The 57,671-nt window shown below is 44.9% G+C and carries 56 protein-coding genes (1 of these 56 running past the window's edge); 25 read left to right on the forward strand and 31 right to left on the reverse strand.

From position 1 onward, the window contains the following. The first annotated feature begins 376 nt into the window (after nt 1-376). The 3 genes from GCU85_RS07290 (at nt 377) to GCU85_RS07300 (ending at nt 3,843) form a co-directional block, all read left to right on the forward strand. Nucleotides 377-1,099: a thioredoxin fold domain-containing protein gene (locus GCU85_RS07290; protein ID WP_218110598.1), complete on the forward strand. Its 723-nt coding sequence runs from the start codon at nt 377-379 to the stop codon at nt 1,097-1,099. Between the two features lie 430 nt (nt 1,100-1,529). Further along, nucleotides 1,530-3,188: an electron transfer flavoprotein-ubiquinone oxidoreductase gene (locus GCU85_RS07295; RefSeq protein ID WP_218110599.1), complete on the forward strand. Its 1,659-nt coding sequence runs from the start codon at nt 1,530-1,532 to the stop codon at nt 3,186-3,188. A gap of 247 nt (nt 3,189-3,435) precedes the next feature. Then, nucleotides 3,436-3,843 carry a hypothetical protein gene (locus GCU85_RS07300; protein ID WP_152810531.1) on the forward strand — a complete coding sequence of 136 codons (408 nt, stop codon included), beginning with the start codon at nt 3,436-3,438 and terminating at the stop codon, nt 3,841-3,843. 104 nt (nt 3,844-3,947) lie between these two features. Here GCU85_RS07300 and GCU85_RS07305 read toward each other — a convergent pair whose 3' ends face one another. After that, on the reverse strand, nt 3,948-5,162 hold the full coding sequence (locus tag GCU85_RS07305; protein ID WP_152810532.1) for a glycine C-acetyltransferase: 1,215 nt from the start codon (nt 5,160-5,162) through the stop codon (nt 3,948-3,950). Nucleotides 5,163-5,577: 415 nt separating this feature from the next. Between GCU85_RS07305 and GCU85_RS07310 the strand changes: the two genes are divergently transcribed. Beyond that, entirely contained in the window at nt 5,578-5,865 is a 288-nt protein-coding gene (locus GCU85_RS07310) for a glutaredoxin family protein (RefSeq protein WP_152810533.1), read from the forward strand. 126 nt (nt 5,866-5,991) lie between these two features. Here the strand turns inward: GCU85_RS07310 and GCU85_RS07315 are convergent, their stop codons facing one another. Genes GCU85_RS07315 through uvrC form a run of 3 tightly spaced genes read right to left on the reverse strand, consistent with a single transcriptional unit; the run spans nt 5,992 to nt 8,965 of the window. Next, the gene (locus GCU85_RS07315) at nt 5,992-6,465 is read right to left on the reverse strand and encodes a tRNA (cytidine(34)-2'-O)-methyltransferase (protein ID WP_152810534.1); all 474 of its coding nucleotides are present in this window, start codon (nt 6,463-6,465) and stop codon (nt 5,992-5,994) included. 48 nt (nt 6,466-6,513) lie between these two features. Then, nucleotides 6,514-7,095 carry a CDP-diacylglycerol--glycerol-3-phosphate 3-phosphatidyltransferase gene (gene pgsA, locus GCU85_RS07320; protein ID WP_152810535.1) on the reverse strand — a complete coding sequence of 194 codons (582 nt, stop codon included), beginning with the start codon at nt 7,093-7,095 and terminating at the stop codon, nt 6,514-6,516. A gap of 31 nt (nt 7,096-7,126) precedes the next feature. Beyond that, on the reverse strand, nt 7,127-8,965 hold the full coding sequence (gene uvrC / locus GCU85_RS07325; protein ID WP_152810536.1) for an excinuclease ABC subunit UvrC: 1,839 nt from the start codon (nt 8,963-8,965) through the stop codon (nt 7,127-7,129). Nucleotides 8,966-9,176: 211 nt separating this feature from the next. On the opposite strand from uvrC, the gene GCU85_RS07330 reads away from it, so the two are divergent. From GCU85_RS07330 to GCU85_RS07355, 7 genes are all read left to right on the forward strand, one after another. After that, complete coding sequence (locus GCU85_RS07330; RefSeq protein ID WP_152810537.1) at nt 9,177-10,427, forward strand: glutamate-5-semialdehyde dehydrogenase; 1,251 nt, start codon at nt 9,177-9,179, stop codon at nt 10,425-10,427. Then, nucleotides 10,427-10,789, forward strand: coding sequence for a ribosome silencing factor (gene rsfS, locus GCU85_RS07335; RefSeq protein ID WP_268965684.1), 363 nt, complete (start codon nt 10,427-10,429; stop codon nt 10,787-10,789). The genes GCU85_RS07330 and rsfS overlap by 1 nt, the downstream gene beginning before the upstream one ends. Then, entirely contained in the window at nt 10,776-10,916 is a 141-nt protein-coding gene (locus GCU85_RS10010) for a hypothetical protein (protein WP_218110600.1), read from the forward strand. Before rsfS ends, GCU85_RS10010 begins: the two co-directional genes overlap by 14 nt. Before the next feature lie 17 nt (nt 10,917-10,933). Then, a complete protein-coding gene (gene rpoN, locus GCU85_RS07340; RefSeq protein ID WP_152810538.1) occupies nt 10,934-12,529 on the forward strand; it encodes an RNA polymerase factor sigma-54 in 1,596 nt (531 codons plus the stop codon). 64 nt (nt 12,530-12,593) lie between these two features. Then, on the forward strand, nt 12,594-12,887 hold the full coding sequence (hpf, locus tag GCU85_RS07345; RefSeq protein WP_152810539.1) for a ribosome hibernation-promoting factor, HPF/YfiA family: 294 nt from the start codon (nt 12,594-12,596) through the stop codon (nt 12,885-12,887). Nucleotides 12,888-13,023: 136 nt separating this feature from the next. Beyond that, nucleotides 13,024-14,613 (forward strand): DEAD/DEAH box helicase, encoded by a 1,590-nt coding sequence (locus GCU85_RS07350; RefSeq protein WP_218110601.1) that lies wholly within the window; start codon nt 13,024-13,026, stop codon nt 14,611-14,613. Nucleotides 14,614-14,686: 73 nt separating this feature from the next. Next, complete coding sequence (locus tag GCU85_RS07355; RefSeq protein ID WP_218110602.1) at nt 14,687-15,211, forward strand: YqaA family protein; 525 nt, start codon at nt 14,687-14,689, stop codon at nt 15,209-15,211. A gap of 66 nt (nt 15,212-15,277) precedes the next feature. Here GCU85_RS07355 and GCU85_RS10015 read toward each other — a convergent pair whose 3' ends face one another. The 18 genes from GCU85_RS10015 to dapB all read right to left on the reverse strand — a co-directional run bounded on the left by GCU85_RS10015 (nt 15,278) and on the right by dapB (nt 34,068). After that, complete coding sequence (locus tag GCU85_RS10015) at nt 15,278-15,424, reverse strand: hypothetical protein (protein ID WP_218110603.1); 147 nt, start codon at nt 15,422-15,424, stop codon at nt 15,278-15,280. 703 nt (nt 15,425-16,127) lie between these two features. Continuing rightward, nucleotides 16,128-17,075: a hypothetical protein gene (locus tag GCU85_RS07360; RefSeq protein ID WP_152810540.1), complete on the reverse strand. Its 948-nt coding sequence runs from the start codon at nt 17,073-17,075 to the stop codon at nt 16,128-16,130. A 366-nt stretch (nt 17,076-17,441) separates the two neighbouring features. Next, nucleotides 17,442-18,122, reverse strand: coding sequence for a hypothetical protein (locus GCU85_RS07365; protein WP_152810541.1), 681 nt, complete (start codon nt 18,120-18,122; stop codon nt 17,442-17,444). 33 nt (nt 18,123-18,155) lie between these two features. Further along, nucleotides 18,156-18,458, reverse strand: a complete 303-nt coding sequence (locus GCU85_RS07370; protein WP_152810542.1) for a hypothetical protein — start codon at nt 18,456-18,458, stop codon at nt 18,156-18,158. 172 nt (nt 18,459-18,630) lie between these two features. Further along, entirely contained in the window at nt 18,631-19,497 is an 867-nt protein-coding gene (gene folD, locus GCU85_RS07375) for a bifunctional methylenetetrahydrofolate dehydrogenase/methenyltetrahydrofolate cyclohydrolase FolD (RefSeq protein ID WP_152810543.1), read from the reverse strand. A 297-nt stretch (nt 19,498-19,794) separates the two neighbouring features. Continuing rightward, complete coding sequence (gene rimO, locus GCU85_RS07380) at nt 19,795-21,213, reverse strand: 30S ribosomal protein S12 methylthiotransferase RimO (protein ID WP_152810544.1); 1,419 nt, start codon at nt 21,211-21,213, stop codon at nt 19,795-19,797. Beyond that, nucleotides 21,210-22,370, reverse strand: a complete 1,161-nt coding sequence (metK, locus tag GCU85_RS07385; RefSeq protein WP_152810545.1) for a methionine adenosyltransferase — start codon at nt 22,368-22,370, stop codon at nt 21,210-21,212. The genes rimO and metK overlap by 4 nt, the downstream gene beginning before the upstream one ends. Nucleotides 22,371-22,393: 23 nt before the next feature. Further along, complete coding sequence (locus GCU85_RS07390) at nt 22,394-24,115, reverse strand: proline--tRNA ligase (RefSeq protein WP_152810546.1); 1,722 nt, start codon at nt 24,113-24,115, stop codon at nt 22,394-22,396. A gap of 244 nt (nt 24,116-24,359) precedes the next feature. Beyond that, a complete protein-coding gene (locus GCU85_RS07395) occupies nt 24,360-24,839 on the reverse strand; it encodes a hypothetical protein (protein ID WP_152810547.1) in 480 nt (159 codons plus the stop codon). 78 nt (nt 24,840-24,917) lie between these two features. After that, nucleotides 24,918-25,988, reverse strand: coding sequence for a tRNA pseudouridine(13) synthase TruD (truD, locus tag GCU85_RS07400; protein ID WP_152810548.1), 1,071 nt, complete (start codon nt 25,986-25,988; stop codon nt 24,918-24,920). Nucleotides 25,989-26,013: 25 nt separating this feature from the next. Beyond that, the gene (gene ybeY / locus GCU85_RS07405; protein ID WP_218110604.1) at nt 26,014-26,631 is read right to left on the reverse strand and encodes an rRNA maturation RNase YbeY; all 618 of its coding nucleotides are present in this window, start codon (nt 26,629-26,631) and stop codon (nt 26,014-26,016) included. A 102-nt stretch (nt 26,632-26,733) separates the two neighbouring features. Next, complete coding sequence (locus GCU85_RS07410) at nt 26,734-27,708, reverse strand: PhoH family protein (RefSeq protein ID WP_152810549.1); 975 nt, start codon at nt 27,706-27,708, stop codon at nt 26,734-26,736. A 51-nt stretch (nt 27,709-27,759) separates the two neighbouring features. Continuing rightward, nucleotides 27,760-29,190: a tRNA (N6-isopentenyl adenosine(37)-C2)-methylthiotransferase MiaB gene (gene miaB / locus GCU85_RS07415; RefSeq protein ID WP_152810550.1), complete on the reverse strand. Its 1,431-nt coding sequence runs from the start codon at nt 29,188-29,190 to the stop codon at nt 27,760-27,762. Between the two features lie 241 nt (nt 29,191-29,431). Next, a complete protein-coding gene (locus tag GCU85_RS07420) occupies nt 29,432-30,652 on the reverse strand; it encodes a tetratricopeptide repeat protein (protein WP_152810551.1) in 1,221 nt (406 codons plus the stop codon). A gap of 52 nt (nt 30,653-30,704) precedes the next feature. Continuing rightward, the gene (locus GCU85_RS07425; RefSeq protein WP_152810552.1) at nt 30,705-31,007 is read right to left on the reverse strand and encodes a lipopolysaccharide assembly protein LapA domain-containing protein; all 303 of its coding nucleotides are present in this window, start codon (nt 31,005-31,007) and stop codon (nt 30,705-30,707) included. 70 nt (nt 31,008-31,077) lie between these two features. Beyond that, nucleotides 31,078-32,274: an acetyl-CoA C-acetyltransferase gene (locus GCU85_RS07430; protein WP_152810553.1), complete on the reverse strand. Its 1,197-nt coding sequence runs from the start codon at nt 32,272-32,274 to the stop codon at nt 31,078-31,080. Between the two features lie 79 nt (nt 32,275-32,353). Next, complete coding sequence (locus tag GCU85_RS07435) at nt 32,354-33,106, reverse strand: pyridoxine 5'-phosphate synthase (RefSeq protein WP_152810554.1); 753 nt, start codon at nt 33,104-33,106, stop codon at nt 32,354-32,356. A gap of 86 nt (nt 33,107-33,192) precedes the next feature. Further along, nucleotides 33,193-34,068, reverse strand: coding sequence for a 4-hydroxy-tetrahydrodipicolinate reductase (gene dapB / locus GCU85_RS07440; protein WP_152810555.1), 876 nt, complete (start codon nt 34,066-34,068; stop codon nt 33,193-33,195). A gap of 433 nt (nt 34,069-34,501) precedes the next feature. Here dapB and rpsT point away from each other — a divergent pair, with 433 nt between their 5' ends. From rpsT to GCU85_RS07495, 11 genes are all read left to right on the forward strand, one after another. Then, the gene (gene rpsT, locus GCU85_RS07445) at nt 34,502-34,762 is read left to right on the forward strand and encodes a 30S ribosomal protein S20 (RefSeq protein ID WP_152810556.1); all 261 of its coding nucleotides are present in this window, start codon (nt 34,502-34,504) and stop codon (nt 34,760-34,762) included. A gap of 404 nt (nt 34,763-35,166) precedes the next feature. Further along, nucleotides 35,167-35,787, forward strand: a complete 621-nt coding sequence (locus tag GCU85_RS07450; protein WP_152810557.1) for a DUF3859 domain-containing protein — start codon at nt 35,167-35,169, stop codon at nt 35,785-35,787. Between the two features lie 116 nt (nt 35,788-35,903). Then, complete coding sequence (locus GCU85_RS07455; RefSeq protein ID WP_152810558.1) at nt 35,904-36,953, forward strand: AI-2E family transporter; 1,050 nt, start codon at nt 35,904-35,906, stop codon at nt 36,951-36,953. 62 nt (nt 36,954-37,015) lie between these two features. Next, the gene (locus GCU85_RS07460; protein ID WP_152810559.1) at nt 37,016-37,741 is read left to right on the forward strand and encodes an MlaA family lipoprotein; all 726 of its coding nucleotides are present in this window, start codon (nt 37,016-37,018) and stop codon (nt 37,739-37,741) included. A gap of 97 nt (nt 37,742-37,838) precedes the next feature. Continuing rightward, a complete protein-coding gene (hisN, locus tag GCU85_RS07465) occupies nt 37,839-38,645 on the forward strand; it encodes a histidinol-phosphatase (protein WP_218110605.1) in 807 nt (268 codons plus the stop codon). A 60-nt stretch (nt 38,646-38,705) separates the two neighbouring features. Next, nucleotides 38,706-39,872, forward strand: a complete 1,167-nt coding sequence (ftsY, locus tag GCU85_RS07470) for a signal recognition particle-docking protein FtsY (protein ID WP_152810561.1) — start codon at nt 38,706-38,708, stop codon at nt 39,870-39,872. A gap of 270 nt (nt 39,873-40,142) precedes the next feature. Then, nucleotides 40,143-40,475: a Grx4 family monothiol glutaredoxin gene (grxD, locus tag GCU85_RS07475; protein ID WP_152810562.1), complete on the forward strand. Its 333-nt coding sequence runs from the start codon at nt 40,143-40,145 to the stop codon at nt 40,473-40,475. Further along, complete coding sequence (locus GCU85_RS07480; protein WP_218110606.1) at nt 40,468-41,736, forward strand: uracil-DNA glycosylase family protein; 1,269 nt, start codon at nt 40,468-40,470, stop codon at nt 41,734-41,736. The genes grxD and GCU85_RS07480 overlap by 8 nt, the downstream gene beginning before the upstream one ends. Nucleotides 41,737-41,770: 34 nt before the next feature. After that, nucleotides 41,771-42,439, forward strand: a complete 669-nt coding sequence (rimI, locus tag GCU85_RS07485; RefSeq protein ID WP_218110607.1) for a ribosomal protein S18-alanine N-acetyltransferase — start codon at nt 41,771-41,773, stop codon at nt 42,437-42,439. Beyond that, entirely contained in the window at nt 42,393-43,403 is a 1,011-nt protein-coding gene (locus tag GCU85_RS07490) for a zinc-binding dehydrogenase (protein ID WP_218110608.1), read from the forward strand. Before rimI ends, GCU85_RS07490 begins: the two co-directional genes overlap by 47 nt. A 91-nt stretch (nt 43,404-43,494) precedes the next feature. Further along, entirely contained in the window at nt 43,495-44,091 is a 597-nt protein-coding gene (locus GCU85_RS07495) for a glutathione S-transferase family protein (protein ID WP_152810565.1), read from the forward strand. A gap of 75 nt (nt 44,092-44,166) precedes the next feature. Here GCU85_RS07495 and dusA read toward each other — a convergent pair whose 3' ends face one another. Beyond that, the gene (gene dusA, locus GCU85_RS07500) at nt 44,167-45,189 is read right to left on the reverse strand and encodes a tRNA dihydrouridine(20/20a) synthase DusA (protein ID WP_235896260.1); all 1,023 of its coding nucleotides are present in this window, start codon (nt 45,187-45,189) and stop codon (nt 44,167-44,169) included. A 235-nt stretch (nt 45,190-45,424) separates the two neighbouring features. Here dusA and GCU85_RS07505 point away from each other — a divergent pair, with 235 nt between their 5' ends. Further along, nucleotides 45,425-45,739, forward strand: coding sequence for an HPF/RaiA family ribosome-associated protein (locus tag GCU85_RS07505; RefSeq protein WP_152810566.1), 315 nt, complete (start codon nt 45,425-45,427; stop codon nt 45,737-45,739). Between the two features lie 157 nt (nt 45,740-45,896). Here GCU85_RS07505 and GCU85_RS07510 read toward each other — a convergent pair whose 3' ends face one another. The 5 genes from GCU85_RS07510 to GCU85_RS07530 all read right to left on the reverse strand — a co-directional run bounded on the left by GCU85_RS07510 (nt 45,897) and on the right by GCU85_RS07530 (nt 50,457). Further along, nucleotides 45,897-46,793 (reverse strand): glycine betaine ABC transporter substrate-binding protein, encoded by an 897-nt coding sequence (locus tag GCU85_RS07510; RefSeq protein WP_152810567.1) that lies wholly within the window; start codon nt 46,791-46,793, stop codon nt 45,897-45,899. 98 nt (nt 46,794-46,891) lie between these two features. Further along, on the reverse strand, nt 46,892-47,653 hold the full coding sequence (locus GCU85_RS07515) for an ABC transporter permease (protein ID WP_152810568.1): 762 nt from the start codon (nt 47,651-47,653) through the stop codon (nt 46,892-46,894). Between the two features lie 29 nt (nt 47,654-47,682). After that, complete coding sequence (locus GCU85_RS07520; protein ID WP_152810569.1) at nt 47,683-48,816, reverse strand: ABC transporter ATP-binding protein; 1,134 nt, start codon at nt 48,814-48,816, stop codon at nt 47,683-47,685. 1 nt (nt 48,817) lies between these two features. Then, nucleotides 48,818-49,477: an ABC transporter permease gene (locus GCU85_RS07525; protein WP_152810570.1), complete on the reverse strand. Its 660-nt coding sequence runs from the start codon at nt 49,475-49,477 to the stop codon at nt 48,818-48,820. 89 nt (nt 49,478-49,566) lie between these two features. After that, nucleotides 49,567-50,457 (reverse strand): DMT family transporter, encoded by an 891-nt coding sequence (locus GCU85_RS07530; RefSeq protein ID WP_152810571.1) that lies wholly within the window; start codon nt 50,455-50,457, stop codon nt 49,567-49,569. A 503-nt stretch (nt 50,458-50,960) separates the two neighbouring features. Here GCU85_RS07530 and GCU85_RS07535 point away from each other — a divergent pair. Both GCU85_RS07535 and GCU85_RS07540 read left to right on the forward strand, forming a co-directional pair. Next, nucleotides 50,961-52,250 (forward strand): MmgE/PrpD family protein, encoded by a 1,290-nt coding sequence (locus GCU85_RS07535; protein WP_152810572.1) that lies wholly within the window; start codon nt 50,961-50,963, stop codon nt 52,248-52,250. 256 nt (nt 52,251-52,506) lie between these two features. After that, complete coding sequence (locus GCU85_RS07540) at nt 52,507-53,850, forward strand: NAD(P)/FAD-dependent oxidoreductase (RefSeq protein ID WP_152810594.1); 1,344 nt, start codon at nt 52,507-52,509, stop codon at nt 53,848-53,850. A 266-nt stretch (nt 53,851-54,116) separates the two neighbouring features. Here GCU85_RS07540 and pstB read toward each other — a convergent pair whose 3' ends face one another. From pstB to pstC, 3 genes are all read right to left on the reverse strand, one after another. Further along, nucleotides 54,117-54,932: a phosphate ABC transporter ATP-binding protein PstB gene (gene pstB, locus GCU85_RS07545; RefSeq protein ID WP_152810573.1), complete on the reverse strand. Its 816-nt coding sequence runs from the start codon at nt 54,930-54,932 to the stop codon at nt 54,117-54,119. A 153-nt stretch (nt 54,933-55,085) separates the two neighbouring features. After that, nucleotides 55,086-56,372, reverse strand: coding sequence for a phosphate ABC transporter permease PstA (gene pstA, locus GCU85_RS07550; RefSeq protein ID WP_152810574.1), 1,287 nt, complete (start codon nt 56,370-56,372; stop codon nt 55,086-55,088). Between the two features lie 114 nt (nt 56,373-56,486). Further along, nucleotides 56,487-57,671, reverse strand: the 3' portion of a protein-coding gene (pstC, locus tag GCU85_RS07555; protein ID WP_152810575.1) for a phosphate ABC transporter permease subunit PstC. 183 nt of this gene lie beyond the right edge of the window; the window shows 1,185 of its 1,368 coding nt (coding positions 184-1,368); its start codon lies beyond the right edge, outside the window — the gene reads right to left on this strand; it ends in the stop codon at nt 56,487-56,489.

Below are 57,671 nucleotides of genomic sequence, written 5' to 3' on the forward strand. Positions count from 1 at the left end.
CTTCTAGCTCTTCTTTCATTAAAATAGAAAATCTAACAACATCACTTTAAGTAATAGCAACACATTAAGTAACACAGCATTTAAAATTAAAATTTATATTATTAAATAACAATAGCCTAAATGACAATATCGAATCCCTCTTTCTCCGCCACTCCCTCTATTTGACCCCATCCCAGCCCCTCATCCTAGCCCTCATACTAGACCCTATTCCAAGCGTCGCCAAAGCACATCCAAGCGCCTACAAAACACATTCAAACACCCCACTCCACACTGCTCCAACCCCAGTTTGCCAAAAAAATTCATGGTTTTGACACTTCAACGCGGTTTCATCCCGTATAATGAGAGCAAATAATCAAAAACTCATAGGATGTTACTCATGAAAAAACAACTCATCGCCCTCTCTGCCTTGTTACTAGTAGGCCTTGCGCACAGCGAAGAAAAACCAAATTTAGATCTATTAAACAGTAGCTTAAACCCAAGCGCTGAAATAAAGTCTGTCACCCAATCGGCTATTCCTGGTATTTACGAAGTCCAAATCAACAACCAAATTGTCTATCTATCCGAGGACGGCGAAAAGGTCATCACAGGGGATATTTATGATTTAAAGCAGAAATTTAGCCATACTGAAAAAACAAAAAACGCCCTGCGCCAACAAACGGTGGCCAGCATTGATGACAGTGACAAAATCATCTACCAAGCCAAAGAGGAAAAATACCGCATCACCGTTTTTACCGATATAACTTGCCCCTATTGCACCCAACTGCATGAGCAAATAGCAGAATTTAACGACCAAGGCATTACGGTCAAATACATGGCATTCCCACGGGCAGGCGCGGGTTCACAGGCGCAGAAAGACATGCAAAAAATCTGGTGCGCCGACGACAAAGCTCAAGCCATGAATGAAGCCAAAAAGAATAAGCAAATTCCAGATGCAACTTGCGATGGCAATCAGGTCATCGAGCAATTTTTACTCGGTCAAGATATTGGCATTAACGCAACACCTACCACGATTTTTGAAGATGGTGAACTACAGCCAGGCTTTGTCCCAGCAGAAGACATGCGAAAAATTCTCGATGAAAAAGCCCTAAGCGCTAAATAAAAGCCAAATAAAATATAAATAAAACAATTAACTAATCCACCTTTGCTGGTGGATTAACACCTGCAAAAGGAAGCTTTTAAGCTTCCTTTTTTTATGAATTTTTGTCGTTTTTTGTCGTTTTATCGTTTTTATTGCGATACCCCGTCGCAACCTCGAATTAGCAATCACCCTTTAATAATCACCCTTTAATAATCACCCTTTGATGCACATTATTTAATCCACTTTATTTAATTCGCCATGACCATTAATCATCGCCGTTACGATCGCGCATCGGCGCAATCGCACAAAATAGTCAATAAAATGGTCAATAAAATGGCAGTTTTATTATAAAATTTGTGGGCTTTTTGCATTACAATAGTCAGCTTACAAAGGCATTTTGCATTTTTTAGCCTATTTATTTTTTATATTTATCACCAAAGGGGTATCTATTATGACAGTCGAACGTGAGGCAATGGAATTTGATGTCGTTATTGTTGGTGCTGGCCCAGCAGGACTCGCCACCGCCATCCAACTCAAACAACTGGCAGATAAAAACCAACAAGATATTGAGATTTGTGTCGTTGAAAAAGCCGCTGAAATCGGCGCACATATTGTCTCGGGTGCGGTCTTTGAGCCCACCGCGCTCAACGAACTCATTCCAGACTGGCAAACACTAGATGCGCCCATTCATACGGCCGTTAAACACGATGAAATCAGCCTCTTAAAATCCGCTGAGAAAGCGACCCGCATCCCCAACTGGGCAGTACCTAAGACGATGCACAATACGGGCAACTACATTGTCTCTCTTGGCAATTTAGTGAAATGGCTAGGCGAATATGCGGAAAATTTGGGCATTAATGTCTTTCCAGGCTTTGCAGGCGCGGAAATTTTATATGATGCTGACGGCGCAGTGTATGGTATCGCAACGGGCGATATGGGCATAGACATTGAGGGACAACAAAAAGCCAGTTTTGAGCCTGGCATCGAGCTACACGCCAAATACACCGTTTTTGCCGAAGGTTGTCGCGGCCATTTAGGTAAACAGCTCATTGCCCATTTTCAGCTGGATGCTGATAAAGACCCTCAGCACTACGGCATCGGCGTCAAAGAAGTCTGGGAAATCCCCGCTGAACAGCATCAACCCGGGTTAGTAATCCACACGGCAGGCTGGCCGCTCAGCGAATCAAACAGTGCGGGCGGTGGGTTTTTATACCACTTTGGTGACAATCTAGTCTCGATTGGATTAATTACAGATTTGTCCTATCGTAACCCGCATGTTTCTCCCTTTGAGGAAATGCAACGCTATAAAACACACCCCATTATTCGAAAACACTTAGACCAAGGCAAGCGCATCGGCTATGGCGCGCGTGCCATTACCAAAGGCGGTATTCAGTCGCAGCCAAAAATGTATTTCCCTGGCGGTTTGCTCATCGGTGATGATGCAGGCACTTTAAATTTTGCCAAAATCAAAGGCTCCCATACAGCAATGAAATCGGGTATGATTGCGGCTGAGGTTTTATTCACTGCCATTTCTAATGGTCGTTCTCATGATGCGCTTAGCGAATACGAAACGGCCTACCAAGCCTCATGGGCGTACCAAGAATTACACAAACAACGTAACTTTGGGCCTGCGCAGCATAAATGGGGTAATTTATTAGGCTCCGCCTATGCCTTTATTGACATCAATTTGTTCGCAGGCAAGCTGCCTTGGACGCTGCGCGACAAACAGCCTGACTACAGTACGCTAGATACTGCCGATAGTGCGCCAACAATCAACTACCCAAAACCCGATGGTACGCTTACTTTTGATCGATTATCGTCAGTTTATTTGGCATCACTCCATCATGATGAAAATCAACCCGTGCACTTGCAGCTCAAAGACGCACAAAAACCAATCACTTATAATCTAGCCAAGTTTGACGAGCCTGCTCAGCGCTATTGCCCTGCAGGCGTGTATGAAATCGTGGCTAACGAAGCCGGTGAAAAAATGCTACAAATTAACGCACAAAACTGCGTACATTGTAAAACCTGTGACATTAAAGACCCCGCACAAAACATTAACTGGGTGACACCTGAAGGCGGTTCTGGCCCTAATTACTCTAACATGTAATTAATACTGATTAGCACTGATTACTACTAATTAGCAACCGACTAAGCGCCATTTTTTGGCGCTTTTTTTCATTCAACCAATTAATATAAAAGCATTAAATAAAACCAGTAACAAAAAATCGCCTTCTTTTGTAAGAATATTGCTTAATACTGCTATTAACAAATTGTAATGGCAATACCGTTAATTAGCCGCACGAAAATGGTGTAATTTGTTATAATCAGTGCAACAAAAATATTAACGCTTTTCCATGAAAAAAATGGCTAAAAACAGTAGATTGCGCGGTCAATTTGGTGCCAAAACGAATAATGCCAGTCATGATAATAACCATGATGATAACAACAACGCCTATCGCGCTTGGTTGTTATTCTATGGCTACAAAGATACACCGAGCAATCACTTGTTTTGGCAACAAACCCAAATAACAAAAACAAATGACCACCAAACCTTATGCGTTGAGCTATTAATGCAGGCATCGATGATTAAAGCCGCCATCGTGCATATCGACTGCGACAAAATCATCAATCATATGATTCAACAGTTTTTTGCAACTTACAAGGATTTAATCGTCACGATACGAGAAAGCAAAGACTATCAGCGTCTGCGCCTACAGCTAGACCATGAGTTCAAATTCATCCCTAAATACCTACCGCAATAACCCATCGCAATAATCTACCGCAAAACGCGCCTTCGCAGTGCCCGTTCTCGTAGCGCCCGTTCTCGTAGCGCCTAGCCAATAATGCTTAGCAATAATGAATCATGCTAAGCGATAATGCCAGCCGATTTTCCCGCCGCGATAACCCCTGCAATCGCTTGTGCCAGCGTATTCTCATCAAACGCACTTGACATCTGTGTACGAATTCTCGCTTTACCTGCTGGCACAACAGGATAAGCAAACGCCGATGCTAAAATCCCTTGCGAAGCAAGCGCCTGAGAAAAAGCTTGTGCGCGGTTGGCATCGCCGACCATAATCGGGATAATGGGGTGCCCCTCGCCTGCCAAATCAAACCCTGCTTGGGTTAATGCACTGCTAAACTGTTCGGCATTGCGCTGCAACGTTTGTCGGCGCTGTGGCTCGGCTTCTACGATATCCAATGCGGTCAATGATGCTGCCGTAATCATCGGCGCCAGCGCATTTGAGAATAAGTAAGGGCGAGAGCGCTGTCTCAATAATTCGACAACGCTGGCGCTGGCGGCAACATAGCCACCAGATGCACCACCCAACGCCTTACCCAATGTGCCCGTCACAATATCGACGCGATTCATCACATCACAATGCTCAATCGAGCCGCGACCTTGCGCGCCTAACACGCCAACCGCGTGCGAATCATCAACCATCACCAATGCACCGTACGCTGCCGCCAAATCACAGATCACAGGCAAATTCGCAATCGTTCCATCCATCGAAAACACCCCATCGGTGGCAATCATGATATGCCGTGCGTGTGCGGATTTGGCTGCGGCGAGTTGTGTTTCTAAATCCTGCATATCATTATTTTGGTAGCGATAGCGCTTTGCCTTGCATAATCGAATACCATCGATAATGCTGGCGTGATTTAGGCTATCACTGATAATTGCATCAGGCTCACCCAGCAGTGTTTCAAATAGCCCCGTATTGGCATCAAAGCACGAAGAATATAGAATACAAGCATCTTGTTGCAAAAAATTCGCCAACCGTGTCTCTAACGCATGATGCAGTGATGACGTTCCACAGATAAACCTTACCGACGCCATGCCATAGCCGTTTTCGTCTAAGGCTTTTTTAGCCGAGGCAATCAAGCGCGGTTCATTTGCTAGCCCCAGATAATTATTTGCACAGAGATTTAGCATCTCCACCGATTGTCGCTGTGGTTCTACCGCTGTTTGGATATGGGCCGACTGCTCCGACGTAATCGACACCTCATGTTTGGTCAGTCCTTGCGCGTCAATGTCGGCGAGTGTGGCTTGAATTTGATTATAAAACGGTTGGTTGTGCATGCTAATTACCTCAAAAATAAGTGGGCTATGGGTTCGTTATTGTAATTGCGTTATTGATTATTAATTTTATCAGCTTATTGAAGTCGTTGGGACAATGATTGCAAACAATTGCAAAAAAAAACCTTAACCTAAGCATCAATTTCAGTATAGCCTTTAGTTATGGGCTTTAGTTATGGGCTGCACTATATATAACGCGGTATATACTATCCGCATACGACAGGTCGCCTGTTAACGCGCGCTTTTAAGGATTGTCTTTTGCCGATAGCATGATAAAATTACCGCATCCATTTAACCGCAACGCAACGACCTAGATACCCGACAGGTCCTATCACACGGAGCATCACACGTCGCATAGCCACCAATATTCGAAATATCAACCATACAGCAACTTTAACAACAACCCTAACAGACCAACATGAATCAAACTCAGTCAAACCAAATCAAGCCTAAGCAACTCGCCTTGTATTATTCACCCAGTTGTTTTTATTGCTTGCGGGTACTCGATACCGTAGACGACTTAGGAATACATATCACCCAACACAATATTCACCGTGATCAGTCCGCATACAACGCGCTAAAACAAGGCGGTGGCAAAACACAAGTCCCTTGCCTGCGCATCGATCATGGTGACAGTATCCAATGGTTATACGAATCCGCTGATATTGTGGCTTATATTGAGCAACACGTTAGCCACGCGGACTAAACAGAAACACGAAATAGCCATAAAAACAGCAACAAAAACAGGGTTCAACAACTGCGAAACAAATAACGAATGCGAAGCGAATAACAACTGCGACACTAAACGCCCGGCACTAAACGCCCGTTGATGTCAGTCAAGTCCGCACTGCGCCAGTCCGATTTGTCTTAGCGCCTCGTAACCTAGCATTGCAACCGTATTTGACAGGTTCATGCTACGTGAATTCGCCTGCATTGGGATACGCAACCAATGGTCGTCGTGAATTGAGCGCATATCGTCGATGGCAATACCCGCATCTTCAGACCCAAAAATTAACATGTCCTCAGGCTGAAAAGTCATACGATACGCCGACTGCTGTCCTTTGGTTGTCACAATAAATCGCCGATGCTGCTGCGTTTTGTCCAAAAAAATCGGCCAACTGGCATAGTGTTGCACCGTTGCGTATTCAATATAATCCATCCCCGCTCTTGCTAAACGCTTGTCATCCCATACAAAACCCAGCGGGTGAATCAGGTGTAACTGAATACCTGTATTGGCGCAAAAACGGATAATATTCCCCGTATTTTGCGGAATTTTGGGCTGGTATAGCGCCACATGAATGGTCATAAAATCGAGGCCAAACGCGTAAACAGTTATCGTTAGTTAGCGGTTACTTTATTTATAAATATCGATGTCTTTTGCTTGAAGGCTGGCCAGTGCTGCACGGAAATAATCAACCATCGACCAAACGGTTAATATGGCCGCAAGCCCTAATAAAACATAGCCAATCATGGCATTGGGCAAAATCCAAACTGGCTTATAAACAATCAAAAAGCCCAAGGCCAAAATTTGTACCGTGGTCTTTAATTTGCCAATATATTTGACGGCTACCGCATCGCCAATATTCAGTGTTGCCATAAACTCACGCAGTGCCGAGATTAAAATATCTCGCCCGATAATAATCGCCGTACAAATTAACAAAAACAAACCAGCCATACCTTCGCTATGTTTTAATAACAATGACAGCAAGACAATAGCAATCAGCAACTTATCGGCCACAGGGTCTAGTAGCGCGCCGAGTTTGGAGGTTTGGTTGAATCGACGGGCAATATAACCATCAAAGAAATCCGTGACAGAAGCCAGCGAAAAAATCGCAAACGCCACCCAATGATTGCCAGGAAAATCCCATAAAAAGGCCAATAAATACAGTGGAACTAGAAATACGCGAAAAAAAGTTAACTGCAAAGCAACATTCATTGTTCGTCTCGATGGGTGATTGACTATCTCCTTAATCATGGAAATAGTCGTAAATAGTTTGAGCCAGATGAACGCTAATTCCGTCCACTTTGGCGAGCTCTTCAACGCTCGCTCGTTTAACGCCCTTAATACCTGCAAAATATTGTAACAGAGTTTGGCGTTTTTTTTCACCAATTCCTTCGATTGCAGTTAACTCAGATGTCAGCCGCGCTTTATCCCGCTTTTTACGATGCCCCATAATCGCGAATCGATGCGATTCATCCCGTATCAGCTGAATCAAGTGTAATGCGGGGTGGTGACTAGGCAGTTGAACTTGCTTACTAACCGATTGAATAATCAACCGTTCTAACCCTGCTTTGCGGTCACTGCCTTTGGCTATACCGATAAGCACGACGGTCTGCATATCCAGCGCCGTCAACACCGCCTTGGCGGCATTAAACTGCCCTTTTCCACCATCGACAAATAAAATATCTGGGCAGCGCTCATCACCGAGCAATGCATTGCGCTTAAACCGTGAAAATCGTCGCGTGAGTGCCTGAAACATCGCGGCATAGTCGTCTCCGCTGGTGACCGTGTCGATGTTATAACGACGATAATCGGATTTTTTGGGGCCATTTTGATCAAAGACCACATAGCTCGCCACGGTAGCCTCGCCCATGGTGTGGCTCACATCAATACAGGCCATTAATTGTGGCGGCTGTGCTAACCCCAACAAGTCTGTCAACGCCGCAAACTGAGCATTTAATGTCATTTTTTTGACTTTTTGCTGTTGAATGGATAGCTTGGCATTCTCCAGCGCCAAGCCCAGCCACTTCGCACGATACTGCCTTGGCTGAGAAACAATTTTGGTCGTTGCGTTAAACTTATCTTTGAAGAAATTTTGAATCCACTGTGCGTGTGGCACAGGGTGGCTCACAATGATTTCTTTGGGCGGTGCTTTGTCAAAATAGATTTGTTCGATAAAGCTTTGCAATATTTCCGTTTCACTATCATCGGCGCGAACTTTGGGGAAATAAGACTGTGTTCCTAAGCTACGCCCAGAGCGGTAATAAAAAACTTGGACAACGGCACCAATGCTTGCTTCTCGACAAACGGCAATGACATCTGCATCACCTTTTTCGTTAGTGATGTATTGTTTTTCAAGCACGCGCCGCAAACTCTGCAATTGATCACGGTAAAAAGCCGCGGTTTCATAGGCCTGTTCAGCGGCGGCGGCAGTCATTTTTTGCTCGATTCGCCATAATAAATCGGCGTTTTTCCCCTCTAAAAAATCCACTGCATCATGAATTTGTTGCTGGTAAGTAGCTTGGTCAACGACACCGACGCAAGGCGCTGTACAGCGATTGATTTGATACTGCAAGCAAGGCCGCGTCCGATTTTTAAAAAAGGTATTATCACAATTACGAATACGAAACACTTTTTGCATGATATCCAGTGTTTCTTTAACGGCTTGCGCACTGGGATAAGGACCAAAAAAACGACCTGGCAAACGCCGTGCGCCACGATAAAATTTTAATCGCGCGAATTTATCATCCGTCAAATGAATATACGGGTAGGTTTTGTCGTCGCGTAATAAGATGTTATATTTGGGGTGAAACTGTTTGATGAGGTTATTCTCAAGTATCAAGGCTTCGGTTTCTGAGTGCGTGACAATGGTTTCAATACGAACGACTTGTGACATCAACGATTGATTTTTAGCCGACAATCCTGGTTTTCTAAAATAGCTCGTGAGTCTTTTTTTTAAATTATTCGCTTTACCAACGTACAGCACATCACCGGCCGCATCCAACATCTGATAGACACCAGGGTAAGTACTGGTGTTTTGCAGAAAATGTGCTTCATCAAATGTTGGGGAGTCTTTGGTATTCATTGTTACAAAATCAATAGATAAATTTATTCTGCCTTATCAAACTGTAGTATACTCATGCCATAAATACCGCGACAATAACACAGCAACACCGCGACAACACCGCGAAATAAGCAAACTAAAAACGAATAAGCGCAAAACGAACAAGCCGAATATCGTTTACAATAAAGTACAATACAATAGGCACAATACAAAACCGTAAACAATCGTCAGCATGGATATTAAAGCACACATTCAGCAAATTGCCCAACAAGCCAAAGCCGCCGCAGAAAAAATGCGCGAAAACACCGCCGAAGCACGCCAAAGCGCTTTATTCATGATGGCGGACCAAATCAGCGCGCAATCAAATGCGATTTTAGCCGCCAACGCAAAAGACATCGAACAAGGCAAGGCCAACCAATTAAGCCCTGCCCTATTGGATCGCCTTAGCTTGACGCCAGCTCGCATTGATGCGATGGTCACTGGTATGCGAGAAATCGCCAAACAACCCGACCCGATAGGCAGTATTCGAGCATTACACACCGTACCTAGCGGCTTTAAAGTCGGCAAAATGCGAACACCCATTGGCGTTATCGGCATTATCTATGAATCACGTCCTAATGTTACCGCAGATGCGGCGGCTATTTGCTTAAAATCTGGCAACGCCTGTATTTTACGGGGTGGTAGCGAAGCATTTCATTCTAACCAAGCTATCATACACTGTATCCAAACGGCCTTGGCAAACAGTGCGTTAGACAATCACATTATCCAATATATTGATACGACGGATCGCCAAGCGGTCAACGAAATGCTCAATGCAGTTGGATTGATTGATGTCGTCATCCCGCGCGGCGGCAAAGGCCTGGTCAAAGTCATTAGCGAACAAGCCAAAATCCCCGTTATTAAACATCTCGATGGGATATGCCACGTGTATATTGATGAATACGCCGATAGCGACAAAGCCATTGCCGTGGCATTTAATGCCAAAACCTATCGCTACGGGATTTGTGGTGCTATGGAAACGCTGTTAGTCCATCAAAAACAACAAGACCAAGTCCTGCCAACCTTAATCGACAAATTTCATGCCGCGGGCGTTTCGCTAGTCGCAGATGCGGCAACAGCGCAGTCTTTTGGCTTAATGACCGCCGATGAAATAGACTGGCATACCGAGTACTTAGACGCGAAACTATCGATTCGCGTTGTCAACGATATTGACACGGCTATCCAGCACATCAACACCTATGGCTCGCACCATACGGATGCCATTGTCACCGAACATATTGGTCAGCAAAACCAATTTTTAAATCGCGTTGACTCTGCCTCTGTCATGGTCAACACACCGACTTGTTTTGCCGATGGTTTTGAATATGGGCTAGGCGCTGAAATTGGCATTAGCACAGATAAATTACATGTCCGCGGCCCTGTTGGCGTCGCTGATTTAACCACAGAAAAATATATAATTTTAGGTAACGGAGAAACACGATAATGATAACAGAACGTTTGTCACCTGACGCATTAAAAGACCTGGCTTTAACGGCGCTAGAAACCCTCAAAGCACAAGACGTCACCGTCCTTGACGTGCGCAACAAGGCGAGTTTCGCCGATTACATGATTGTCGCCAGTGGCACGTCAGACCGCCATTTAAAAGCCATGGCAGACCAAGTGCATATCGATGCCAAAAAAGCCGGCAGCCCACCGTTATCGACAGAAGGCCAAGACTCGCGCAACTGGATTTTAGTCGATTTAGGTGACGTTATCGTCCACTTAATGAAACCTGAAACACGGGCACTTTATGAATTAGAGAAGCTTTGGAGCATTGGCCCTAACCGTAGCCATGAAAGTACCTAATAACGTCAACTGGCATACTAACGCGCATACCAACGCGCATACCAACGCGCACGCAAATAAGCATGCCAATGCGCCTGTCTGTATGGATAGCATGGATATCATGGGTATCATTGCTCACTTCACATAACGCCAATGTGACGTCGAATGCGCAAGCCAATCACACAGGGCACAGGCAACCAGCTGAGCACAGGCACAACGCTAAAGCAATCTCAGCAACTCACGCTCACCCCACAAATACAGCAAAGCCTTCATGTCCTTCAGCTTAACCAACAAGGCTTGGAACAAGCGGTAGCTAACATTATCGATAGCAATGTCATGCTTGAATTAACCAATCAGCCGTCAGATTTTGAGGCAGATAACGACGCTTGGGATAACGACGCTTGGAATAATGACATTCGGGACAGTGATACTAGAGACCATGACACGATGCTATCAGATGCGCATAGCGAACCTGTGGATTTGCAAAACGACGCGATTCTCGATAGCCTACCCGCCGAGCTGGACATCGATGCCAACTGGCAAGACCTTTACGATGACCACCCAGCCGATAATTTTAGCCAAACCAGCAGCGCGACCAGCACAGAAGATTCACATTTTCATGATGACTGGGTTGCTGCAAGCGTTAGCTTTGACAGCCGTTTAGAGTCTGCCGTTGCCCTCGCACCACTCGATAATAGCCAGCAAAAAATCGCGAGTCTCATTTTGGCAAACCTTGATAGCCGCTATTTTTTGAGTCAATCCGCCAGCGCGCTTGCCAACATGTCGGGTTATTCAGAGGCAGCCATTCAAACGGTTATTGAAATCATCAAGCACCTCGACCCACCTGGTGTTGCCAGCCAAACGATTGCCGAGTGTTTATTAGCGCAGTTACACAGCTTGCCTGACTGCAACGAAGCCGTAATCAATGCCCATGAAATGCTCACCCAATACTATGATTACATCGAAGTCAAACCCACCTTAATCCAGCAACGTTTAGCCATTAGCGCCGCCGAATACCAAACCGCACTCGACCTCATTCGCACATTACAGCCCTACCCGAATAGTGTCGAGACAGCAACAGCCGACACCATCAAACCAGATGTTTATGTACATCGTCGCCTGGGTGTCTATTTTGCGACGACCAACCCTGATGTACGCTTTGATTTAGGGATTAATGCCACGTATGCGGCACTGACAAATACTGCCAAGGGCGATGAAAAGCACTTTATCACGGCACAATTGCAAGAAGCAAACACGTTTTTACAAGCCCTAGACAAACGCTACCACACCATTTTACGCGTAGCTAATGCAATTGTAGCGGTTCAGCAGCGCTATTTCATTGACGGCCCCAGTGCGTTAAAACCACTCACGATGCAAGCCATAGCCGAGCAGCTAAATATCAACGAATCAACCGTGTCGCGCGCAGTCAACGGCAAATATTTGAGTTTTTCACAGCAATTAATCGAAATGCGGACGTTTTTTACACAAGACTTATTACGCCATCAACCTCCACACCATCAACCACCACACCAACAAAATATCAATGCCGCCGACCCAGATACGGCAGGAATGAGTGCAAACCAAATCAAAGCCAAAATAAAACAATTAATCGAAACAGAGCCGTCAGAAAAACCACTCAGCGACGCCAAAATAGAAAAAATATTAAAAGAACAACAAATTGATATTGCAAGAAGAACCATTGCAAAATATCGAGAATCCTTGGGAATTCCAAGCGCAAGTGAGCGCAAACGCAAAATTTAGGTTATACTGAGTCAATATAAATTAATTTTACCGTGATTTTTATTCATTAACAGAGGAGAAAAATATGAATCTCAATATTACTGGCCACCATGTTGAAGTTACCGATGCACTAAGAGACTATGTGACTGATAAAATGGCCCGTATTGAAGGTCACCACGATAAAATCATTAGCGTAAACGTGACACTAAAAGTCGAAAAACTAGACCAAAAAGCAGAAGCCACGCTACAATTAGCAGGCAATACCATTCACGCAGATTCAAGCAAACCCGATATGTACGCAGCGATTGATGACATGATTGATGTGCTCGATCGGCAAGTTAGACACCATAAAAGACGCATTACTGACCACCGTGGTTAATTAATCAACAAAATTCACCACTTTATTTTAAACCCGACACTGCCACTACGCCATAGCATACACGCAAAAAGCATCCAATGCTTGATTAAAATGCTTGATTAAAATGCTTGACTAGTGGCGGTCTAACGACAAATCTATGGACAAAAAAATTAATACGACGACTGAAAATCCACTTCACTTTTCTCATTTACCAATACACCCTGCACTACAAGCGGCACTGGCGCAAAAAAAATGGCAACAATGCACCCCCATACAAGCCAAAACGCTACCGTTAACACTGGCAGGCAACGACATTGCAGGCAAGGCGCAAACAGGCACAGGCAAAACAGCTGCCTTTCTCATTGCCGTTTATCATTATCTCATGACAAACCCGGTCCAACCCAATGAGACAGGGCCGTGGGGGCTTATTTTGGCGCCCACGCGCGAACTCGCGGCGCAAATCTACGAAGATGCCCTGGAAATCGGCTGCTATACAGGGCTTCGCCCCGTCGTAATTTATGGCGGCAAAGAATACGATCAACAAAAAGCCGAATTTAGCGAGTCTCAACCCGATATTATTATCGGCACACCGGGGCGCATTATTGATTTATTTAAGCAGCGGTTGTTTAGCTTAAAAAATATTGACTGTTTTGTCCTAGATGAAGCCGATAGAATGTTTGACTTAGGTTTTATCTCTGATATTCGTTATTTGCTCAAGACAATGCCTGCAGCAGATAAGCGACTTAACCTGATTTTTTCGGCCACCTTTACTTATCGCGTTCAAGAACTCGCCTACGAGTACTTAAATGGTCCAAAACTCATCGAAATCGAGTCCGCCACACAGGCCGCCGACCAAGTAACCCAACGCATGTACCATGTTGCAAATACTGAGAAAACACCGCTACTGATTGGGCAGTTACAGCAATTAGCGCCTGAAAAAGCCATCGTTTTTGTCAACACCAAACACGTATTAGAACGCCTCGCACATACACTGAGCCACCATGGTTTTAATGTTGCCGAATTGTCGGGAGACGTGTCACAGCACCGACGAGAAAAATTACTCAAAGCATTCCAGTCAGGCGAAAAAAACATTCTACTCGCCACCGATGTCGCCGCCCGTGGACTGCATGTCGATGACATTAGCCATGTTTTTAATTACGACTTGCCACAACACCCTGAAGACTATATTCACCGAATTGGTCGCACGGCACGCGCTGGTAAATCGGGGATGGCGATTAGTTTTTGCTGCGAAGATTACGCCTACCATTTGCCTGAAATTGAAGAAAAACTCGGCGCAAAAATCCAAAGCGAAAACATCACTGATGACATGTTAGCCGATGTCCAACCAACACCCGAATTCGTCCCCCAGCCCAAACACCAAGGAAAATCAAAACCCAGCCCAAATCGCGCTGGACAATCACGCACTGGACAATCACGCACTGGACAATCACGCACTGGACAATCACGCACTGGACAATCACGCACTGGACAATCACGCACTGGACAATCACGCACTGGACAATCACGCACTGGACAATCACGCACGGGGCAATCTCGAACCAATCAGTCAAAAACAGGGGAGTCAAAAACAGGGCAGTCAAAGGCGGGACAACCACGCAATGACAAGCCACGCCCCAATCAATCACGGACCAATCAGCCACGCCAAAAATCTCAATCCAACAGCGCAGATAACAATGCAACGGGTAACACAACAGGTAACACAGCCCCTAGCACTGGCGAGTCTTAACCCCATAATCGTCTGCAAAACACACGGCGAACAACAGTACGCCAATTAATGCAATCAATATGGCTCATATTAAATGCACCCTGCCTCAGATACCACATTTGAGGCAGGTGAATTAAGCATGGATTCTGAGTATGGGTTACTACATATGGATTACTTTGTCGAGCTTGGTCATATAGGGCTTTTTATCGCTGCGTTTTTGGCGGCAACCTTATTACCTCTCAGTTCTGAGTTGGTGCTAAGCTCACTCCTATTAGCAGGTTTGCCTGCGATTAGCCTCGTTCTCACAGCAACAACGGGTAATGTATTGGGGTCGTTCTGCAACTATCTCATTGGTTATTGGGGATCGCAACAACTAACTAACACCCAGTTAAATAAATGGCTGCAACGCGCTGAAAATTCACTACGTCAGGCACGCATTCGCTATCAAAAATGGGGGTTAGTTGCGTTACTTTTTGCTTGGGTACCTGTGATTGGCGATCCATTGACGTTGGTTGCTGGCGTATTGCGCGTGCCGTGGGTTGCTTTTGTCATTTTAGTCACGATAGGCAAACTGCTCCGCTATATTGTTATCACCTATTTTGTCTTACAAATCAGCTAACCCAATTGTCAATCAAGCTAACAAATTGATTTTATTTTTCTAATAACTAAAACACAGCCACCTGAGTTAATCGCCACCATCGCCATCATTGCCATCATTGCCATCATCGCCACCATCGCCACCATCGCCATCAACGGCTTTTTCAAGGACAATCACATAGCCACCTGAGTTAATCGCTTTGTTGATGTCGTCTGCCATATTTTCGTCGCTCATGCGCAAATCTAAGCTGCCTAAATTTAAGTATCTATCCGCTTTATTATTTTTATTCCGCATCTTGAACAGCATAAATGTTTTTTTAAAACTTTTTTTGATTGCATTTGCAGTGATGACTTGCAGTAAGGGCATTTAAATCGATATAGTAAAGCTTTATAGCCCAGAAAGAAAAATGACAAATAAATCGATGTATATAGCCAAAGCTCAAACATACTATTAACCTTTAAGACATAAGGGTTAAAGAAAAACACAATTGAGAGCATAAATAAAAGAAAAAAGGCTAACTTTCGCCAATCGAAAGCAAAAAGAAAATCATAATTTAATTTTTTTGATTCTGGTAATATATCATTAGCAAAAATATTCTCACCACATTTAAAACAGCAATTACTTTTTAACATAAATAGGATCTTCTTATTAGATAGCGTGGACAGCGATTGAGTACAACTAGGGCAGCGTATTGGTTTTAGAAGTCTATAATTTCTGTGTGTGCTATAAACTATTAAAGACACTGGGATTAGGCATGCTAATATATGAGGTAATAATATTGTGTCATATATTATATCTATCCAGTCCCAAAAAATAAAAAAACAACAGAACAATGAAAATACGCTAAAGTATATTTGCATATCCCGCTTTGGATTATTTGTGACTGAAAGAGGAAAAATATTCAGTTTATTAAAAAACTGTTTGTCTATATTTTTTTTCATTCTTTAATTTTCTTACTTCGTTTGCAATTAGCTAAATCAGTTGAAAATTGGAATTCAATTCTCCAGTTCACAAATATGCTAATTATAGAAGCCATAATAATAACTGCAAGCAAACCGACTATAGCACTTAATGCGCCTAACGCTATTAAAGAAAATACAGTAGTTACGATAGTCCAAAATAATATTATTTCCACGTATTCTTGTATTGCATTCCATGCTTCCTCTTTTGTGCATCCTGCTTCTATCAATTGTTGATACTTTCCTTCTAAGTCTATGACGGTTAGAATTAAGTTTAAAATAGTAGCAATTTTCCCCATCATGCCAGGTATATTTGCAAGCGTTTCTTTTATAACTGTATCACCTTCTTCTGTATCTAGGATAGACAATGTTTGCATCCCTAGACCTGATAATAGCAGGCATGATGAGCTACCAGATTTTCCTTCTATACTTAATGATTTTTTATCGGTGTCACAGGAATCTCCTTTGCCTTCACTGACACTAAAACTCCCCCCATTCAACCCGCCGCTGATTTTCCAGCTTTGGCTACCTGTTTGGGCATTATACGTCATGTAGACGTAAATGGCATCACGACCCACGCCATCAACGGCTTTTTCAGGCACAATCACATACCCGCCTGAGTTAATCGCCTTGTTGATGTCGTCTGCCATGTATTCATTGCTCATGCGCACGTTAGCCAGTTGGTCACGGTTGTTTTTGTCGATTTGATAAATCTTTTGTCCCTGAGCGGCCGCGCGTTGCAAGCCCGATACCGTGGAGATGCCGTAGCATTCATTGTTGTCGGGGTTGACTTCCTCATTACAAAACAGTTGTTCAGAAATCGCGCTTTCAAGCAGCGATGAATTCATCCCCATCGCAAAGCCAATCGACGGCGCATTGACCGTTCTCGCCCCCACGGCCTGAAACCCCCGCATGTTCGTCGACATACTGCCCGGCAGCGCTAGCGGATATTCATTTTCACGATACGCGACACGAAGCCTTGACGCAGATGGTAAAAATTGTAAACAACCCGAAGAAATCTTACATGTTAGCCAAAAAATAAACTCACCAAGCTAAAAATCAGAAAATTAATTAGAAAAATAATCAACATTTGCAGCAACGTAGCTCTGTTAGACTTTAATAAAACTGATTTTAAATTATCTCGTTCAATATACAGCATCAATAAAAAAGCCATAAGCGCATTAATAGCGAAACTTCCGTAACGATAATCTTTTAATGCCAGAACCAACAATAGGCACACCACCCCAAAAAAAGCAAAAATAATACATTTAGCTAGGGTGAAAAGAGTTTTTTTAATCACTTTTAGGTTCTCGGCATAACAGCGCAGCAATTGCTGACCCCACTACAGCACCCGCAGTAAAAGCAATAAATGCAATAGCCCCTTTAAGAACAAATGATAGTGCAAGCGGAATTAAAGCAGGACCCAAATGGAATAACACATGCCTAATTAAACCGCCTCCTAGAGCGACTAGAGATCTAAAGTAATGGGCACTTTTCATTGCTTGCACAAGACTAACAAATCCGTATTTTTTAAGTTCTGACGTTATCCCAATACTAATTAGTGTTCCTATAAACAGGTTAAATAAAAAGTTATCAAGGGCGACCATTGTTTGGTCAAAACTCTTATGTCTTGTTGAGTCAAAATCTTCCTCACAATACGGAAGCAATATAGAAGGATTTTCCCAAACAGCCCCAAGAAAAGAGACAAACCCCATCCATCCCCCATTCAACCCGCCGCTGATTTTCCATGCAGAATAGCCTGTTTGTGGGTTTTCGGTATAGTACACATAAATCGCACTGCGGCCTGCGCCATCAACGGCTTTTTCAGGGACGATGGCATAACCGCCTGCGCTGATGGCTTCGTTGATGTCATCTGCCATGTATTCATTGCTCATGCGCACGTTAGCTAGTTGGTCACGGTTGTTTTTGTCAATTTGATAAATCTTTTGCCCCTGAGCGGCGGCGCGTTGCAAGCCCGATACGGTGGAGATGCCGTAGCATTCATTTTATTTTAGTCCAGTTTCAAAGTTAATGACTCCAAACACCCCAAGCACCATACATAAAAACAAAGACAGAAAAATAGATAGCGCAACATAAACCCATAGAATAGCTATTTCCTTATTATTTTCACCTGCATTTACTGCGAAATTAGTCGCTTTTCTTAAATAAAAAAATCGAACTATCATGCCAATAATGAAAAACAAAAAACCAACGATGAGTCTTTCTTTTAGCTTCGACTGAGACAAAGCAATAGGTATAATCCATAGGTTAAACGCTAGGAATGAAACAATCCTACTTGTGATACTCATTTTTATACACTTTAGTTTTACAGGAGAAATTAACCAAGCTTTATTTATTTATTAAATTAAGTAATTCCATAGAAATACCTTCTATTATGACTTGCCACTCACCTACAATATGTTTGCGTTGCTATCGTTATTTCCCTTACAACTTCATTCACTAGAAGACTCAACGCTATACTTACTCAATGCCGCGTTGCATTTTGGCCGCTGTCAGGGTGTTATACAGCAAGCAAGCAATGGTCATCGGTCCAACACCGCCAGGTACAGGGGTGATTGCTGCTGCGTTATCAAACACATCATCATAATCCACATCACCGACCAGTTTGGTTTTACCATCGACGTCAATACGGTTAATCCCCACATCAATCACCACCGCGCCCTCACCTATCCATGATTTTTTTACCATTTGTGGTCGCCCTACAGCGGCTACCACGATATCAGCCGCACGGCAGACGGTTTCGATGTCTTTGGTTTTGGAATGGGCGATGGTGACGGTACAGCTTTCTTGTAATAACAGCGCTGCCATTGGTTTACCGACAATATTCGAACGCCCAAGCACAACGGCGTTTTTGCCCGTCAAATCACCACCGAAATAGTCTTTGAGCAGCATGGTGCAGCCCAATGGTGTGCAAGGCACTAACGATTGCTCACCAATATTTAAACGCCCTACGTTTAATTGGCTAAAGCCATCGACATCTTTTTCAGGGGCAATCGCATTGATAACCGCTTTGTCATCGATATGCTTGGGCACAGGCAATTGTACCAAAATGCCATGAATGGAATCATCTTGGTTAAGCTGCTGGATAAGGTCGAGCAATTCCGCCTGAGATACCGTCGCATCCAGCTTATGCTCTATTGATTTAAACCCGACTTCAATTGATTGTTTGCCTTTATTTCGCACATAGACTTGTGAGGCAGGGTCTTCGCCGACCAATACCACGGCCAACCCCGGTGTAATACCTTGTGATTTAAGCAAGTCAGTCTGCTGTTTAATGTCTTGTCTTAGTTTGGCGGCAAATGCCTTTCCATCAATGATTTGCGTCATGGGCTATCCTCTAAAATGAATGCGCGCTGAACTCATTGCCGCTGAACTCATTGCGCGTGGGTTAAATAAAATGCTAAATCAAATCCTATTTTAACAAAGCCGCACTGCTGACACAATCAAGACACACCCAGCGCGGGTATTTAGACTAAACTATGGCGAAACTAGGCGACATTGTGCAATTACCAAGCGATTTTGATGCAGCGTGCTGGCGCTGATTTTATCAGCACCCTACAAGTACTTTACAACACCTTACAACACCTTACAGCGCCTTACAGCACCTTATCGATAGCTTATATTTTACGCAGGGACAGCAATTAAATCGTGATCAGTCGCCTCTGTAATTTCAACGTGAATAACTTGCCCTGGCGCAATGCCGTCAATAGATTCGATTTGTACTACGCCATCAATTTCAGGCGCATCATAAACCGTGCGACCGATGGCAATGTGCGCATCCGTATCCACTTCGTCAATCATCACAGGCTGAATACTACCGATTTTATCGGCGAGTTTTTCGGCGCTAATCTCGGCTTGTATTGCCATTAGTCGCGCTAGGCGTTCTTGCTTGACGGCTTCTGGCACATGGTTTGGCAGGGCGTTTGATTTTGCGCCTTTGACTTGAGAATAGGCAAATGCCCCGACCCGATCAAGACGGGCTTCGCGTAAAAAGTCTAATAATTCTTCAAATTGCGCTTCGGTTTCCCCAGGAAAACCAACAATAAACGTTGAACGCAACGCAATATCTGGCACAATTTGTCGCCAATTGGCAATCCGGTGCAGGACTTTTTCACTATGTGCGGGGCGTTTCATGTTGCGTAATATGTCGTGATTGGCATGTTGGAATGGAATATCCAAATACGGCAGTATCTTCCCCTCAGCCATCAGTGGAATTAAGTCATCGACGCTGGGGTATGGATAAACATAGTGTAGCCTCACCCAAATATCAAACCGTGCCAGTGCTTCGCATAATTCTTTGATTCGTGATTTGATTGGCTGCCCATTGTTAAAATCAGTTTTATATTTAATATCAACGCCATAAGCACTTGTGTCTTGGGATATAACCAATAATTCTTGCACCCCTGCATTGGCAAGGCGTTCTGCCTCAGCCATGACATCGCCAGCGGGTCGCGAGACCAGCTTGCCACGCAAATCAGGAATAATACAAAAAGTACAACTGTGATTACAGCCTTCAGATATTTTCAAATACGCATAATGCCTAGGGGTGAGCTTGATGCCTTGTGGCGGCACCAAATCAATAAATGGATTTTTTTTGGGCTTGGGCAGGTGTTCGTGAACCTGATTCATCACCGTTTCATACGCTTGCGGCCCTGAAATGGCAAGTACTTTGGGGTGTGTTTGTTGAATTTTTTCAGCGTCTTTACCCAGACAGCCTGTGACAATCACGCGCCCATTTTTAGCAATGGCTTCCCCAATCGTATCGAGTGATTCAGCAATCGCCGAATCGATAAAACCACACGTATTAACAATCACTAAGCCTGCGTCTTCGTAGGTGTTGACTATTTCATAGCCATCGCTGCGTAACTGGGTTAAGATGCGTTCAGAATCAACGAGCGCCTTGGGGCAACCAAGGCTAATAAAACCAACTTTGGCGGCATCATCATGACGAGACACACTTGGTATCCCATCCTTATTGATACGCGTGGCACTGGTGGTACTGGTAGAACTGGTGGTACTGGCGTTAATTGGTAACTGGCTCATGAGAAAGCATCCGCGCGAAGGTCATCCGCTTTGTCCGTTTTTTCCCACGTGAATTCAGGCAACTCACGACCAAAATGCCCATAACTGGCGGTTTGAGTATAAATCGGGCGAATCAAATCCAGCATTTGAATAATCCCGTAAGGACGTAAATCAAAATGCCGACGCACCAGCGCAACAATTCGTTCGTCGGTAATTTTACCTGTACCATAAGTGTTCACACTAATCGAAATGGGTTCTGCCACGCCAATGGCATAAGAGACTTGGATTTCGCATTTATCAGCCAAGCCTGCCGCCACAATATTTTTGGCAACATAACGCCCTGCATACGCTGCTGAACGGTCGACTTTGGACGGGTCTTTACCAGAAAACGCGCCACCACCGTGGTGCGCTGCACCGCCATAAGTATCGACAATGATTTTACGCCCAGTAAGACCGCAATCACCCACTGGCCCACCAATAACAAACTTACCTGTCGGGTTAATATGATAGGCGGTATTATTGTCTAGCCATTCTGGGGGTAGCACTGGCTTGATAATGTTTTCCATGACGGCTTCTTGTAGATGCGCTTGGCTAATATCGGGGTCGTGCTGGGTTGATAAGACCACCGCAGAGATACCGACGATTTTTCCTGCATCATACTTAAATGTCACTTGGCTTTTCGCATCGGGGCGCAACCACGGTAGTACTTTTTCGCGGCGCATTTCAGACTGACGCTGCACGAGGCGGTGTGCATAAGTAATCGGCGCTGGCATCAACACATCGGTTTCATTGGTTGCAAACCCAAACATCAGCCCTTGGTCACCTGCGCCCTGTTCCTCGGGTGAAGCCCTGTCAACGCCCTGTGCAATATCGCCCGATTGCTTACCTATGGCATTTAAAACCGCGCAAGTTTCGCTATCAAAGCCGACTTCTGAGCTGGTATAACCAATAGTTTTAATTTGCTGTCTAACGATTTCTTCCAAATCCACCCACGTACTGGTTGCGACTTCGCCTGCCACAATCACCATGCCTGTTTTGATTAGCGTTTCACACGCCACGCGCGCGTGTTTGTCTTTGGCCAAAATATGGTCTAGTACTGCGTCAGAAATTTGATCAGCAATTTTATCAGGATGCCCTTCAGAAACTGATTCTGAGGTAAATAAATACGCATTTGTCATGATGTTAATCTACTCACTGTTAGTCAGGCTGTTTTATTTAGCGTTGTCAACAAAAATTCAAGCACCGTATCGGTTGCAATGCGTTGACTGCTTTCATCTGTGCGGCCTTGGTATTCGACCTCATTATCCGCCAACGTCTTATCTCCGATAACGACACGGTGCGGAATACCAATCAATTCTAATTCCGAAAACATAACGCCTGGGCGTTTGCCACGATCATCAAGCACAACAGGAATGCCTTTATCACGAAGGGTTTGGTATAAATCATCTGCAAACTGTGTTACCGCAGCTGACTTCCCATAATTAATCGGCGCAATCACGAGACTAAACGGGGCGATTGCTGGTGGCCAAATAATCCCTTTGTCGTCGTGGTGTTGCTCAATCGCGGCGGCAACGAGACGTGTCACACCAACACCGTAGCAGCCCATATAAGGCGTGACGGCTTTGCCATGTTCGTCCAAAACCGTCATTTGCATGGCCTCTGAATATTTTTTCCCGAGCTGGAAAATATGTCCGACTTCAATACCTCTAGCCATTCTCAAATGACCACTGCCATCGGGGCTAGAATCGCCGACTTTGGCGTTACGGATATCCATCACCTCACCCAACGCAACATCGCGCCCCCAATTAATACCGAAGTAATGTTTGGCTTCGATATTAGCGCCTGCACCGAAATCACTCATCGCGGCAACCGTCTCATCAGCAATAAACGGTATGGGCAAATTGACTGGCCCCAAAGAGCCTGGCCCTGCGCCAATCGCTTGACGAATGTCGTCTTCGCTAGCCATCTGCAACGGAGACGCAACCCATGGATGCTTTTCTGCCTTAATCGCATTGAGCTCGTGATCGCCGCGAACTAACAAAGCAATCAAATCGCTATCACAATCCGTTGCGGCTTTGACAACTAACGTTTTAATGGTTTTTTCAATGGGTAATTGGTATTTCTCAACCAACGCCGCAATCGTTTTGGTGTCTGGTGTATCGACTAAGCGCATGGCTTCTGTCGGCTCGGTCAGCGTGGTGACAGGCAGTGATTGCGTTGATTCAATATTCGACGCAAAGTCGCTACCATCTGAAAACATAATGACGTCTTCACCCGAGTCAGCCAATACATGAAACTCATGCGAACGACTGCCGCCGATGCTCCCGCTATCCGCTTCTACCGCGCAAAAATCAAGCCCCATGCGCGTGAAAATTTGCTGATAGGCTTGGTACATTGCCTGATAAGTCGTGGCTAACGAAGCCGAATCGGCATGAAATGAATAGGCATCTTTCATTAAAAATTCACGCCCACGCATCACACCAAACCGTGGGCGAATCTCATCACGAAATTTTTTCTGGATTTGATAGACCGTAATCGGTAGTTGTTTGTAAGATTGCACTTCGCCTTTGAGCAAATCGGTCACAATCTCCTCGTGTGTTGGGCCGATACAAAAATCACGCTGATGTCGATCTTTAAAGCGTAATAACTCAGGCCCATAATCTTGCCACCGACCAGAGTCTTGCCATAATTCAGCAGGTTGCGCCGAAGGCATGTCAATTTCAAGCGCGCCAATATTATTCATTTCTTCACGAACAATGGCTTCAATTTTTTTATACACGGTCAGCCCGAGTGGCAACCAAGTATAAATCCCTGAAGAGACTTGTTTAATTAATCCTGCGCGCAACATTAGTTGGTGGCTAATGATTTCTGCTTCTGCAGGTGCTTCTTTTAACGTCGGTAAATAGTAGTTCGATAATCGCATGAATAAATCAAATATATAAAGTATTAAAATATAAACAAAAATCTAACAGGATGCTAAACCATTATCAGCTTAGCATCCTGTTAGATAGTTGACTCAGTGAACGGCAAGCGCCCCGAACGAGCTGACAGCGCGGCAACGATACGAGGCAACGAATCAGCGTTACACATCAATGCGGCACTTCAAATGATATCAAGCGTGACCATAAAGCGCTAAATATCAGGCGCTAAATATCAAGCGCTGACCATCAAGAGTCGCCGCAGAAATAATCAATATCGCGTTGTACGTTTTTACGTTTGTTGTCAACTTGTTCTGGTGTCAAGCGAATGAGATTTCCGCTGCTATCACGCTCATACACTTCACCGCCGTCGATGACTTGCATGTTTTTATTGGCAGTTGCACAATTTTTTTCACGCGCCGAGCGTTCTTCTTCGGCTTGTAAGATTTCTTCTTGTTTGGTTTGTGGTTCTTCTTCTTTTTTTTCGGCTTTTGGGCGCACCGCGATTTCGACAATTTCGTCAAATTCCTCGGTAAAATCTTGTATTTTACGCCCTTTGGCGTCTAATTTTTCTGCCCCATCGATACCCAATGGCTTGATATGGCTGTAATGAACCAACCCATCCTGTACCCATTTGTAGATGACTTTTTGATTCACGTTATTCTGCGCTGAAGCCGTGCTAGCCAAGGCCATAGCGACAATCATTACTAACAAACGATTCCTTTTCATAACATTTCTCCGAATGATGACTGATATTAGACCCATTATAATAACAAAAAAACGAGCAGCTCAAAAGCAATAAGCACATCAAATAGCAAAAATTTGTTTAATGACGGCACTCGCATAGGCACCATTAGGCAGCGAAAATTGCAAACAGCAGTCCTCGCCCTCCCATTGCCAAGACAAATTCTTAACGCTCACACGAAACGCACGATACTGCTCCGATAAATTGTTTTTATTCATAAAATCTTGTAATTTATCTCGCTCAAACGGGTAACCATCGTCAGCAAACCACGCCGAATTTAGCGCGGTTTCTTTGCCCGGCAACACGCCCGCAGGATGAATATCATGGCTTTGTAAACGCTTGCTTATTACGTCATCGGGCTGGTCAATCTGAAAAAAGCTATGACTGCCAGCTAAACACATCGTATCATTAGGCATCGCTTGATTCCAACTACCTTGCTTGACGCGCATTGCCAACTGGGCATTAAAAATCGCCGCGCGTAGCGCAGAAATCAGTAGGCTCTTTTCTGTTCGCTTGGCGATATTGGCGTGTCCATTCACCCAATCCGTGACACGGATTAAATTTTGAGCGTCATGGCCAAACCGTTGACTATCAAAAAAATTAGGCATACCTTGCTGTGTTAAATAAGCCAACCGCTCTTCAATCAACGCACGATTGCCGACTACATGGCGCAACCGAATGCAAAACGTATTTCCTCGGTGCTGTCCACGTTTGAGTTTTTTGTCGTGTAGCACATGATGGCCAACCGTAAATTCTGTCGATGTCGGTAATGCATATGCACCAGGCTTTACCCCTGGCAGGCGTACCGAAAAGTATTGTGTCGTGACGGCATGACGGTCTTTTAGCCCTGAATAGCCAATATCTTTGATAGGCACTTGATAAAATTTTGCCAATTGCTTGGCGACCCACAGCGTATTGCTATTCGTTTTTTGGATATTTAGAAAGATATGCTCACCCGTACCACGCCACTGCCAATCCAATTGTTCATCAACCACAAAATCCGCAGGGATGCTTTTGAATTGTGCCGACGCAAGGCTATTTGCATCGAATAGCAAACAGTCATCAATCCAAGGGTTAAGTGATGTTGTTGGCGATGCGGTCATTGGCGATGCGGTCATTGGTGATGTTGTCATTTTTATTACCGAATTCCTGTATGGGTCATACGTACGGATTAGGCACACCTAAGGCTTGTAAAACCGCAATTTCTTGCGCTTCCATCGCCTCTGCCTCAGCATCCGTTTGATGGTCATAGCCGTACAAATGCAACAAGCCATGTACGGTCAAATGCATCCAATGGTGGTTAATTGGTTTTGCTTGTGCAGACGCCTCCTCAATCACAACTGGAGCCGCGATAACCATATCACCCAGATAAGTTTCTTGTGATATCTGTGCGACCTCTTTCGCTACCCCTCCTGCCAAACTTTCGATTAAGTCTTCATCCACATTTAGATCCACATTTAGCGGCACATCGTCATAACCGCTAACAGAATGCGGAAAACCAGACGGCAAAACCAACGGTGTATAAGGAAAGGCCAGCACATTCGTTGGTGCGTCTTTACCACGAAAATCGGCGTTTAGTTGTTGCATTTCTGCATTATCGACAACGCGTATTGTCAGTTCAATGGCATCGGTTAACGCAATCGACGCTGTTGCCGCCAAGTGATTAACCGTCGCATTCACCCACTGCTGAAATTGGGCTTTCGTCGGGCATGCGACCGCCGTTGCCACTTGTAATTCAACGACTGGCATCGTCACACTGCACGACTGATTTTGCACAACTGGACTCCGCACGACTGGCTTTTCACAACTGGACTCCGCACGACTGATTCGCTTTGTTCATTGCCAATGTATTATCGCCGGTGTCTTATCGTCGATGTATTATCGCTTAGCATCATTTGATTGTGATGCGGCTTGTTTTTCATAGGCGATAACGATTCGTTGCACCAGTGGATGGCGAACGACATCATCAGCAGAAAACACAGTATAAGCAATCCCCTCAACGCCTTTTAATACCTCAGACGCATCTCGCAACCCAGAGCGCACGCCCTTGGGCAAATCGACTTGTGACAAATCACCCGTCACAACGGCTTTGGAGCCAAAACCAATCCGTGTTAAAAACATTTTCATTTGTTCAGCGGTTGTGTTTTGCGCCTCGTCCAAAATAATAAATGCATCCGACAACGTTCGTCCGCGCATAAAGGCAAGCGGTGCAATCTCGATGATGTTTTTTTCAATCAGTTTACCCGCCCTTTCGGCGCCTAGCATCTCATACAACGCATCGTACAGCGGACGTAAATAAGGATCCACTTTTTGTGCCAAATCGCCAGGCAAAAAACCCAAACGCTCACCCGCCTCTACCGCAGGACGCACGAGCACAATCCGTCGCACCAAATCTTCGTTTAGCATGGCGACCGCACAGGCCACTGCCAGATAAGTTTTCCCCGTTCCAGCAGGGCCTAAACCAAAATTAACATCATAATCAAAGATACGCTTTAAGTATTGGCGTTGGTTTGTCCCGCGCCCTCGCACTTTACCGCGCTTGGTTTGAATAATAATTTCATCATCAACCACCTCGTGCGACACAGTATTGGCGATATCACGAATAACCAAATGAATGGCGGCTGCATCAATATTAATGGCCGCGTTTTCAGTTTGCGCATACAGGGTATCAATTACTTGTCGCGCTTGTAAAATCGCGGTCTCTTCTCCTTCAATCGAGACCAGCTCACCACGGTTGGCGATAGAAACTGATAACGCCGTTTCAATGACACGAAAATTCTCATTCATATAGCCAGAAAGCCGTTGAAAGCGTCCCGCGTCTTTGCTCGCTAAAACGAATTCTAGTTTACTCATCAACCTTGCCTGTTATTTTTAAATATTTTCTGATAAATTTGTTGTTTTTATTCATGATGCCGTAATCAACTGGGGTTTTTTCATGGGTTCAATATCGACAAACTCACCCAATAAAGAATTATTGTATGCTTGGCTAATTTTCACTTGCGCAAATCGCCCAATCATGTCGTTAATTTGTGCAAAGCGACTAGGCGGTACTGCAAAATTAACCACCCGATTATTTTCTGTTCGGCCTGACAGCTGTCCGCCGTGTTTTGATTCGCCTTCGATCAGTATTTGCTGCAACGAACCGACCATTGACTCGCTAATCGCCATGGTCATACGATTAATCTCTGCTTGTAATTCGGCTAACCGCGCTTTTTTTGCTGTCATAGGCACATCGTCAGGGTATGACGAGGCGGGCGTACCAGGACGTGCCGAATAAATAAAACTAAAGGACAAATCATACCCTATGTCACGAATAAGTTGCATGGTTTTTTCATGGTCCGCGTCGGTTTCCCCAGGAAAACCCACGATAAAATCTGAAGAAAAAGAAATATCTGGGCGAATTTCACGGATTTTGCGCAATTTAGATTTATACTCTAACGCGGTGTGACCTCGCTTCATTTGCGCCAGAATACGGTCCGAACCCGATTGCACAGGCAAATGTAAATGCGAGACCAACTCAGGAACGCGGCGATAAACCTCAATAAGTCGCTCGCTGAATTCAACAGGGTGTGACGTGGTAAAACGAATGCGTTTAATCCCATCGATTTGGGCAATGACTTCGATTAAAAACGCCAAATCCACAATGGTGCCATCGTGCATTGGCCCTTGATACGCATTCACATTTTGCCCCAATAAATTAATCTCACGAACCCCTTGGCTTGCCAGTATCGCGCACTCGGCAATCACGTCATCGAAAGGTCTAGAGACCTCTTCGCCTCGTGTATAAGGGACAACACAAAACGTACAGTACTTTGAACAACCCTCCATGATCGAAACATAGGCCGTTGCCTTGCTCGTTTTGGGGGTAGGTAGATAGTCGAACTTTTCAATTTCAGGAAAAGAAATATCCATCACATGCGCTTGCCCTTGATCGACCTTTGCAATCAATTGAGGCAATCGGTGTAGCGTCTGTGGACCAAAAACAATATCAACAACAGGGGCACGCTTTTGTAACGCCTCACCCTCTTGGCTGGCAACGCAACCACCAACCGCAATAATTGTGCCAGGTTTCTTATCTTTGATTTTTTTCCAACGCCCCAGCGCTGAGAATACTTTTTCTTGTGCTTTTTCTCTTATCGAACATGTATTTAAAATCAGTATATCCGCATCAACAGGGTCGACAACTGGCTCGATTTCATACACCTGCCCTAACACAGCAGCCATTTTTTCAGAGTCATATTCATTCATCTGGCAACCGTGGGTTTGAATATGAAGTTTTTTCAGTGGCTTAATGGTTTTATCTATTGCGTCAACCCGCGCAAGTACTTCGCTCATGGATACTCCTCAATTAATCATCAGCCTTATTGTATAAGGTTTTTTTTTATTTTTAAAACGGTTTGATACAAATCGTTAGGGTTTATCGTATATTGCTAACACACACATCGGATAACATAGATCGACTGCCATACAGCTGACTACTATAGCTGACGACTATAGCTGACGACTGCACACCGCCTGCCATGTATCAAAGTGCCACCACTAACCAATCAGGGTAAACCGTTTGGGTAAACCGTTTTTACACATTTTCTTTGACCGTCAAGTCCGTCACGGGCGTAAACGCGCCCCAATTCTTACATCCTGGGCATTGCCAATTTAGCACATTGCCACGAAAGCCACACTCACGGCAGCGATACCGCAAAGCCTGACGGATTATCCTATCCAGACTAAATTGCAAGGTTTTAATCGACTCGTCTTGGTGGTCTAATTGGTGTAAATAAGCATGCAAAGTTAACAAGCTCGGGTGGTTTGTCAGTTGTTCACCGAGAAATTTTTTGGCTGCTTCGTCACCCTCAATATGGGCGATGGACTGTTGTAAATGCAGTAACAATGCTGGGCTAGGGTATTTTCTCACATAAGTGGCTAAATAATTTTTCCATTCATGGTGTTGATTAAGGGCATCGTAACAAGCCGCTAGCTTGTCGAAAACCTCTAGCATAAACGTCGGCGCAATTTTTTCTAGGCGTTGATAATAGTTGATTGCCTGCACATAATTCCCTCTTAATTGGGCAATTTCACCTAACTTAATCAGCGCACGAAGGCACTGTTTGTCGCAAATCAACGCTTTGTTTAACCACTCCTCGGCGCCCGCTAGTGCCGTATGACTAGGACTCATCGACAGATCCGACTGACCCGACTGATTGGATTGACTGGGTGTATCAACGGATGCCGATAGTTTAGCCTCTGCCAACTCACAATAATAATGCGCCACTTTCTGCTGGATACTATCACGGCGAAATGGATCGAGCGCTTCAGCCACTTCAATCGCTTGCTGCCATTGGTCTTGCTGCTCGTACAAATTAATTAACCGCCGTTGCGCCGCATCGCGTAGCGCAGGGCTGGTTGCGGCATTGGCTTTTTCCAAATAATCTTTGGCATGATTCATAACGCCAGCCTGAAGATAATCATCGGCTAACGCCAAATGTAATCGCTGCAACGCTTCCGAGCTCAGCTCCTGTCGGCTTAACAACGCGGTATGGATATGCAGCGCACGGTCGATTTCCCCACGATGACGAAACAAATTACCCAGCGTAATTTGATTTTCTATCGCACTATCATCTAAGTGCGCAATACGGACAAAAATATCAATCGCTTTATCCGTTTCGTTTTCTAACAGATAGCTCAAGCCTTGAAAGTAATCTTCATCGCGACGGTGATGATCCTTTTTTTTATCGCCTTTGGCAATCCACCACCCACTAAAGGCGGCCAGTGGTAATAACAATACCAATAACTCATTCATACGATGTTAGGTGAAAAGTGGCGTTGGCACATCATCAGTCAAGACGTATTAATCAAGACTGACATTCGGCATCAAACGCGGCTTTTATTTCGGCTTTTTTACGGATCTTATCCATTTCATTCAGCTGTTTTTGCAAGGTTTTGGCTTTTAATTTCCAAACCCATGCCGACACCCCAAAAAAGCAAAGCGAAAACAATACGCCTAAAATAAACGCCCCAATAATCACCCAAGAAAGCCGTAGCGAATAAGAGAAAAACCAATAATTAACGGTTACTTTTTCGGCATTATTAAAGCCAAACGGCAGAATCAGCACAAAAGCTGCCACCAATAAAATCAAAAAGATGAATTTTTTCATTTTCGTATTTCTCTCCACTCGTTTACTGTTCTGTTCTACTATTCTACCCTAGATATTCTATTCTACTGCGCTAGTCTACGGCTGGTCGCTCAACACATCGCTCAACGCACAGCGCAACCCCTTGCCCACCACCAACACATAACGTTGCCAATCCACGTTTTTGATGAAGCCGTTGCATATTATACAGCAAGGTGACCAAAATTCTGGCACCTGATGCACCAATTGGATGCCCCAGTGCAATCGCACCACCCGTCACATTGACTTTATTGACATCCCATTGCATGCCGTGGTTAACCGCTAGCGCTTGGGCCGCAAAGGCTTCATTTGCCTCAATCAAGTCAAGCGCATCAACCGTCCAGCCCGCATTGATTAGCGCTTGTTGGCTTGCAGGCACAGGGCCATAACCCATTTCAGCGGGATTAACTCCACAAACACCAATGCTTCGAATAACCGCCATTGGCGAAAGATTTAACGCCTTGGCTTTTGCTGCCGACATCATTAATACGTATGCTGCTCCATCATTGACCCCTGATGCATTACCTGCCGTTACCGAACCATTTGGCATAAAGGCAGGGGTTAATTTTTCCAATGCCGCCATAGTCAAATCAAACCGTGGGTGCTCATCCGCGTCAACTTGCTGTGTCTGTTTTTTGTACTGTACCTGAATGGGGGTTATTTGGGTGTTAAAGTGACCTGCGACAATGGCTTGTTGTGCTAACTGTTGCGACCGCAAAGCAAAGGCGTCTTGCGCTGCTCTGGAAATCGCTAACTTATCGGCCAAACGCTCAGCCGTGACACCCATTAGCTGGTTATCAAACGCATCCAGTAATCCATCACGCAAAATGGTATCGGTAGCGGCACTGTCCCCCATCTTGATACCGCCACGCAAATACTGGTAATGCGGTGCATTTGACATGGATTCTTGTCCACCCGCAACCACAATTTCAGACAATCCACTGGTGATCGATTGCATGCCCAGCATCACGGCACGCAATCCTGAACCACACACTTGGTTAATCGTCATGGCGAGGCTTTCTTGACGCATACCAACCTGAATGGCAACTTGTCGCGCGGGGTTTTGCCCTGCGCCTGTCGTCAGCACTTGCCCCGCAATCAACTCATCTATTTGTGTCGCATCCACATTGGTATGCGCCAATAAATCGCCCACCACTTGCCGCCCAAGTTCGACAGCGGACAGTGTGGACAAGCTACCCATCAATGAGCCGATGGGGCTACGTTTGGCACCAACGATAACGATCTCTTTCATACCCGCTTCTTTTGTACAACTATTTTTCATATCACTATTGTTTTCATCTAGCCAAGCGAAGTAATCCCTAGAGACACCCTTAGCGGCAATCCCGATGATAATTCATGGGATTTTGACAAATCGCCACATAACGCGCAATAACACACTGCCACCCCAACTGCAACGCTTCAACCGTTAGTGCATGCCCTATTGATACTTCGGCAACGGGAATATGTTGCAAAAAATAAGGCAAATTATCAACCGTCAAATCATGCCCCGCATTAACTGACAGCCCCGCGTCTAACGCACGGTCAAAGGCATCCTTAAATAAGGCAATCTGCCTTTCATGCGCACCGCGTTCAAAGCTTCTCGCATAGGATTCGGTGTGTAGCTCAATTCGGTCAGCACCCACGGTTTTTGCCAGCGCAATTTCGGTACTATCGGCATCCATAAACAAGCTCACACGAATACCGTTAGTTTTAAGTGTCGTTATTGCTTCCGTAAGCATCCTTTCATGAGAATGAATAGACCACCCATGATCCGATGTTATTTGATTTGGCGCATCAGGCACCAGTGTCACCTGCTCGACTTGCGACGCAATGCAATACGCCAATAAATCGTCGTTGGGATAACCCTCGACGTTCAATTCGACGTGATGTTTTTCGCAGAGTTTTTTCAGCAACCCAATATCGGCATAACGCGCATGGCGCTCATCAGGCCTAGGGTGAATAGTTAGCCCACTCGCGCCTGCTTCAATCGCCTGCTCACCCATGGCGACTACATTTGGATAGTCTCGTCCACGCGCATTACGCAGCAGTGCAATTTTATTTAGATTAACCGATAAAGCCGTCATCACTCGTCTTGCCCCTTATTTAAATTCGCTTCATTAAAAATCCAAATCAACCAACAAAATCAACCAACAAAAACCAACCAACCACATCAATTAAAACCTAACAAATCGCGCATGGTATAAAAGCCTGCTGATTTTTTCGATATAGCGTTTGCCGCGAATAACGCGCCGCGCGCAAAAATGCTACGATCGGTTGCGCGGTGGCTGATTTCAAATCGCTCGCCTGCCATATAAAACGTCAGTGTATGTTCACCAACAACATCGCCCCCACGAATGGTAGAAAACCCAATCGTGCCTGATTCGCGTGGACCAATAAGTCCATCCCGACTTTTTACCGCAATGTCGGGTAACGCCTTGCCTAGCGTTGCTGCAACGGTTTCGCCTATCATCAATGCGGTCCCTGACGGTGCATCGACTTTATGACGATGATGCGCCTCAACCATTTCAATATCGGCGGTCACTTGCATTTGGTTAATCAATGCGTGCGTTGCCTGTGCCGCGAGCGCATTCATCAGGTTGACCCCCATGCTCATATTTGCCGACATAAAAACGGGGATGTCTTTGGCTGCATCGCGAATGGTGTCGATTTGCGAGGCATTAAACCCTGTTGTGCCGATGACAATCGCTTTTTGTTGCTCACGACAAAAGGCCAGATGCGTCATTGATGCCGAAACGCTCGTAAAGTCAATCAACACATCAAAATCCAAAGACAAGCTCGAAGTAATTGTAACCGCCATATCATGACCAACATCGCCAGCACCATCACCAAGCGGCGGACAAGTTTGGCTCAACAATTGACCTATACACTTATCACCAGGCTTTGCCGTGGCAACTGTCAAGCGTAACCCAGCGTCCCAATCGTCGCGCGAATTATTACCCGCGGCCACCGAATCAGGCGCCATCAGACAATGATAGATACTCTGCCCCATTCGCCCACCAATGCCTGCAATTGCCAGTCTCGCCATACCGCCACACCTCACTATGCGATTATTTGTTTGATTATTTGTTTATTCGATACGTGTTTAGCGCATATCAGTGCATATCAGCACCTATTTTAATGCATCCCTTTAGCTATGATACGAAATTCAGCCCTAAAATGATAGTATTCTTAACGGCGTTATACATTCGGTGGTACAATTGTTGTTATTCCAATCTATTCGCCTCTATTCGCTTTTATTTGCTAGCAATCACCGAGAGAAGCATGGATTCACTCAATACCACGCTTGCTTTGTCGTTTACTTTATGGTTCGTTTGTTTGGTTTGCTTTAAAAAAACAAACCAAAAAACGCACTACCACGGCACTGCGGTTGATTAACTGCAATATTTTTATTGACTTTTTAGGCGATTCGTATAGAATTTTTTGGTTTTAATTCGCACTTATTTGTAGGAGATTTTTTCATGGCCAATAGCCCACAAGCCCGTAAGCGTGCTCGGCAAGCAGAGCAACACCGCACCCGTAATGTCGCACAGCGTTCTTATATGCGCACGACTGTCAAAAACGTTCTCAAAGCCGTTGAAGCTGGGGACAAAGCCCACGCTGAAAAAGCATTTGAGCTGGCTGTTCCAGCGCTTGACAAAGCCAGCCGCAAGGGATTAATCCACGCGAACAAGGCAGCGCGTATTAAGTCTCGTTTAGTCAGACAGTTAAAAGCACTATAATTAGCACGACTAACCGCCTAATTGCCGCCTAATTGCCGCCTAAGTTTCACCTAATAGCCACTTACTGTTAGGCTAACGGCTAGGCTAATGACTAAGCTAGTAGCGACCACGCTAGCAATGTATTTGCCCTGTATTCAATAGACTAATACGCCTATACATCGCTAGCGTGCTTTTTGCGCTCACTTATTTGCTTACGCATAACTCGCTGTATCGATTATTGCCTGCATTGGTCATCGCCTGTATTGGTCATTGTTCATTTTGCTAATGATTTTTATTGGTCGTTCATTTCTAATTCATAATCCATGCACTCACAGGCCACTCACAGACCCAATCACAGGTCCACTCACAGACCCAATCACAGGTCCACTCACAAGTCTAACACTCGCGAAGCCTTATAACGCATTATGATGATGACAGTATTACACCGACTATCTTTCGTTTTTTTTGTCGCCTTTAGCTTGTTGGTCATGGGCTGCCAACAAACGCAACAGCAACAAACACAACACCAACAAACTGGCAATGCATCTCACGACTCACCCGATTCATATGATTCTGACTTATATGAATCACGCACCTCACAAACCGTTGATGGCAAACCAACCACCCACCCAACTGTATTCACTACCCTATTCAATCATTCAGACACACCACAAACACCCACCATCAACGGTATTTCACTGCTTGGATACGGCATTCGTCAGCCTGGTGAGCAGACATTTTCCCCCGTCAGCGAAGGTACGCTTACCCTGGGCACAGAATTTGCCATTTTATACCAGCTCGACAACTCAGTTAGTCAGCCTATTGAGCATGTGACGATTTATCCAGATAGCGGTATCAAACACCCTAGCAAGGGGGCGATTAAATTTGACACCTTACAGTGGACACCCAACCCTAACCAACAAACGTATGAATTAATTTACCTCATCGAACATGGCTGGGAAATCATCCCGGGACGCTGGGTGTTACAAGTTAAATCAGGGCCAACCGTGTATTTAGAAAAAGTGTTTTATCTCAACGATCGATAAAATACGTTATCGAATTTTCAGCAAACCCTTTACAATAACCCTTTACAATAAAACCCATAAACAAAACTTAAAGAATAAGACAAACAGAATAAAACCCATTAGCCCTAGGAAAAACCATGCATTTGGAACAAAAAATACAACTGGTCTTTATCATTGCTTTGGTCGGATTATGCTTTTATGTATTATCGCCGATTCTAAGCCCATTCCTATTTGCCGCATTGCTTGCCTATCTGGGCGATCCGTTGGTCGATCGATTGGAAAAACGCATGTCACGTACTTTTGCGGTCGTCAGCGTTTTTATTTTTATTATTATCACGTTGATTTTAATCGTCATGCTATTTATTCCGCTTATTAGTGAGCAATTATCCAAACTCATCGGCAAACTACCTGGCATGATTGATTTAATCGAAAAAAACATCCTGCCAACCATTCAGGACAAGTTTGCGGCTGGTTCGGCAGCCAGCAGCGACGATGATTTGATTTTAAATACGTTAAAATCCAACCTCTCAAACCTCTCAAATATTGCTAGCAAGCTATTTGGCTGGATTAGCAACTCCAGTGGCTTTGTGTTGACGTTACTGGCGAATATTTTTTTAGTGCCTGTGGTGACTTTTTACCTGTTAAGAGACTGGGATCGATTAATTGAACGCATCCACCACTTAATCCCTAGACGCTACGAAGCCAAAGTTAGCCAAATTGCCAAAGAATCTGACAATATGCTCGCGGCATTCTTGCGTGGTCAATTTATGGTCATGAATAGTCTTGGACTCATCTATGCGATTGGTTTGTCCGTTGTCGGTCTAGAATCCGCCATATTGATTGGTTTTATTGCTGGCTGGCTGTCTTTTGTCCCTTATTTGGGGCTAGTTGTTGGCATGGGCGTGGCGACAGCGCTGGCTTATTTTCAATTCGGTGATATTATGCACCCTTTGGGCGTGATTATCACCTTTGTCATCGCGCAAGCACTAGAGGGCAGCGTACTCACCCCACGTTTTGTCGGCGAACGCATCGGGCTACACCCTGTTGCCGTTATTTTTGCCGTCCTCGCAGGCGGTCAACTGGCTGGATTTGCTGGTGTTTTATTGGCACTGCCTGTCGCTGCCGTGCTAAATGTGTTAGTTTCACACGCACATGTCGCATACCAGCACAGCAAGCTCTATAATTAGCCGCCTGTTACCTTATTCATGCGACGCTTAACTACTTAAAAGACCATCCGAGACCACCTGATATGCGAAATCATTTTCCTTTACTTTTACTCACACTATTCGTTACAACTTGGTTTACTGTTGGCTGCGCGTCAAACAATGGGCTAGAACAATACAACCAACGCATGTATGCGGTTAACAAAAAAATCGACCAGTACACGCTAAAACCCCTAAGCCAAGGCTACCAAAAGATAACGCCAGACCCCGTTGAACGTCGTGTTAGTCACTTTTTCGGTAATTTAGGCGAGATTAACACCTTCGCAAACAGCTTACTCCAAGGCAAATTCAAAAACGCAGGGCTTTCTAGTTCACGGTTTGTTTGGAATACGACACTCGGCTTGGGCGGGCTATTTGATGTCGCCACCGCGATGGGCATTTCAGCCGACAAAGAGGATTTCGGGCAAACACTGCGTGCTTGGGGTGTCCCCGCTGGTCCTTATCTTGTCTTGCCCATATTGGGACCCAGCACAATAACAGACACCGTTGGGTTGATTGGTGACTATGGGATAGACCCCATTAATCGCTACCAATGGAATGATTATCGCGTTGAAACGGGCGTTAATGTCTTAAAACGTATTGACCAGCGCGCGGGGCTACTGAATACCGAAAAAGTACTGGCCAGCAGTACCATCAACGAATACGAGTTTGTCAAAAGTGCCTACCTGCAACGACGCGCCTCATTGACCAGAGACGGGGCACCCGACCCACAGTCAGAAGATGCATTTGATGCGTTTTTTGATGAGGAATAACCGCCAACAGTCCACTAAATGAATCGTTTTCTCGACCGACTATTAGCGCACTATCCCTGCTATCTCTACTATGCCCACTATCCCTACAACCCGTACTATGCCTGAAACGCCGAATACAACACTAGACTTTGCACATTTGCTCGCAGACGAAGCGCGCTCAATCACCCTCGATTATTTTCGCCGCCCGCTGCAAGTAACAAAAAAATCAAACGAAACACCCGTGACCGTTGCCGACCAAACCACGGAATCAAGGCTACGCCAACTGATTGAATTGCACTACCCAGACCACAGCATCATTGGCGAAGAACACGCCGAAAAATCAACCCAATCCACCTATCAATGGGTAATTGACCCCATTGATGGCACAAAAAATTTCGTCGCAGGCATTCCGCTATTTACCACCCTGATTGCGCTCTTCAAATCAGGGCAACCGATACTTAGCTTGATTGATGCACCCGCGCAAGACGAGCGCTGGATAGCCAGCAAAGAAACCCCCACAACGTATCAGCGTCAACAAACCACACAACTAGTTCGTACACGAGACACGACATCACTAGACAAGGCCATTTTATGCTCAACGGACTTGAGCATGTTTTCGGACGCCGAAAATGCACAGGTCCAACCACTACGCGACACGGTGAGTCTAATACGCTATAATGGCGATGCGTATTTGTATGCAATGCTTGCGAGCGGCTGGATTGATTTGGTGCTTGAGTCTGATTTACAGCCTTATGACTTTTTACCGCTAAGGCTCATTGTCGAACAAGCCGGCGGCAGCATAACCGACTGGCAAGGCAATCCGCTGACCCGAAGTAGCTGCGGCCAAGTGTTAGCCAGCGCCAATGCAACGCTGCACCAACAAGCACTTGATAAAATACGCCAAACAATACAGCCACAGACCTAATACCACAAACCTAACACCACAAACCTAATACAACCGATCATACTAACTAGACAAAATACCATGATATTTAACTTCGGCAAAAAGAAAGCAAAAGACGCAGAAAAAGCAAACAAAGACCAAGCAGACAGCACATCTGAATCCATTGAACCCATTGATACCACTCAAACAACTCAAGCCATTCAAGCCACTCAAACCAACGACACGGCTGCGTGGAAAATTGACGATGCCTCCCACGATAACAACACCGATAACAACTCCGATAACACATCGGTTGATAAAGCAGATAACAAGGCGAGCAACACGGCGAGCAACAAGGGCAGCTACCTTAGCCGTCTAAAGTCTGGACTGGCAAAAACTGGCGCTAGCTTTAGCGGCCTATTTCTCGGCAAAAAAACCCTAGATGACGATTTAATTGACGACTTAGAGACGGCTTTATTAATGGCAGATGTCGGCATCGAAGCGACCCAAGAAATCATCGATGACGTCACAAAAACCATCTCACGCAAAGAAACCAACAACCCAGAAGCCGTCATTAATCAACTAAAACAAACGATGCGCCGCATTTTATCGGGTTGCGAAATCCCATTACCCATTAACGATCACCAACCCACAGTCATATTGATGGTGGGCATCAATGGCGCAGGAAAAACAACCACCATAGCAAAGCTTATACAACGCTTTCAACAGCAAGGCAAAACTGTCATGCTGGCGGCAGGTGACACTTTTCGTGCTGCCGCTGTCGAGCAATTAAAAACGTGGGGAGAACGCGCAAACGTGCCCGTTATTTCACAAGGTACTGGGGCAGATGCCGCTTCGGTCATTTTTGACGCTTATACGTCTGCCAAGGCAAAAAACATCGATATACTTATCGCTGATACCGCTGGTCGCTTGCATACCCAATCCCATCTCATGGCTGAAATTGAAAAAGTCGTGCGGGTACTGAAAAAACATGACAGCAACCTACCCCATGAAACGATGCTTGTCATTGATGCAGGAAATGGGCAAAATGCCCTCAATCAAGCAAAATCATTTCATCAAAGCTTAGGATTAACGGGTATCACGGTCACCAAACTCGATGGCACCGCCAAGGGCGGCATGATTTTCTCATTAGCAAAGCAGATGCAACTACCGATTCGATTTATCGGCGTCGGTGAAGCCGCCGACGATTTGCGTGAATTTGTTATCGATGATTTTATCGATGCCTTGCTTGACAACTTTGCCCCCTAACTGCAACGCAACCGCAACGCAACTGCAACGTAGCCCTAACCTGCCGTCACTTAACCAGCGCGTTGGCTAAGTTTATCGACAATCCAGTTAATCATCGAAGTTAATCACCGAATAAAATCATTCAGACACTCACTCAACCCATTTTTTATGGTAAACTGAGCGCTAATAAAAACGCGTTAAACGCATCGACCCCATTGACATTAAGCATTAAGCATTGGCATCAACCCTAGTAATGTTCAAACCCAGTAATTTTCAAACCCAGTGACTCCCATGGAAATAAAACAAAAAATTGAATCCCAGCTCAATGAATACCCAGCCATTCTCTATATGAAAGGTACACCCCAATTCCCACAATGCGGTTTTTCTAGCCGTGTTGTCACCATACTAAAACGTATCGGTGAACCTTTTGCCTATGTTAATGTATTGGCCGAACCTGCTGTGCGCGAGCATTTGCCAAAAATCTCTGATTGGCCAACCTTTCCGCAGCTATTTATCAATGGCGAGCTCGTTGGTGGCTGTGATATTATCGAAGAAATGGACCAACAAGGAGAACTCGCACCCTTGTTTGAAGGCCTTATCTGGCCGGAAGAGGACAATGCATGACAGCACTTTTACATTAAGCCGTTTTCAAAAACAAGCATTGATCGACATGGCGATTGATGCTTGGTACATCACGCCTATTGTAAAAAAACAAGCCGCCACCTCTCACGAATCCGACTTTGCTGAAATGATGCAATCGTTGGTCAGTGAAGCGCAAACGCCGCCTGCAACCCAAGACATTAATCCAGCACCTGCTACGCACCAAGAAATCAACACCTCAGCAAGCATACCATCCAAACGCATACCCTCTAATAGTACGAATAATAACGAAAACACCACAGCCCAGCCCATTGATTCCCCCACAATAGATAATACGCAATCGTCAGCGCAATCATCAGCATTAACACCCGATGAAGTATTAACACCCGATGCCGCAAGTGCTTTGACGCAGTCTGTACAGCGCCAAAACGACCAAAAAACCAACCAGACCAACAAAACCAACCAAAGCAGCCAAAGTATCTCAAAAGCACAACGACAGCTGCTTTATCAACCCATTGTTATTGATACGCAGAAAACCGTTATCACCGAAGCTAATCCAGCGCGTCGCACCCTAACCCTACCAGAGGCTTTAGCAGAAGCTTCACCAGCAAGCCTCGGCCTAGACAACGATGGTGAAATAGCAGCACAAATACAAGCCCTCGCCAATACCCAAGCCAGCACACCCTACTTTGGCACAGGCAACCCCCAAGCCGATATCATGTTACTAAGCGGCTGGCACGAGAATCACTGGATAGATAATGGCAACACAACGATACCGCCACTGCTTCAACAAGCACTGAGCGCTATAGAGATTGCTCCCGATCAGGTCTATTGCACACCTTTTCTAAAGTATCAGTATGCGTTGCCACTAGATCCTGATGATTCGATACTCGCCGAGTGTCTGCCTTTGCTTGCCATGGAAATCGCCAAGGTACAACCTCGCGTGGTCGTTGCATTTGGGCATCCGCTATGCCGTTATTTAACCCAGCAAACCACACCATTATGGACGACACCGCAATCTACTACAACAAGCAACAACCGTCAAAATACCAGCCTAGATACCAGCCTAGATAACAACTTAGACGGCAACTTAGACGGCAACTTAAACAATAACATAGATAGCAATACGCACCAACTGCATGTTGCGTCCTTAACGCAGACACCCGTGCATACCGTATCACTCATCTGCCTGCCGTCAATAGACTACTTATCTGACTTTCCAAACGACAAATCGCTTTTATGGCAACAGCTAAAACGCATTCATCAATACCTATATCCGCCTTAATTTTTTGCTACCATCAACCATGCTGCCATCAACCATGCCACCATCTCCATCTCGTCTAATTTTTCAGCCTAGTGCGCCTGCCTATTACTCAGATTTAGCAGCGATTGAATCACGTAGCAACCCGACCGCTTGGTCAGCATCGCAACTGCTTCACACCTTATCGCAATACCAAAACCTCACAGGGTTTATCGACAACACACCGGTTGCTTTTGTTATTTATCGCAGCATCTTAAACGAAGCAGAAATTATCCACCTCGTTTGTGATAAAAAACACCAAGGCAATGGCTATGCCAGCCAATTACTCAGAGAGCTATTTCGTCGACTGCCGTCAACCATACCCAAACACCCAGCTTTGCACTGTTATCTAGAAGTTAGAGCGGGCAACAAAGTCGCACAAAATCTTTACCAGCAGCTAGGGTTTCAAGTCGTCGGCACACGCAAAGCCTATTACCAAAACCGTGAAAACGCGCTGATAATGAAAAAAATAATCACGCACATTAACCCACAGCCCAATTCACAGCCCAATTCACAGCCCAATTCACAGCCCAATTCACAGCCCAATTCACAGCCCAATTCACAGCCCAATTCACAGCCCAATTCACAGCCCAATTCACAGCCTAATTCACAGGCCAATTTAGCGCCCATTATAGGAGCCGATGATGACACATACCATGACACACACCATGAAAGCCCAACTCATTAATCAATGCGGCGCACCCACTGTATTTTATTGCGCTGACTTACCGATACCCAAGCCCAATGCCAATCAAGTATTAATCAAACTGCACGCCACTAGCGTCAACCCCATCGAGACCAAATTTCGCGCAGGTCACGTTGGTAAGCTCCATTTCCCCGCCCTATTGCACAGTGACTTTGCTGGTAAAATTATCGCAACAGGTGAACTCGTCACACAATTCATACTAGGTGATGCTGTCTTTGGCAATGCAGGCGCCATTGCTGGCACGGGCACGCTAGCCGAATATGCGCTGGCTGATGCGCGTTTGGTCGCAACCGCCCCCAAATCAATCCCATTGCACCACGCTGCCGCATTGCCACTGGTCAGCATTACCGCTTGGGAAGCGTTATTTGATAAAGCACAAATCAAACCTTGGCACCAAGTACTGATTCAAGGTGGCGCAGGCGGCGTGGGGCATATTGCAACCCAATTAGCAAAATGGGCAGGCTGTGAAGTATGGGCCAGTGCCAGTCCTAGCAAACATCACTTTTTACATACATTTGGTGCAAATCCCATTGATTATCATGAGCAACAGGCTTTTGACCAAGCAAAAGCACAAACCATTGATGAATTAGGTTTTGATGTGGTGTTTGATACCGTCGGTCGGGCCAGCCTAGATAAGGCCATTGAAATGGCACGACCCAATGGAACAGCCGTTGCCATTGCTGGTCGTAGTGAGCATAATTTACAGTTAGTGCATGAAAAGAATCTCGATTTAAAATTTGAATTTAAAACACTTGGCACAATAAATGAGCATCATCGAGCGCATCAAGGTTGGATTTTACGACACATTAGCCGACTGGTGGATCAACAAAAAATCACGCCCATCATTGATGAAACTGTGTTTACATTAGAAACGGTTGGAGAGGCTCATGCCTATCTTGAATCCGGTCAGGCAACAGGCAAAGTGGTGATTAAAATTACAAACTAACTTTAAGATGCAGATTCATTTACAAAAATATTTAATCACTCTATTCATGTCGTGATGAAAACCTAACACATTAACAATAAAGGATACTATTATGAAAATATACGGTGATATTCAATCAGGCAATTGTTATAAGGTTAAATTGGTCTGCGCCCTCTGCAACATCCCACACGAATGGATACACGTGGACATATTGGCAGGCGAAACCCAGCAACCCGAGTTCCTAGATAAAAACCCTAATGGGAAAATCCCCTTGTTGGTTTTAGACGATGGTCGAAGTCTAAATGAATCAAATGCCATCATTAATTTTCTGGCAACAGGAAGCCCCCTAATACCCGATGATGCTTTTTTATATGCTAAAGTACAGCAATGGCAGTTTTTTGAGCAATACAGTCATGAGCCCTATATTGCCGTTGCGCGTTTTATCAATAAATATTTAGGCCTGCCTGATACGCAAAGAGCACGTTATGAATCTAAACAGGCAGGCGGTCACAAGGCATTAGTCATCATGGAACAGCAATTATCGCAGACACCTTATCTAGTCGGTAATTCACTCAGTACCGCAGATATTAGCCTCTACGGCTATACTCATGTCGCAGATGAAGGTGGATTTGATTTATCACTTTATCCAAGCATTCAAGCATGGATTCATCGCATTCAGCAAATACCAGGCTATGTCAGTATGAAATAAAATAAGGGGCTAGATAACTTTAGAGCGGATTTTTACTGCAAGAACCACCACACAACCTAACCGCCACTTTTTTCGCTATTCTTCGATTTTTGCCAATGCCGCTTCGACAACGGCAATTTCATTACGCGTATTCATATGATCATTGAGCGTTTGTTTAAACGCTTTACTGCCTCTGATGCCATGAAATAACCCCATCCAGTGTCTGGCAATGTGCTTTAAATGATTACCTGCGGCAATTTCATCACGAATATAAGGCAGCATCGCCTCAATTACCGCGCGGCGTGATGGCGGTCGATGGTCGGCACCCAGCAAATCATCAACGCCCGCCAAAACCCACGGCTTTTGATATGCGCTACGCCCCATCATTACGCCGTCGACTCGGCTCAGGTGGTCACGCGCTTCGGTCAGCGTATCAATACCGCCATTAATGATGATTTCTAATTCGGGGAAACGAGATTTAACCGCATACACCAATTCATAATTGAGTGGCGGTGCGTGGCGATTGGCTTTGGGGTCAAGGCCTTGTAAAAACGCTTTTCTGGCGTGAATGATAAACGTTTTGCAGCCCGCCTTTGCCACCGTCTCAACAAAATGAAACACACTGTCTTCAGGCATATCATCAATTGCCAGTCGATGTTTGATGGTCACTTTGGCATCGGTATTATCACGCATCGCATGAAAACACGCCGCGACTAATTCGGGTTCGGCCATCAGTATTGCCCCGATTTTACCCTTTTGTACGCGATCGGAGGGGCAGCCAACATTTAAATTAATTTCATCATAACCGTATTGATTCGCGATTCGAACGGCTTGGCCAATGTCTGACGGATTGCCGCCACCAATTTGCAAGGCAATCGGGTGCTCGGCGGGATGGTATTGTAAAAATCGGGCATGATCGCCGTGAATAATTGCCCCAGTCGTAACCATTTCGGTATAAAGTAAGGCTTTTTTCGTGAGTTGGCGGTGAAAATAACGACAGTGACGCGTTGTCCACGCCATCATCGGCGCGACCGAAAAGCTCGCATTCGGGTTAGCATATGGGCTGTTTGCCGGTTTTTTTTCTGTTACGGGCATTGCCGCCCCACGATGGATATTCATTGTACGCAAAATCTCTAATTAGCCCGCGCATTATGATATAATTTTATCTATAAGACAATGAATAATCGAGAAACCCTTTAACCACAAAATATGACACAAAATAGCACACAAAGCATCAGCTAAGAAACACCCAAACGCCTGAATTCCATTTGCAAGTGCAACGATATAGATGTCGCATAAAAAAAGTAAAGCAAAATAATTCAATCAGTTAATCAGTCAACCGAGGAATAATATCATGCAAATACAGCTCAATACCGATAAAAACATCGAAGGAACCCAGGGTCTAGAGGCATTTGTCGCCGAAGAAATCAACCAAGGTTTAAAGCACTACGCCCACAGAATCACCCGCGTCGAAGTCCACCTCTCTGATCAAAACGCCGATAAAGGCGGCAACGATGATATGCAGTGCAAAATCGAAGCCAGAATAGAAGGTGTCCAACCCGTCCTCGTTACCAGTAAAAGCAGCACAAAAGAAATCGCCCTAACAGAGTCCATCGACAAAATGAAATCTGCACTTAGCAGCATTGTCGGTAAAATGCAGCACAAATAAACCCTAAATAAGCACTGAATAAGCGCTGAATAACGCTAGCCAACTAGACGGCTAAGCAAGCCAAATACAAAAAGCCTGAAGACGATTGCCTTCAGGCTTTTTGTATTTATTATGGCTTATGGCTTATGGCTTATGGCCAATAACTCATCGCCAATAACTATAGCAACCCTGCTTCAGTTAAAAAGGTCGCCGCCACTTCTTGTACCGATTTCTTATCCACATCAACCTGTGCATTAAGCCGCGCCATTGTTGCATCGTCTAAAGTCGCTGACAAGGTATTTAATTGCGCCGCAAGTTCAGGGTTAGCATCTAGCGTCTCTTGACGTACGGTTGGCGTTAGGGCGTAGGCAGGGAAGTAGTTTTTCGTATCCGTTAACACCACAAAATCAAACGCAGGGATACGGCCATCGGTTGCAAATACCAAACCAACATCCACTTCGCTTTCATTAAGGGCTTTATAGACCAACCCTGTATCCATGCGCTTGACATTCGCACGGCCGAATTCAAACCCATACGCTTCTTGTAGTGGCTTTAGGCCATCGTCACGTTGATAAAACTCAATGTTACAGCCAAATGATAGCGATTCGCCAGCGTTAATTTTAGTCGCTAAATCTTCCAAAGTGGAGATATTTTTGGCCTCGGCATCAGCGCGTCGCATGGCCAATGCATAAGTATTATTGGCTTTGGATGCATCCAGCCAAACAATCCCATCGCCCATATCTTTTTCTTTGACGGCGCTATAAATTACGTCAGCTGCTTGGTTTTCAAACGTATTTTTATGGAAAGTCAGAAACGCCGTTCCCGTGTATTCCCAGTACATATCGACCTGTTTATTTTCTAGCGCCTCACGTACTAGTGTTGTCCCCATCCCTGTTTTTAGCTCTGTTTCATAGCCTTTTGCCTGTAAATACTGGCTGGTCATTTCAGCAATAAGCAACTGCTCGGTAAAGCCTTTGCCACCAATGGTAATGCTTGCGGCACTGGCAGTCGTTACAAAAGCTGCACCGAGCATCGTAGCCGCTAGTGTTTTTTTAAGCGATAGTATTAAATTCATATTTTTTCTCCGGTAGTTAATTGATTTTTTGGTATTTCTATAAATTATGGTGATATTTTTTGTTAATGCAAACGACATAAATCCGTTAATTAAATCTGTTAATTGCTTTCGAATCGCTGTGGATTTACCCCTTTAGGAATCGCCCAGTATTGACATTTAGACAAGAAGAAGTCCATCAAAACCGCCAAAAATGCCACAGAAATCGATCCAATCAACAACATATTGAATTCTCTGAGTTGAATGCCAGTAAAAATAAACTCACCCAAACTGTCAGCAGCAATCAAAGTAATCAACGGGCTGGTGCCGACATTTAAGGCAAATCCCGTACGAATACCCGCTGAAATGATATATAACGCATTAGGCAACTGCACCCGCCATAGAATTTGGCTATCAGTCATGCCCTGCCCGCGCGCCGCTTCTATTAAATAATCTGGTGTCTCATCAATGCCTTGAAACGTGTTTTTGACGATGGGCAAAATCGTGACAGTGACCAGGCCAATAAACGCGGATTTAAAGCCAATCCCAGTCAGTGTCATAATAATCGCTAGAATCGCGAGTGTTGGCACTGCGGATAAAATATTAAACCCTTGCACAAAGACATTGGCATAACGACGAAATTTGGGGCGTGTCATCAGAATACCCGAACTCACCCCCAGTATCGTTGCCGTTAATCCGCTAGCCAGCACGATATAAATGTTTTGTTTGAGCAGGTACAGCCAATCATCAAAGTTTTTGGCAAAATCGGCTAATAAATCTGATGTTTGCGCATAACTTCCTGCCCAAAAAGCCAATAGCACCGCATAAATTGGCCATAATCGAACACCGCGTCGATAAATTTCAATGATAAAGTCACGATACATCGGTTGACTCCTGCTTAAATCGTATCATCTTAAATGGTATCATCTTTCTTGCGTGGCGTATCGCCTAACAAGCTAGCCATGGAATACTGCGTAATATAGCCGTGATAAAACCCATCATCATCTACCACAGGCAGCCAGTCAGTGCCGTGAGAATACATTAATGAGGCTGCTTCACGTAAACTATCAGCAATATTCACCGTACCCGGCACTGGATAATGATGATCCCCCACAATCCCTGTGGCTGACACGGCTGTCTCATGGCTAATGTAGCCCCGCGCACGGCCATTTGGTCCGACCATAACGGCAATCGCCGTGTCATTTTTTTCCATCAACTCACAGGCTTTTTTGACGGGAGTATCCGCGTTGACGGCGGTGTCAAATGGCAATATCGCCTCGCTAACATTAATTAATTTAAGCCGTTTTAGCGCCCGATCACTGCCGACAAATTCTTTGACGAATCGATTTTTTGGATTAGCCAAAATTTCATCGGGCGAATCAAATTGCTCCAAAATTCCATCACGAAAAATCGCAATTTTATTCCCCATTTTGATGGCTTCATCGATATCGTGACTGACAAATAGCACGGTTTTACCCAATTCGGCATTCATTTTTAAAAATTCATCTTGAATCACTTCGCGGTTAATCGGATCAATCGCGCCAAAAGGCTCATCCATCAGCATGACAGGCGGATCAGCGGCTAACGCACGCACGACACCAACGCGTTGTTGTTGCCCCCCTGATAATTCGCGTGGATAGCGTTTTAAAAAAATACTCGGATCGAGGTTAACCATTTCCAACAATTCTTTTGCTTTGTTTCGACTGGTTTTTTTATCCATTTTAAGCAAATCAGGGACAACACAAATATTTTCTTCTATTGTCATATTAGGAAATAAACCAATCTGTTGGATGACATAGCCAATTTTACGGCGCAATTCAATCGGGTTAAGCAAATCAGTATCTTGCCCATCGATATAAATTTTGCCTGACGTCTTTGGAATTAGCTTATTGACCATTTTTAGCGCCGTTGTTTTGCCACAGCCACTAGGCCCTAGAAAAATACAGATTTCACCTTGTGGCACCTCCATATTGACATTGTTGGCGGCAATAATGGGTTGCTTGCCTGGCACTTCGAAATGTTTGGTTAAATTTTCTAATCTAATCATCTTATTTGTTCTCCGACAGCCCTTTTGGGGTGAGTAGTTTTTGCAACCCCATAAATAAATAATCTGCCATAATGGCTAATAATGAGACGGCGATTGCCCCAACCACCAATTTCGTGCCATTGGTACTGGTAATGCCTTCATTAATAATGGTTCCTAAGCCACCCGCGCCAATATAAACGGCAATAGTTGCCACGGCAATATTCATCACAACTGCGGTGCGAACGCCTGCCATAATCACAGGAATTGACAAAGGAATTTCAACTTTACTCAAGCGTTGCCAATCGCTCATCCCCATGCCTTTGGCGGCCTCTCGCATGCTGGGATCGATGTTGCTTATCGCTGTATAGGTATTTCGAATAATCGGTAGCTGTGAATACAAAAAAATGGCAATCGCTGCTGGCCAAAATCCAATCCCCCTATCGACCAACGATAAAATCGGAATCATCAGGCCAAATAGCGCCACCGACGGTATTGTGATAATAATAGACGCCACATACAAGACCGCATTGGCGAGTTTTTCATTACGCGTTATCGCCACACCAATCGGCACGCCTGTTAGAATTGCCGCACCGACTGATACGCTGACCAGATACAAATGCTGGATCGTCAGGTTGATAATCGTGGGGTAATTACCTGTGACGTAATTAATTAAATCATTCATAAAATCACTTTAATCTATTTCCATTCCTACTAAAAATTTCACATTCATTTGCAGCATTTAATTGCAGATTAAATACCCAAAAATCTCTTTTATTCATTAGTGCACATTGCACAACCTGGTCTTACTTCAATTTTCTTGCGACTAATCATTAATGTCATTGTCGTTGACAGTAGAACAATTAACATTCCAAGCAATGTTCTTTCAGTATATGCCTCTCCGCTTAACAATAACACAATGGTTGAGAGTAACGGTGTCGCATAGCCAAGTGGCGCAAGCCTCGATGCACCATCACCCGACATTGCATAAGTCCAAAAATAGTATCCAAGAGCCATTGGGCCAATTCCGATATAAATTGAAATCAATATCGGCTGGAGTGTCCAACTAAATTCACCTGCAAAAAATAAGCAAACCAAGCTAAAAACAGCGCCGATAAAAGTTGCAGGGATTAAGGCAGTTTGGGGTGATGCTAACGTACTCGCCTTAATCGAATAAACCGCCATTGTAATAGCCGATGCAAAGGCAAATAGTGCCCCTAAATTCAGCATATTGCCAGCATCAAAACCACCTGTCTTATCAAGTAACAACAACGTTCCAACGAACCCCATCAGTGCTAAAAAAACACGAATTGTCGTGTTTTTACCACGCAGAAAAAACACCGCACCAAGCGACACAAATAAAGGCCAAGAATACGCAATCAAATTATTTTCAAGGATACTCCCATAACTAAATGCCAAATATTGTAGAAAAATTGTTGCTGCGACGCCCATCGTACCGATTATGATTGTAGACACCTTGTAAAACGACAGACTAAAAACGCGGTGTTCTTTTTGAAGAACGCTCACCCCAAGTAAGGCAAAAAAAGCAGCAGAAAATTGAAAAAACAATATTTGAAATACATCAATATCAACAAGTGCAAACTTTGCAGCTAGGGCATTTGATGACCAAAAAAGCACCGCTAATAATGCAGCAACAGTGCGCATATCAAAATGTCTCCAGAAAATCAGCGTCAAATAAAAGCAAGTAGCACTTGATATAATTTGTGTATTCTTTAACGCAAGCAAAATTTACATTCACTGTGTCAAAGCAACCATTTTTTTGATAAGGCTGTATATTTTCTTCTACCATGTTATTAAATGTCCCAACAAATTAGAGAAAGCTTAAAAAATTATTTAATTCATTGAAAAAACAATTCACCCACCAACCCTGCATACTATCTTGTATGCTGACGTTGCATAACAACATAGTCAACTTCGCGTCCAATCGTCCAATCATTTGACTGCGTTGCGTGTTAACACGTGCATACTAACACGCCTTAGTATATCTAACGAAATTATAACTTGCTTTGCTTTAAATTATAGCTAGTCTACCAAACGAATAGCCACCACGACAAGCAAAAGTCAAAAATAAGTTAAAATATGTCGTATTTACTATATTCAGTTGGTTATATTAGATTGATAATGCAGATAAGCCTTTTGCAAAAAAAATGATGAACCCCATTAGCTACCTACATACATTGGAATTCGATCAGCTGCCGCCGGCAGTCGTTGCTCGCGCCAAACAATGCATACAAGATTTACATGCCGTTGCTGCCGCTGGTAGCCATACCCCACTCGCGCGTATTATCAGCGATTATGTTGTCGCCGAAATGCCTGGCTCTTCGCCCCTTTTGTGGTCTGAGAAATGCGCCAGCATGACAGGCGCGGCACTGGCCAATGGCATGATTATCGACAGCTTTGATGCGCACGATGGGCATGTACTTTGCAAAGGGCATGTTGGTGCGGGGATTTATCCTGCACTGATTGCGCTTATCGGCAATCCCAGCCAACTTAAACCACATAGTGCCACAGCCAAAGCATTCATTACCGCCTTAGTCCTTGGTTACGAAATAGGCACACGCGCAGGCATTGCACTGCACCAAAGCAGCACACAATACCATACCTCAGGCGCGTGGAATGCTATCGCTGCCGCTGCGGTTGGGGCAAAAGTTCTGCGACTAACGGATCAACAAACCCGCCATGCACTGGGAATTGCTGAATATCACGGGCCACGCTCGCCTATGATGCGCTGCATCGATCATCCCACCATGGTCAAAGACGGCTCAGGCATGGGGGCAATGGTCGGCATCAGCGCCGTTCTGCTCGCCAAACGTGGCTTTACAGGCGCACCCGCTGTAACCATCGAATCAAGCGAATTTGCTGAATTATTTGATGACTTGGGTGACCGTTGGCGAATTGTAGAACAATACTTTAAATACGATCCCGTTTGTCGCTGGGCACAGCCCGCCACTGAAGCCGCTAGACGATTAAAAGCCGAAAATAGCCTAGACACAGAAAAGTTGCACCGCATTACACACATTGAAATCCATACCTTTCATGAAGCACTCAGGCTAGGCAAAAAACACCCTGCCAATGCCGAAGAAGCACAATATAGCCTTGCGTTTCCTGTTGCCTGCACCCTGTTAACAGGTGGCATTAGCCCCGACAAAGTCATCACAACCTATAACGACCCAGACATTCACACACTCATTGACAAAATGACACTGCACGAACGAGAGCGCTACAACCAGGCATTTCCTGAAACACGTTGGGCTGATATTTTGATTCGCTTTGCTGACGGCACGACCCTGAAAACCGAGCCAACACGGACGCTTGGCGATACCGACTTACCTTATTCTGAGGCAATGCTAACAGAAAAAGCCCGCCGATTATTGAAAATGCGCTTATCCGATGACCAAGCAACGAATATGCTGATGCATCTGCAAGACTTGGTTTAACGACGTTCAGCGCTGTTTAGCGCTGTTTAACAACCCTGTTTTGCCCTGTTTTGCCCTGTTTAAAATTGCTTTAATCCTGCTTTAATGCCACATAAAAAAAGCAAATCCTGTATTCACAAGCCGCTACTGCCATTAAAAATGTCTATATTTTTACAAAATAAGTCGTATTTAAATAATTAAAAGGCTTATCAATTGGTTTATGATGAGCATAAATCAGCACAAAAACGCACACAACCAAAAAGACACAGAGGACACCATGACACAACTATCTGCAAAATACGTTATCATCGGCGCGGGCATACACGGACTTAGCACCGCTTATCACTTGGGGAAAATCCTGCAAGCACGCGGCGAATCCCCCGAAGGCAAAATACTAGTCGTCGATAAAACGTCGATTGGTGCGGGCGCATCAGGCATTGCCTGCGGCGTTGTCCGTAACAACTATTTTCAGCCTGCGATGCGTGAGCTTATGGCGCATTCGGTCGCATGCTGGGAAGATGGCGGCGCGGATTTTGGCTATCACTCGGTTGGCTATATGCAAATCAGCCCAGAAAGCATGCACAACGATGTGGCACAAATTGCCAAGCAACAAGCTGACATTGGCTATGAGTCAACCTTTATCGAAGGCGAAAAAGAATCCATGGACTACATGAAAACCCTATTCCATGATTGGCAAGCACAGGGCATTACTAGCGTCTTACACGAAAAGAAAGGCGGTTATGCGCATAATACCAAAGCGCTCTACGCGATGGCGAGCCGCGCCGAAGCGCTAGGTGCTAAAATCATGACAGGCGTAACGGTACAAGCCATTAATACTGACAGCAATACTCAAGCCGCCAAAAGCATCACCACCAACAAAGGCGATATTGCATTCGAGCATCTAGTCGTTGCGGTTGGGCCGTGGGCGCGCAGCATGTGGAACATGCTATCTCTACCTGAGCGCATTGATATCACGGATGCCGAGGGCAATACCCACAAAGACAACCCCATGTGGACTTATTGGTCATTACAAGAAGGCACACTGGGCGTAGATCCTAGCTTACAAGTAACCAACGATGGCAAAATGCCCCCCGTGCTTCACGTCGATAGCGATGCACCACTGTATTCGGACGAAGACGGCAGCTTAATCACTGATAAAATGTGGGGCATTTATTACAAGCCTGACACCCATTTTGGTGGTGTCCAAGGCGGTGCTGCACCGTTTATCATCAACAAAACCGCCGACGAAGTCGCGGTTGACCCTTACGGGGTTGACTCGCCTGAGTTTATTGTCGGCAAAGACTTTGCGCATATGTGGACATCGGCTTTGGCTCATTGTCAAAAACGCTTTTCAGGACAAGCCTTCAAATACAAAAAAGAGCCCTCGGGTGGGATTGGCGCATTTACACCCGATAGTTTCCCCGTATTTGATGTATTTAATGAAAACGTCTATTTCCTCGCTGATTCTAACCACGGCTATAAAATGATTGGTGTGGGCAAACTGGTCGCAGAAGAGCTGACCAGCGGCGTAAAAAGCGATTTAATGAAGCCGTTTTTGATGTCACGCTACCAAACGGGCAAACTGCATCCTGTGTCTAATTCTCCGTTCCCTTGGAGCTAATTCGGGGAGGCGATAACTTGTCATAACATTTGCCATACACCGTTATGGCATCAATTATGGCACCAGCCAGCGCAAAACAAACAGCACAAAACAAACAGCGTATTGATTGAATAATCAATACGCTGTTTTGGCTTTTGGAGTGACGCACACTCTGGCACACCCTGGGGTGGTTTGCATTTAAAATTCTATCCTATCCTATTCTATTCTATTCCGATTCTATCCAATTCGAATCGATTTAAGTACCAACGGGTGTATTAGCCAGTATATTAGCCAAAACGCCCTGTAATGTATTTTTCTGTCAAATCATGGACAGGATTAGTAAATACTTGCTTAGTCTCACCAACCTCAACCAATTTGCCCAAGTGAAAATATGCAGTTCGTTGCGAAACCCGTGCTGCCTGTTGCATCGAGTGCGTCACAATGGCAATCGAATAATTTTCACGTAGCTCGTGAATCAGCTCTTCAATCACCGCAGTGGCGATGGGATCTAGTGCAGAGGCGGGCTCATCCATTAAAATCACCTCTGGATTGACGGCAATCGTTCGCGCAATACACAGCCGCTGTTGTTGACCACCAGATAGGCCTGTCGCTGACGTGTGCAATCGGTCTTTGACCTCTTCAAATAAGCCTGCCCGCTGCAAACTGCTTTCGACAATTTCATCGAGTTCGACCTTGCCTTTGAATAACCCATGCAGGCGCGGACCATACGCGACATTATCATAGATTGATTTAGGAAAGGGGTTAGGCTTTTGAAAGACCATTCCTACCCGTGCGCGTAGCAGTACGGGATCCATCGCCTTTGCCATAATATTATCATTATCTAGCTGAATCGTACCCCCGACCTTGCAGATGGAAATAGTGTCGTTCATTCGATTTAAGCAACGCAAAAACGTCGATTTACCACAACCCGATGGACCGATTAGCGCAATGACCTCTTTATCAGCGATATCTAGGCTGACATCAAAAATCGCCTGCTTATCCCCGTAATGCACCGTCACGTCTTTGGTGTGCATTTTGGGGTTATCTAGCATGGGCTTGCCAACGGTCTGTAGTTCTTTAAACTCTTGTGAATCAACTTTCATTTCTATATCCTGATTTAATTAATTTAATCGGTAAGTATCTATTGTTATTGCTTATTGGTTTATTGGTTTATTGGCTTATTGGCTTATTGTTATTTTTTATTAAGTGCAATGACCTAATTATGTTGTCTCTATTTTGCCTCTATTTTGGGCTGACTATTTCTTCTCAAAGCGCTTGCGCAGATAAATAGCCAGCGCATTGATGACCAGTAACACGAGCAACAAGACGATAATTGCGGCCGAGGTTTTGGCAACAAACGTATGCTCAGGGTTATTCGACCACAGATAAATCTGTACTGGTAACACCGTTGCCGAGTCGGTAAAGGTTTCTGGCAAATCGACAATAAACGCCACCATGCCAATCATCAGTAGCGGCGCGGTCTCACCAATCGCCTGTGCAATCCCAATAATCGTTCCTGTTAAAATACCTGGCATCGCCTGAGGAAGCACTTGGTGAAATACGGTTTGCGTTTTGGATGCGCCTAACCCTAACGCGCCTTCTTTTAGCGACGGTGATACCGATTTAATCGCGGCGCGACTAGATATAATAATGGTCGGCAGTGTCATCAAAGCCAGCACCAAACCACCGACTAATGGTGCCGAACGTGGCATACCAAAAAAATTAATAAAAATCGCCAGTCCTAACAAACCAAACACAATCGAAGGGACAGATGCCAAGTTATTAATGTTAATTTCTATGAAATCCGTGATGCGATTTTTAGGGGCAAATTCTTCTAAATAAATGGCAGCAGACACGGCAATAGGAAACGCAATGACAAGGGTAATTAAAATAGTCAATAACGTACCTTTGACTGCCCCACTAATCCCTGCTTGTTCTGGCTCTCGTGAATCCGCGCTACTCAAAAACGACCAGTTGGCCTTTTCAATAATTTTATCCTCTGCGTACAAATCACCCAACCACGTGGCTTGCTGTGCTGAAATTCGCTGATTTTTGACAGTCTCTCCAGACAATCCCCCCGATTTAATGAATAAATCAGCTGCATCGTCCAGTTTTATTTCCACCACCGTTGATTGACCCAATAAACTGGGATTGGCGACTAGCGTATCGCGTAACGTAAAGGGCGCAATGTTACTCAGCAGTTTATTAAATTCACGACGATCAGCGGCATTTTCTATAAAGGGGAACCTTTCATTCAACGTCAGCCCGAGTAGTTTGCGATAATTTCCGTCTGATAGCACTTGTGCATCCGTCGTGTCCGTACCAGCGGTGGTATCGATATTTAATTTATCCGCATCAAACTGAACGTCTAACTGAATGTAATGCTGAGTAAAGGCAGGGAGTGCCTTTGTCACAATATCGGTTAATAGTATGCACAAAAACACAAAGGCTAAAATAATGGCCGACAATCCATAGTATTGAAAGCGTTTTTCTTTGCGGTAGCGCTTTTTTAAGCCAGCTTTGACTTGTTCTGTTTTATTCATGGCTTTATTTTCTCACCCGTTGTTTTTTGTTAGTTGACTACGTTTTTTAGCAAGGTTAGTTGCACGGCGGTTAATTGCACAGCGGTTAACGCCGTGTGCTTAATCATACTGTGCTTAATCATACTGCTCTCGATAGCGCTTAACGATACGCAGCGCAATCCAATTAAGGAACAAAGTGATACAAAACAGCATCAATGCCAAGGCAAAAGCAGAGAGTGTCTTCGGCGTATCGAATTCTAAATCTCCTGTCAGCAAAGTCACAATTTGTACCGTCACCGTTGTGACCGATTCTAGCGGATTGCCTGTCAAATTCGCCGCCAGCCCTGCCGCCATCACAACAATCATCGTCTCGCCAATTGCTCGTGAAGCAGCCAATAGAATACTACCGACAATACCAGGGATAGCCGCAGGTAATACCACTTGTTTAATCGTTTCGGATTTGGTCGCACCCAATCCCAGCGATCCATCGCGTAGGTACTGTGGCACGGCAGTAATCACATCATCAGATAACGACGATACAAAAGGAATAATCATCACACCCATTACCAATCCCGCTGCCAACGCCGACTCAGACGAGGCGGATAACCCAAGCGTAGCAAACGTATCGCGAATAAATGGCGCGACAGTAAGCGCGGCAAAAAAGCCATAAACAACCGTTGGAATACCCGCGAGCAACTCTAGCACTGGCTTGGCAAAGGAACGAACCCGTTTATTCGCATATTCCGACAGATAAATTGCCGTCATCAAGCCAATCGGGACGGCAATGAATAAGGCAATAAAAGAAATCAATAATGTGCCTGCAAATAGCGGCACTGAGCCAAATTTGGGCTCGGTAGCTGTGGGACTCCAATTGGTCCCAAAAATAAACTCTAGCGGCGAAACCGCACTAAAAAAACGCAACGATTCAAATACAACAGAAAAAACAATTCCTACGGTCGTAATGATAGCGACACTTGCGCAAAGTAACAGCACAATACGGACTAAACGCTCTACCCGATTGCGCGCATGAAACTGTGGGTTAAGGCGAAAAAACGCCACGCCAACACCAATCAGCGCCAACAACAAGACACAAACACCTTTTAGCTTGGCGCTTTGCGCCTTTGCCGACACGTAATAATCAACTAGCGTACTCATGGGTTCTGCTAATTGTGCTTTATCACCAGTATCGTTGGATTGCGCGGCAAGCTTGACATCATTTAAGGCAAGCCCTAAATCGGCGCCTTGCTTCATCGATTCGGGCATCAAGTTAGCCAGCCGTCCATCAATCACCGTATTTTCCAAAGACAACCAAAGCACCAA

It is taken from the genome of Ostreibacterium oceani (assembly GCF_009362845.1).
In the GTDB taxonomy this organism is placed as follows: domain Bacteria; phylum Pseudomonadota; class Gammaproteobacteria; order Cardiobacteriales; family Ostreibacteriaceae; genus Ostreibacterium; species Ostreibacterium oceani.

Coding starts and splice junctions, on each gene's coding strand:
- GCU85_RS10010 (WP_218110600.1), top strand. CDS start 10,776: ATGAAAGTACCTAATAACGTCAACTGGCATACTAACGCGCATACCAAC.
- rpoN (WP_152810538.1), top strand. CDS start 10,934: ATGCGCAAGCCAATCACACAGGGCACAGGCAACCAGCTGAGCACAGGC.
- GCU85_RS07315 (WP_152810534.1), bottom strand. CDS start 6,465: ATGACCATTCATGTGGCGCTATACCAGCCCAAAATTCCGCAAAATACG.
- GCU85_RS07515 (WP_152810568.1), bottom strand. CDS start 47,653: ATGTATCGTGACTTTATCATTGAAATTTATCGACGCGGTGTTCGATTA.
- miaB (WP_152810550.1), bottom strand. CDS start 29,190: ATGAGCGAAGTACTTGCGCGGGTTGACGCAATAGATAAAACCATTAAG.
- GCU85_RS07535 (WP_152810572.1), top strand. CDS start 50,961: ATGATGAACCCCATTAGCTACCTACATACATTGGAATTCGATCAGCTG.
- GCU85_RS07435 (WP_152810554.1), bottom strand. CDS start 33,106: ATGACGGCTTTATCGGTTAATCTAAATAAAATTGCACTGCTGCGTAAT.
- dusA (WP_235896260.1), bottom strand. CDS start 45,189: ATGAATATCCATCGTGGGGCGGCAATGCCCGTAACAGAAAAAAAACCG.
- truD (WP_152810548.1), bottom strand. CDS start 25,988: ATGACAACATCACCAATGACCGCATCGCCAATGACCGCATCGCCAACA.
- rsfS (WP_268965684.1), top strand. CDS start 10,427: ATGATAACAGAACGTTTGTCACCTGACGCATTAAAAGACCTGGCTTTA.
- folD (WP_152810543.1), bottom strand. CDS start 19,497: ATGACGCAAATCATTGATGGAAAGGCATTTGCCGCCAAACTAAGACAA.
- GCU85_RS07490 (WP_218110608.1), top strand. CDS start 42,393: ATGATGACACATACCATGACACACACCATGAAAGCCCAACTCATTAAT.
- GCU85_RS07370 (WP_152810542.1), bottom strand. CDS start 18,458: ATGAGTATCACAAGTAGGATTGTTTCATTCCTAGCGTTTAACCTATGG.
- pstA (WP_152810574.1), bottom strand. CDS start 56,372: ATGAATAAAACAGAACAAGTCAAAGCTGGCTTAAAAAAGCGCTACCGC.
- GCU85_RS07290 (WP_218110598.1), top strand. CDS start 377: ATGAAAAAACAACTCATCGCCCTCTCTGCCTTGTTACTAGTAGGCCTT.
- GCU85_RS07350 (WP_218110601.1), top strand. CDS start 13,024: ATGGACAAAAAAATTAATACGACGACTGAAAATCCACTTCACTTTTCT.
- grxD (WP_152810562.1), top strand. CDS start 40,143: ATGGAAATAAAACAAAAAATTGAATCCCAGCTCAATGAATACCCAGCC.
- GCU85_RS07390 (WP_152810546.1), bottom strand. CDS start 24,115: ATGCGATTATCGAACTACTATTTACCGACGTTAAAAGAAGCACCTGCA.
- rpsT (WP_152810556.1), top strand. CDS start 34,502: ATGGCCAATAGCCCACAAGCCCGTAAGCGTGCTCGGCAAGCAGAGCAA.
- GCU85_RS07455 (WP_152810558.1), top strand. CDS start 35,904: ATGCATTTGGAACAAAAAATACAACTGGTCTTTATCATTGCTTTGGTC.
- GCU85_RS07525 (WP_152810570.1), bottom strand. CDS start 49,477: ATGAATGATTTAATTAATTACGTCACAGGTAATTACCCCACGATTATC.
- GCU85_RS07520 (WP_152810569.1), bottom strand. CDS start 48,816: ATGATTAGATTAGAAAATTTAACCAAACATTTCGAAGTGCCAGGCAAG.
- GCU85_RS07505 (WP_152810566.1), top strand. CDS start 45,425: ATGCAAATACAGCTCAATACCGATAAAAACATCGAAGGAACCCAGGGT.
- GCU85_RS07530 (WP_152810571.1), bottom strand. CDS start 50,457: ATGCGCACTGTTGCTGCATTATTAGCGGTGCTTTTTTGGTCATCAAAT.
- GCU85_RS07395 (WP_152810547.1), bottom strand. CDS start 24,839: ATGAAAAGGAATCGTTTGTTAGTAATGATTGTCGCTATGGCCTTGGCT.
- GCU85_RS07450 (WP_152810557.1), top strand. CDS start 35,167: ATGATGATGACAGTATTACACCGACTATCTTTCGTTTTTTTTGTCGCC.
- GCU85_RS07305 (WP_152810532.1), bottom strand. CDS start 5,162: ATGCACAACCAACCGTTTTATAATCAAATTCAAGCCACACTCGCCGAC.
- GCU85_RS07295 (WP_218110599.1), top strand. CDS start 1,530: ATGACAGTCGAACGTGAGGCAATGGAATTTGATGTCGTTATTGTTGGT.
- GCU85_RS07330 (WP_152810537.1), top strand. CDS start 9,177: ATGGATATTAAAGCACACATTCAGCAAATTGCCCAACAAGCCAAAGCC.
- hpf (WP_152810539.1), top strand. CDS start 12,594: ATGAATCTCAATATTACTGGCCACCATGTTGAAGTTACCGATGCACTA.
- GCU85_RS07310 (WP_152810533.1), top strand. CDS start 5,578: ATGAATCAAACTCAGTCAAACCAAATCAAGCCTAAGCAACTCGCCTTG.
- uvrC (WP_152810536.1), bottom strand. CDS start 8,965: ATGAATACCAAAGACTCCCCAACATTTGATGAAGCACATTTTCTGCAA.
- GCU85_RS07510 (WP_152810567.1), bottom strand. CDS start 46,793: ATGAATTTAATACTATCGCTTAAAAAAACACTAGCGGCTACGATGCTC.
- GCU85_RS07300 (WP_152810531.1), top strand. CDS start 3,436: ATGAAAAAAATGGCTAAAAACAGTAGATTGCGCGGTCAATTTGGTGCC.
- GCU85_RS07360 (WP_152810540.1), bottom strand. CDS start 17,075: ATGTCGACGAACATGCGGGGGTTTCAGGCCGTGGGGGCGAGAACGGTC.
- GCU85_RS07540 (WP_152810594.1), top strand. CDS start 52,507: ATGACACAACTATCTGCAAAATACGTTATCATCGGCGCGGGCATACAC.
- GCU85_RS07420 (WP_152810551.1), bottom strand. CDS start 30,652: ATGAATGAGTTATTGGTATTGTTATTACCACTGGCCGCCTTTAGTGGG.
- metK (WP_152810545.1), bottom strand. CDS start 22,370: ATGACAAATGCGTATTTATTTACCTCAGAATCAGTTTCTGAAGGGCAT.
- GCU85_RS07425 (WP_152810552.1), bottom strand. CDS start 31,007: ATGAAAAAATTCATCTTTTTGATTTTATTGGTGGCAGCTTTTGTGCTG.
- dapB (WP_152810555.1), bottom strand. CDS start 34,068: ATGGCGAGACTGGCAATTGCAGGCATTGGTGGGCGAATGGGGCAGAGT.
- GCU85_RS07460 (WP_152810559.1), top strand. CDS start 37,016: ATGCGAAATCATTTTCCTTTACTTTTACTCACACTATTCGTTACAACT.
- rimO (WP_152810544.1), bottom strand. CDS start 21,213: ATGAGCCAGTTACCAATTAACGCCAGTACCACCAGTTCTACCAGTACC.
- GCU85_RS10015 (WP_218110603.1), bottom strand. CDS start 15,424: ATGAGCGACGAAAATATGGCAGACGACATCAACAAAGCGATTAACTCA.
- pgsA (WP_152810535.1), bottom strand. CDS start 7,095: ATGAATGTTGCTTTGCAGTTAACTTTTTTTCGCGTATTTCTAGTTCCA.
- GCU85_RS07430 (WP_152810553.1), bottom strand. CDS start 32,274: ATGAAAGAGATCGTTATCGTTGGTGCCAAACGTAGCCCCATCGGCTCA.
- pstB (WP_152810573.1), bottom strand. CDS start 54,932: ATGAAAGTTGATTCACAAGAGTTTAAAGAACTACAGACCGTTGGCAAG.
- GCU85_RS07480 (WP_218110606.1), top strand. CDS start 40,468: ATGCATGACAGCACTTTTACATTAAGCCGTTTTCAAAAACAAGCATTG.
- GCU85_RS07355 (WP_218110602.1), top strand. CDS start 14,687: ATGCACCCTGCCTCAGATACCACATTTGAGGCAGGTGAATTAAGCATG.
- ftsY (WP_152810561.1), top strand. CDS start 38,706: ATGATATTTAACTTCGGCAAAAAGAAAGCAAAAGACGCAGAAAAAGCA.
- hisN (WP_218110605.1), top strand. CDS start 37,839: ATGCCTGAAACGCCGAATACAACACTAGACTTTGCACATTTGCTCGCA.
- GCU85_RS07495 (WP_152810565.1), top strand. CDS start 43,495: ATGAAAATATACGGTGATATTCAATCAGGCAATTGTTATAAGGTTAAA.
- GCU85_RS07410 (WP_152810549.1), bottom strand. CDS start 27,708: ATGAGTAAACTAGAATTCGTTTTAGCGAGCAAAGACGCGGGACGCTTT.
- rimI (WP_218110607.1), top strand. CDS start 41,771: ATGCCACCATCTCCATCTCGTCTAATTTTTCAGCCTAGTGCGCCTGCC.